General features: G+C 62.3%; 50 protein-coding genes and 5 tRNA genes (1 of these 55 only partly in view). 14 read left to right on the top strand and 41 right to left on the bottom strand.

The window, feature by feature from the left end:
• Positions 1–157 precede the first annotated feature (157 nt).
• Positions 158–643: a hypothetical protein gene (locus AB1N67_RS07000; RefSeq protein WP_232092049.1), complete on the top strand. Its 486-nt coding sequence runs from the start codon at positions 158–160 to the stop codon at positions 641–643.
• Positions 644–730: 87 nt separating this feature from the next.
• Here AB1N67_RS07000 and AB1N67_RS06995 read toward each other — a convergent pair whose 3' ends face one another.
• The 10 genes from AB1N67_RS06995 to phnN form a co-directional block, all read right to left on the bottom strand.
• Positions 731–2,044 carry a cytochrome c gene (locus tag AB1N67_RS06995; protein WP_367863624.1) on the bottom strand — a complete coding sequence of 438 codons (1,314 nt, stop codon included), beginning with the start codon at positions 2,042–2,044 and terminating at the stop codon, positions 731–733.
• 10 nt (positions 2,045–2,054) lie between these two features.
• Positions 2,055–3,842, bottom strand: a complete 1,788-nt coding sequence (locus AB1N67_RS06990; RefSeq protein ID WP_182941522.1) for a GMC family oxidoreductase — start codon at positions 3,840–3,842, stop codon at positions 2,055–2,057.
• A gap of 1 nt (position 3,843) precedes the next feature.
• Positions 3,844–4,599, bottom strand: a complete 756-nt coding sequence (locus AB1N67_RS06985) for a gluconate 2-dehydrogenase subunit 3 family protein (protein WP_367863623.1) — start codon at positions 4,597–4,599, stop codon at positions 3,844–3,846.
• A gap of 143 nt (positions 4,600–4,742) precedes the next feature.
• Positions 4,743–5,729, bottom strand: a complete 987-nt coding sequence (locus AB1N67_RS06980; protein WP_043210968.1) for a D-glycerate dehydrogenase — start codon at positions 5,727–5,729, stop codon at positions 4,743–4,745.
• Positions 5,730–5,738: 9 nt separating this feature from the next.
• Positions 5,739–7,016: an MFS transporter gene (locus AB1N67_RS06975; protein ID WP_317847087.1), complete on the bottom strand. Its 1,278-nt coding sequence runs from the start codon at positions 7,014–7,016 to the stop codon at positions 5,739–5,741.
• Between the two features lie 65 nt (positions 7,017–7,081).
• Complete coding sequence (locus AB1N67_RS06970; protein ID WP_090345415.1) at positions 7,082–8,035, bottom strand: sugar kinase; 954 nt, start codon at positions 8,033–8,035, stop codon at positions 7,082–7,084.
• Positions 8,028–8,798 carry an AP endonuclease gene (locus tag AB1N67_RS06965; protein WP_043210974.1) on the bottom strand — a complete coding sequence of 257 codons (771 nt, stop codon included), beginning with the start codon at positions 8,796–8,798 and terminating at the stop codon, positions 8,028–8,030. Before AB1N67_RS06965 ends, AB1N67_RS06970 begins: the two co-directional genes overlap by 8 nt.
• 82 nt (positions 8,799–8,880) lie before the next feature.
• A complete protein-coding gene (locus AB1N67_RS06960; RefSeq protein WP_043210991.1) occupies positions 8,881–9,894 on the bottom strand; it encodes a LacI family DNA-binding transcriptional regulator in 1,014 nt (337 codons plus the stop codon).
• 165 nt (positions 9,895–10,059) lie between these two features.
• Positions 10,060–10,134, bottom strand: a tRNA-Arg gene (locus tag AB1N67_RS06955).
• Positions 10,135–10,328: 194 nt separating this feature from the next.
• On the bottom strand, positions 10,329–10,928 hold the full coding sequence (gene phnN, locus AB1N67_RS06950; protein ID WP_367863622.1) for a phosphonate metabolism protein/1,5-bisphosphokinase (PRPP-forming) PhnN: 600 nt from the start codon (positions 10,926–10,928) through the stop codon (positions 10,329–10,331).
• 346 nt (positions 10,929–11,274) lie between these two features.
• Here phnN and AB1N67_RS06945 point away from each other — a divergent pair, with 346 nt between their 5' ends.
• Positions 11,275–11,601, top strand: coding sequence for an Arc family DNA-binding protein (locus AB1N67_RS06945; protein WP_003254499.1), 327 nt, complete (start codon positions 11,275–11,277; stop codon positions 11,599–11,601).
• Positions 11,602–11,668: 67 nt separating this feature from the next.
• Here AB1N67_RS06945 and mgtE read toward each other — a convergent pair whose 3' ends face one another.
• From mgtE to alaS, 8 genes are all read right to left on the bottom strand, one after another.
• A complete protein-coding gene (gene mgtE / locus AB1N67_RS06940) occupies positions 11,669–13,111 on the bottom strand; it encodes a magnesium transporter (protein WP_043210979.1) in 1,443 nt (480 codons plus the stop codon).
• A 401-nt stretch (positions 13,112–13,512) separates the two neighbouring features.
• Positions 13,513–13,589: transfer RNA gene (locus tag AB1N67_RS06935), tRNA-Arg, on the bottom strand.
• A 73-nt stretch (positions 13,590–13,662) separates the two neighbouring features.
• Positions 13,663–13,739: transfer RNA gene (locus AB1N67_RS06930), tRNA-Arg, on the bottom strand.
• A gap of 73 nt (positions 13,740–13,812) precedes the next feature.
• Positions 13,813–13,889 (bottom strand) — tRNA-Arg (locus AB1N67_RS06925).
• 106 nt (positions 13,890–13,995) lie between these two features.
• A tRNA-Ser gene (locus AB1N67_RS06920) sits at positions 13,996–14,086 on the bottom strand.
• A gap of 72 nt (positions 14,087–14,158) precedes the next feature.
• Positions 14,159–14,347 carry a carbon storage regulator CsrA gene (gene csrA, locus AB1N67_RS06915; protein WP_043209419.1) on the bottom strand — a complete coding sequence of 63 codons (189 nt, stop codon included), beginning with the start codon at positions 14,345–14,347 and terminating at the stop codon, positions 14,159–14,161.
• Positions 14,348–14,514: 167 nt separating this feature from the next.
• Positions 14,515–15,750 carry an aspartate kinase gene (locus tag AB1N67_RS06910; RefSeq protein ID WP_043209416.1) on the bottom strand — a complete coding sequence of 412 codons (1,236 nt, stop codon included), beginning with the start codon at positions 15,748–15,750 and terminating at the stop codon, positions 14,515–14,517.
• An 86-nt stretch (positions 15,751–15,836) separates the two neighbouring features.
• Entirely contained in the window at positions 15,837–18,461 is a 2,625-nt protein-coding gene (gene alaS, locus AB1N67_RS06905) for an alanine--tRNA ligase (protein ID WP_043209414.1), read from the bottom strand.
• 388 nt (positions 18,462–18,849) lie between these two features.
• On the opposite strand from alaS, the gene AB1N67_RS06900 reads away from it, so the two are divergent.
• Complete coding sequence (locus AB1N67_RS06900) at positions 18,850–19,686, top strand: hypothetical protein (RefSeq protein WP_182941528.1); 837 nt, start codon at positions 18,850–18,852, stop codon at positions 19,684–19,686.
• 158 nt (positions 19,687–19,844) lie between these two features.
• Here the strand turns inward: AB1N67_RS06900 and astE are convergent, their stop codons facing one another.
• The 13 genes from astE to acs form a co-directional block, all read right to left on the bottom strand.
• The gene (astE, locus tag AB1N67_RS06895) at positions 19,845–20,852 is read right to left on the bottom strand and encodes a succinylglutamate desuccinylase (RefSeq protein ID WP_043209412.1); all 1,008 of its coding nucleotides are present in this window, start codon (positions 20,850–20,852) and stop codon (positions 19,845–19,847) included.
• Positions 20,853–20,863: 11 nt separating this feature from the next.
• Positions 20,864–21,151, bottom strand: a complete 288-nt coding sequence (locus AB1N67_RS06890; protein WP_043209409.1) for a hypothetical protein — start codon at positions 21,149–21,151, stop codon at positions 20,864–20,866.
• A gap of 13 nt (positions 21,152–21,164) precedes the next feature.
• Entirely contained in the window at positions 21,165–22,514 is a 1,350-nt protein-coding gene (gene astB / locus AB1N67_RS06885; protein ID WP_250034596.1) for an N-succinylarginine dihydrolase, read from the bottom strand.
• 23 nt (positions 22,515–22,537) lie between these two features.
• Complete coding sequence (astD, locus tag AB1N67_RS06880) at positions 22,538–24,001, bottom strand: succinylglutamate-semialdehyde dehydrogenase (protein ID WP_182941532.1); 1,464 nt, start codon at positions 23,999–24,001, stop codon at positions 22,538–22,540.
• Positions 24,002–25,027 (bottom strand): arginine N-succinyltransferase, encoded by a 1,026-nt coding sequence (gene astA / locus AB1N67_RS06875; RefSeq protein WP_043209403.1) that lies wholly within the window; start codon positions 25,025–25,027, stop codon positions 24,002–24,004.
• Between the two features lie 81 nt (positions 25,028–25,108).
• Positions 25,109–26,128 carry an arginine/ornithine succinyltransferase subunit alpha gene (aruF, locus tag AB1N67_RS06870; protein ID WP_043209401.1) on the bottom strand — a complete coding sequence of 340 codons (1,020 nt, stop codon included), beginning with the start codon at positions 26,126–26,128 and terminating at the stop codon, positions 25,109–25,111.
• Between the two features lie 148 nt (positions 26,129–26,276).
• Positions 26,277–27,497 (bottom strand): aspartate aminotransferase family protein, encoded by a 1,221-nt coding sequence (locus tag AB1N67_RS06865; protein WP_182941534.1) that lies wholly within the window; start codon positions 27,495–27,497, stop codon positions 26,277–26,279.
• 327 nt (positions 27,498–27,824) lie between these two features.
• Positions 27,825–28,805, bottom strand: a complete 981-nt coding sequence (gene argR / locus AB1N67_RS06860; protein WP_043209396.1) for a transcriptional regulator ArgR — start codon at positions 28,803–28,805, stop codon at positions 27,825–27,827.
• Positions 28,806–28,904: 99 nt separating this feature from the next.
• A complete protein-coding gene (locus tag AB1N67_RS06855) occupies positions 28,905–29,669 on the bottom strand; it encodes an ABC transporter ATP-binding protein (RefSeq protein ID WP_043209394.1) in 765 nt (254 codons plus the stop codon).
• A 22-nt stretch (positions 29,670–29,691) separates the two neighbouring features.
• On the bottom strand, positions 29,692–30,390 hold the full coding sequence (locus AB1N67_RS06850) for an ABC transporter permease (protein ID WP_043209392.1): 699 nt from the start codon (positions 30,388–30,390) through the stop codon (positions 29,692–29,694).
• Entirely contained in the window at positions 30,387–31,076 is a 690-nt protein-coding gene (locus AB1N67_RS06845) for an ABC transporter permease (RefSeq protein WP_043209390.1), read from the bottom strand. The genes AB1N67_RS06850 and AB1N67_RS06845 overlap by 4 nt, the downstream gene beginning before the upstream one ends.
• Positions 31,077–31,166: 90 nt before the next feature.
• On the bottom strand, positions 31,167–31,952 hold the full coding sequence (locus tag AB1N67_RS06840) for an ABC transporter substrate-binding protein (RefSeq protein WP_043209388.1): 786 nt from the start codon (positions 31,950–31,952) through the stop codon (positions 31,167–31,169).
• Positions 31,953–32,476: 524 nt separating this feature from the next.
• Positions 32,477–34,438 (bottom strand): acetate--CoA ligase, encoded by a 1,962-nt coding sequence (acs, locus tag AB1N67_RS06835; RefSeq protein ID WP_090345401.1) that lies wholly within the window; start codon positions 34,436–34,438, stop codon positions 32,477–32,479.
• Between the two features lie 416 nt (positions 34,439–34,854).
• Here acs and AB1N67_RS06830 point away from each other — a divergent pair, with 416 nt between their 5' ends.
• Complete coding sequence (locus AB1N67_RS06830; protein WP_043209383.1) at positions 34,855–35,112, top strand: DUF2790 domain-containing protein; 258 nt, start codon at positions 34,855–34,857, stop codon at positions 35,110–35,112.
• A gap of 94 nt (positions 35,113–35,206) precedes the next feature.
• Here the strand turns inward: AB1N67_RS06830 and AB1N67_RS06825 are convergent, their stop codons facing one another.
• The gene (locus tag AB1N67_RS06825) at positions 35,207–36,766 is read right to left on the bottom strand and encodes a sigma-54-dependent phenylalanine hydroxylase transcriptional regulator PhhR (protein WP_043209382.1); all 1,560 of its coding nucleotides are present in this window, start codon (positions 36,764–36,766) and stop codon (positions 35,207–35,209) included.
• Positions 36,767–37,023: 257 nt separating this feature from the next.
• Between AB1N67_RS06825 and phhA the strand changes: the two genes are divergently transcribed.
• From phhA to AB1N67_RS06800, 5 genes are all read left to right on the top strand, one after another.
• Complete coding sequence (gene phhA / locus AB1N67_RS06820) at positions 37,024–37,812, top strand: phenylalanine 4-monooxygenase (protein WP_043209381.1); 789 nt, start codon at positions 37,024–37,026, stop codon at positions 37,810–37,812.
• Between the two features lie 39 nt (positions 37,813–37,851).
• On the top strand, positions 37,852–38,208 hold the full coding sequence (locus tag AB1N67_RS06815; RefSeq protein ID WP_028691075.1) for a 4a-hydroxytetrahydrobiopterin dehydratase: 357 nt from the start codon (positions 37,852–37,854) through the stop codon (positions 38,206–38,208).
• Positions 38,205–39,401 carry an amino acid aminotransferase gene (locus AB1N67_RS06810; RefSeq protein WP_367863621.1) on the top strand — a complete coding sequence of 399 codons (1,197 nt, stop codon included), beginning with the start codon at positions 38,205–38,207 and terminating at the stop codon, positions 39,399–39,401. The genes AB1N67_RS06815 and AB1N67_RS06810 overlap by 4 nt, the downstream gene beginning before the upstream one ends.
• A gap of 232 nt (positions 39,402–39,633) precedes the next feature.
• The gene (locus AB1N67_RS06805) at positions 39,634–39,762 is read left to right on the top strand and encodes a hypothetical protein (protein ID WP_256543836.1); all 129 of its coding nucleotides are present in this window, start codon (positions 39,634–39,636) and stop codon (positions 39,760–39,762) included.
• Between the two features lie 102 nt (positions 39,763–39,864).
• Positions 39,865–41,064, top strand: coding sequence for an MFS transporter (locus AB1N67_RS06800; protein WP_102081349.1), 1,200 nt, complete (start codon positions 39,865–39,867; stop codon positions 41,062–41,064).
• Positions 41,065–41,169: 105 nt separating this feature from the next.
• Here the strand turns inward: AB1N67_RS06800 and AB1N67_RS06795 are convergent, their stop codons facing one another.
• Entirely contained in the window at positions 41,170–44,190 is a 3,021-nt protein-coding gene (locus tag AB1N67_RS06795; protein WP_102081350.1) for an FAD-binding and (Fe-S)-binding domain-containing protein, read from the bottom strand.
• A 149-nt stretch (positions 44,191–44,339) separates the two neighbouring features.
• Between AB1N67_RS06795 and AB1N67_RS06790 the strand changes: the two genes are divergently transcribed.
• Positions 44,340–45,224 carry a LysR substrate-binding domain-containing protein gene (locus AB1N67_RS06790; RefSeq protein WP_043209372.1) on the top strand — a complete coding sequence of 295 codons (885 nt, stop codon included), beginning with the start codon at positions 44,340–44,342 and terminating at the stop codon, positions 45,222–45,224.
• Positions 45,225–45,231: 7 nt separating this feature from the next.
• Here AB1N67_RS06790 and AB1N67_RS06785 read toward each other — a convergent pair whose 3' ends face one another.
• The 3 genes from AB1N67_RS06785 to AB1N67_RS06775 form a co-directional block, all read right to left on the bottom strand.
• Positions 45,232–45,825 (bottom strand): tRNA-uridine aminocarboxypropyltransferase, encoded by a 594-nt coding sequence (locus tag AB1N67_RS06785; RefSeq protein ID WP_367863620.1) that lies wholly within the window; start codon positions 45,823–45,825, stop codon positions 45,232–45,234.
• A gap of 75 nt (positions 45,826–45,900) precedes the next feature.
• Positions 45,901–47,466, bottom strand: a complete 1,566-nt coding sequence (locus tag AB1N67_RS06780) for a PAS domain-containing methyl-accepting chemotaxis protein (RefSeq protein ID WP_070571464.1) — start codon at positions 47,464–47,466, stop codon at positions 45,901–45,903.
• Between the two features lie 137 nt (positions 47,467–47,603).
• Complete coding sequence (locus AB1N67_RS06775; RefSeq protein ID WP_043209367.1) at positions 47,604–48,497, bottom strand: LysR family transcriptional regulator; 894 nt, start codon at positions 48,495–48,497, stop codon at positions 47,604–47,606.
• 225 nt (positions 48,498–48,722) lie between these two features.
• Between AB1N67_RS06775 and speB the strand changes: the two genes are divergently transcribed.
• A complete protein-coding gene (speB, locus tag AB1N67_RS06770) occupies positions 48,723–49,673 on the top strand; it encodes an agmatinase (RefSeq protein WP_043209365.1) in 951 nt (316 codons plus the stop codon).
• 247 nt (positions 49,674–49,920) lie between these two features.
• Positions 49,921–51,300, top strand: a complete 1,380-nt coding sequence (locus AB1N67_RS06765; protein ID WP_043209362.1) for a sodium:solute symporter — start codon at positions 49,921–49,923, stop codon at positions 51,298–51,300.
• Positions 51,301–51,387: 87 nt separating this feature from the next.
• Here AB1N67_RS06765 and AB1N67_RS06760 read toward each other — a convergent pair whose 3' ends face one another.
• Both AB1N67_RS06760 and AB1N67_RS06755 read right to left on the bottom strand, forming a co-directional pair.
• On the bottom strand, positions 51,388–51,516 hold the full coding sequence (locus tag AB1N67_RS06760; RefSeq protein ID WP_256543834.1) for a PA1414 family protein: 129 nt from the start codon (positions 51,514–51,516) through the stop codon (positions 51,388–51,390).
• 125 nt (positions 51,517–51,641) lie between these two features.
• A complete protein-coding gene (locus AB1N67_RS06755) occupies positions 51,642–52,535 on the bottom strand; it encodes a LysR family transcriptional regulator (protein WP_250034585.1) in 894 nt (297 codons plus the stop codon).
• A gap of 105 nt (positions 52,536–52,640) precedes the next feature.
• Between AB1N67_RS06755 and AB1N67_RS06750 the strand changes: the two genes are divergently transcribed.
• Entirely contained in the window at positions 52,641–53,813 is a 1,173-nt protein-coding gene (locus AB1N67_RS06750; protein WP_317847081.1) for a YbfB/YjiJ family MFS transporter, read from the top strand.
• Positions 53,814–53,834: 21 nt separating this feature from the next.
• On the opposite strand, the gene AB1N67_RS06745 is transcribed toward AB1N67_RS06750, so the two are convergent.
• Both AB1N67_RS06745 and AB1N67_RS06740 read right to left on the bottom strand, forming a co-directional pair.
• The gene (locus tag AB1N67_RS06745; protein ID WP_043209356.1) at positions 53,835–54,761 is read right to left on the bottom strand and encodes a DMT family transporter; all 927 of its coding nucleotides are present in this window, start codon (positions 54,759–54,761) and stop codon (positions 53,835–53,837) included.
• A gap of 106 nt (positions 54,762–54,867) precedes the next feature.
• Positions 54,868–55,260, bottom strand: coding sequence for a transcriptional regulator (locus AB1N67_RS06740; protein ID WP_043209353.1), 393 nt, complete (start codon positions 55,258–55,260; stop codon positions 54,868–54,870).
• 201 nt (positions 55,261–55,461) lie between these two features.
• Here AB1N67_RS06740 and AB1N67_RS06735 point away from each other — a divergent pair, with 201 nt between their 5' ends.
• Positions 55,462–55,734, top strand: coding sequence for a hypothetical protein (locus tag AB1N67_RS06735; protein WP_043209351.1), 273 nt, complete (start codon positions 55,462–55,464; stop codon positions 55,732–55,734).
• Between the two features lie 107 nt (positions 55,735–55,841).
• Here AB1N67_RS06735 and AB1N67_RS06730 read toward each other — a convergent pair whose 3' ends face one another.
• Positions 55,842–57,013, bottom strand: the 3' portion of a protein-coding gene (locus AB1N67_RS06730) for a DEAD/DEAH box helicase (RefSeq protein WP_043209349.1). The gene runs 154 nt beyond the window's last position; only the last 1,172 of its 1,326 coding nucleotides appear in the window; its start codon lies beyond the right edge, outside the window — the gene reads right to left on this strand; it ends in the stop codon at positions 55,842–55,844.

The following is a 57,013-nucleotide window of genomic DNA, read 5'->3' as shown; positions in this document are numbered from 1 at the left end:
TGCCGCCAAGCGGCAAACCTGTGCCTCTGAATGGCAAGCTTAGCGCCAAACTCGATTGGATCCAGATAGCCGATGCGGCCGCTTTCATGCCTTTTCAAGCCGCTGGCACAGGTTTTGCCCCTTCGGTGGCGTCATTGATTCGCAAGGAGCAAACCTGATGATCACCCTTAATGGCCTGGGCTGGCAGACTGCCGTTCAGCAGTACAACCGCACCGGCGCCGAGCAGCCGTTGGCCGCAGTGCTGCCGATGCGCCTGCCCGTCGCCCCTGCCACCGCCACGCCACAGCAGAACGGCCAGAGCAGCACCTCCGGGCAGAACGCCGAGGATGCACGCAAGGAAGCCTTCGCCAAACTCATGGTGATGCTGCAGAACCCGGACGTCGCCGCGCGCCAGCAGGCCAGCGTCAACGAGCAGGACACCAGCGGTGCCCTGGAGGCGTTCCGCGACTACATGGCCAAATCACCGGAAGAGAAGATCAAGGAGAAGTACCTCGCCGAGCTGGGCCTGAGCGAGGAGGAATACAACGCCTTGCCGCCTGAGCAGAAGGAAAAGATCGACCAGCAGATCGCCCAGCGAATGCAAGAAGACGTAGAGCTCAAGACCCAGGCGAAGATGGCCGGGCGCCAGGACGTGGAGCTGTAAGCGCGCAGCCACCTCCCACAAGGCTAGCGCTGCGCTTGTGGGAGCTGGCCACGCCTGGGATGGGCCGCAACGCAGCCCCCTGTCACCTCACGGCTCCTTCACTCCTGTGGTATCGCCGATCAGCGACTGCGCCTTCAGTGCAGGCCGAGGCGCGGTGCGCAAATCAGCCACCTGGCTGGCCGTCACCGACGCTGCCTGGTTACCCCAACTGCTGCGAATGAAGTTGACCACATCGGCTACCTCCTGGTCCGTCATGCGCCAGGCGAAACCCGGCATGGTGAACGTCGATGGCGCAGTTGCCGTGGCCGGCAGGGTATAGCCGTCGAGCACGATGTGGATCAACGAGGTGGCATCAGCGCTCTGCAACACCGGGTTGCCCGCCAACGCCGGGAACACCCTCGCATAGCCCTTGCCATCGGTGCGATGACAGGCAGCGCAGTTGTCCACGTAGAGAGCCGCGCCGGGCTTGGTATCGTCCCCTTTCCACAATGCCTCGGCGACCTGGCGATCTTCCTGGAATGGCTTGTCGTCCGGATTCACCGGCGGCAAGGACTTCAGGTAGCGGGCAATGGCAGTCAGGTCGGCCTCGGTCATGTACTGCATGCTGTGCTCGACCACATCGCTCATGCCACCGAACACCGCGGTACGCTCGTTTCGCCCGGTCTTGAGGAAGGCGACGATTTGCGCCTCGCTCCAACTGCCCAGGCCATCCTTGCGATCCCCTCGCAGGTTCTTGGCGATCCAGCCTTCCAGCGGCGCGCTGCCGGAGAGGTAGGCATCCCCACCGGCAGCATCCAGGGCTTTTTCCTGCATGGTCAAAGCCCGGGGCGTATGGCAGGCGCCGCAGTGGCCAAGGCCTTCGACCAGGTAGGCGCCACGGGCCAGTACCGGGTCACGTCCTGCTGCGTCGAACGGTTTGACCTCAGGTGCGAACAAACCACGCCAGAACGCCAGCGGCCAGCGCATGCTCAGCGGCCAGGGGATATCGCTCTCTTTGTTTGCCTGCTCAACCGGCTGCACGCCGTGCATGAAATAGGCATACAAGGCCTTGATGTCGTCATCGCTGACCCGCGCATAGGACGGATAGGGCATGGCCGGATACAACGTGCTGCCGTTCAGCCCGATGCCCTGGCGCACGGCACGCTCGAAGTCTTCGAGGCTGTAGTCGCCAATGCCGGTCGGATCCGGGGTGATGTTGGTCGAATAGATCGTGCCGATGGGCGTCTGCATGGGCAGCCCACCGGCGAAGGGCTTGCCCCCCTTGGCGGTGTGGCAGGCCACGCAATCCCCAGCCCGGGCGAGGTATTCGCCCTGCTTGATCAAGGCCGGGTCGCTCATCTGGGCTGCGTGCAACAGGGTGCTGGCGCCCAGGCTCAGGGCGGCGATCAGAATACGTTTCATGGTCGGCCTCCTATGCCTGCACCAGCGGGCCGGGATTTTTCAGGTACTGCTCGCGAATGGCCCGCGCCGACCAGTACGTCAGCGCCGCTACCAGACCGGTGGGGTTGTAGCCCAGCCCTTGTGGGAAGGCCGAAGCGCCTGGCACGAACACGTTGTGGACATCCCAGCTTTGCAGGTACCGATTGATCGCGCTGGTCTTCGGATCGGTGCCCATGATCGCCCCGCCATTCAAATGAGTGGTCTGGTACACCGTGGCGTCGAAATGCTGACCGAACGCCTTCATCGACGCGGTGATCGCCTTGGGCCCCATGGCCTCGGCGATCTTGCGCATGCGCTCGACCATGAAGCGATTCATCTTCACGTCGTTGTCCTTCCAGTCGAAGGTCATGCGCAACAGCGGCTGGCCGTAGGCGTCCTTGTACACCGGGTCCAGATCCAGGTAGTTGTCGCGATAGGACTGATGCGCACCATGGGCATCCATCGACAGCATATGGCTGTAGCTATCGGCCACTGCGGCTTTCCAGGCGCTGCCCCATTTGGGCGTGCCCGGCGGCACCTTGGTACCGGAGATGGGTTTGGTCCCGGCCTGGTTGACCCAGAACGGCGAGCCGCCCACGAACCCTTCGGGGCCGTGGTCGAAGTTGTCGGCATTGAAATCGTCCACCGCCACGCCATTGCCCCCGGCGCCGATGAACGGGTTGGTGTGGTGGCTGTTCTTGTCGAAGAACGCCGTCACGGTGGAGAGGTTCTGGAAGGCGAAGTTGCGGCCCACGACGCCTTCATTGCTGATCGGATCGTACGGCTTGCCGATGCCCGAGAGCAGCATCAGGCGCACATTGTTGAACTGGAACGCACCGAGGATCACCAGGTCCGCCGGTTGCTCCACTTCACGGCCCTGGGCATCGACGTAGGTCACGCCGGTGGCGAGGTTCTTCTCGGCATTGAGGTTCACCCGCAGCACATGGGCATTGTTGCGCAGCTCGAAGTTCGGCACCTGGCGCAGGGCCGGAAGAATGTTCACATTGGGCGATGCCTTGGAATACATGTAGCAGGCGTAGCCACTGCAGAATCCGCAGAAATTGCACGGCCCCATCTGCGCGCCGTAAGGGTTGGTGTAAGGCCCGGAGGTATTGGCCGAAGGCAGGTTGTAGGGGTGGTAGCCCACTTCCCGGGCAGCCTTCTCGAACAGCTGCGCCGAAACGGTGTTCTTTTGCGCCGGCAGCGGGAAGTCATCGGAGCGGTCCGCAGCGAACGGGTTGCCACCTTTGTCGCGGCCCACCACCTGCCCCTTGATCGTCCAGGCGGTGCCGGAGGTGCCAAAGACTTTTTCGGCGAAATCGAAGTACGGCTCGAGCTCTTCGTAGCTGACACCAAAGTCCTGGATGGTCATGCCCTCAGGGATGAAAGCCTTGCCATAACGTTCCTCGTAATGGCTGCGCATGCGCAGTTCCATCGGGTCGACCCGAAAGTGCACGCCTGACCAGTGCAGCCCTGCCCCTCCGGTGCCTGTGCCAGGCAGGAAAGCGCCGAACTGGCGGTACGGGACGGCAAGGTCGTTCACGCTGTGGCGCAAGGTCACGGTTTCGCGAGAGATGTCCATGAACAGCTTCTTGCGCGAGTTGTAGGTCAGCTCGTCCATGGTCTGCGGATAGACCCCGTCCGGGTAGGTGTCACGGGCAGGGCCTCGCTCCAGCGCCACCACGTGCAAGCCTGCCTCGGTCAGCTCCTTGGCCATGATCGCGCCGGTCCAGCCGAACCCGACGATGACTGCATCGACTTTCTTCATCACTTGGGCCATCTCAACCTCGCTCGCCACTGATCGATACCGGCGGGAAGGGGTAACGCTCATCGCGCTCCACCCAATCCATGAAATCGGCGCGCGCGCCAGGGAAGCCAATCAGCTTCCAGCCGGCCAGCCCTTGGTTGCCACCGTGCAGTGGGTCACTGAAAAAGCCTTCGCGGGTATTGAGCCAGAGCATGGCGAAGAAGGTCACCGCCGGTACCGAGGCAAGTGCTGCCTGGCCGCTGTCCAACGCTTCCAGGGCTTGCTGCTTTTGGGCCGGGCCCAGCTCGGCGAACGGTTTGCCCCATTGCGCCTGGCACCAGGCATCGGTCTCCTGGATGCCCAGGCGGTAGATCTCCTGTGGGCTGAGCTTGAGCTGGTAGCCCAGTTCGGCCGGGGCATCCGGGCGGAACGGCCCCTGCATGTACCACAGGCCGCCGCTGCCATAGCGCGTATTGAGCTGACGGTCGATGAACTCCGGCACGCCGGCTTCGGCGGCGCCCGGGCCGAGTGCGTCGGATGGAATCAGCACGGCCACGGCGGCGCTGATGAAGGCCCACTCCTCGGCAGTGAAAAAGGTCGGCTGATAGGCACGCGCCCTTCCCTGTTCAGGAGCAGCGGCAGGTGAGGGATCGGCAGGCTTGGCGGTTTCAGCGAGCACCACGCTACCCATGCCGGTGCTGGCGAGGGTCGCCACCGGGATGAGCGTCAGGGATTTTCGCAAGAACTCGCGCCGCGCCGGTTGTGCGAAGGCAGGTTCGTCGTTGGACATGGCTCAGGTCTCTTCTTCAATAGGTCAATCAGGTCGTGCAAGGCATACGCTCCGTTGGTCGGGGCTGTTGTTTTGGGTAAAGCATAGACATCGGGGTTGTAGCGACGCGCTCGCAGGCAAGCCTGCGAGGGGGGAACGCGGGATTACCCTGCCCGGCGCTCCCAGGCCTGGGGGTTGACCAGGTTCGCCGGACGCTCGCCTGCCAATGCCGCGAGCAGGTTATCCACCGCACAGCGCGCCATGGCTTCACGGGTCTCTTCGGTGGCCGAGCCGATGTGCGGGGTCACCACCAGGTTGTCCAGTTGCAACAGCGGCGAGTTCGCCGGCAACGGCTCCTGCACGAAGACATCCAGCCCGGCACCGCGAATGCGCCGCTCACGCAAGGCCTGCAACACGGCAGGCTCGTCCAGCACGCGACCACGGGAGATGTTCACCAAGATCGCCGAAGGCTTCATCAAGGCCAGCTCAGGGGCACCGATGAGGTTCTCGGTTTGCGCGCTCAGGGGCACGCACAGGCAGACGAAATCCGACTCGGCCAACAAGGCCTGAAGACTGCGATGGCGTGCCCCGTAACGCGCCTCCACCTCGGGGCGCGGCTGGCGGGTGTGATACAGCACCTGCATGCCAAAACCAGCGTTGGCCCTGCGCGCCAAGGCCTCACCGATACGACCCATGCCGACGATACCGAGGGTCTTGCCATGCACGTCGCAACCAAACTGCGCAGGGCCTATCCCGGCGCGCCAATGGCCGTCGCGGATCCAGCCGTCCAGCTCCACGACCCGCCTTGCGCAGGCCAGCAGCAGGGCGAACCCGGTGTCGGCTGTGGTCTCGGTGAGCACGTCGGGGGTGTTGGTCAGCAAGACACCGCGCCGGTCCAGCTCAGCGATGTCGTAGTTGTCCACCCCCACCGAAACGCTGGAGACCACCTCCAGTTCCGGCGCCAGGTCGAGCAGTTCGTCGCCCAGGCGCAGGCTCGCACCCAGCAGGCCGTGGGCGCCTGGCAGTGCCGCGCGCAGGCGGGCCAGACCGTCGGCCGCGGGCGCCTCGACCAGCGTCACTTCGGTGTGGGCCTGCAAACGCTGCATGAGCTGATCGGACAGGCGTTTGTAGAGAACGATGCGTTTCTTCATGGTCGGATCCTATTGACTGGGCGCCAGGCGCGGGCGCTGCACCTGTTGCGAAGGGTTGAGAACGGCGGTCAGGGCCACAGCCACCAGCAGCGCGCCGCACATGAACAGGTAGGAGGCACCTGGGCCACCCGTGGCGCCATTGAGGTAGCCCACCAACCACGAGCCGGAAAACGAGCCCAAGGCCCCCATGCTGTTGATCAGGGCCATGGCACCGCCGGCGACATTGCTCGGCAGCAGCTCCGGGACGATGGCGAAGAACGGGCCATAGGGGGCGTACATGCAGGCACCGGCAATCACCAGCAACGTGTAGGACCACCAGAAGTGCTCGGTGCCCAGAACATAGGAGCCATAGAACGCCAAGGCGGCGATCAGCAATGGCGGCCAGACGAAGCGTTTGCGCTTTTGCATCCGGTCCGAGGTCCAGGACACGCCCAGCATGGCCAGCACCGCCCCCAGGTAGGGGACCGCCGACAGCCAGCCAGCGGTAACGATGTCCAGCGCGGCAGCCTGCTTGAGAATCGATGGCAGCCAGAGCACGAAGCCGTAGACCCCAATGCTCCAGCAGAAGTATTGCAACGACAGGATGATCACCTTGGGCGAGCGGAAGGCTTCGCGGTAGTTCTTCACCGGCTTGATGCCCTGCTGCTCTGCGGCCAGAGCCTCGCGCAGCGCTGCCTTGTCTTGCGCGGCCAGCCACTTGGCCTGTTCTGGGCGGTCATCCACCAGGCGCCACCAGATGAAGGCCCAGAGCACGGCAGGCAACCCTTCGATGATGAACATCCAGCGCCAGTCGAAGTGCTTGACCAGGTAGCCGGAAACCACCGACATCCAGAGGATGGTCACCGGGTTGCCGAGGATCAGGAAGGTATTGGCCCGCGAGCGCTCGGCCCGGGTGAACCAGTGGCACAGGTAGATCAGCATGGCCGGCATCACCGCCGCCTCGACCACCCCCAACAAAAAGCGGATGCCGATCAACAGGTAGACGTCCTGGACCATGCCCGTGAGCGTCGCCAGCCCACCCCAAAGGATCAGGCTGACGAAAATGAGTTTCTTCACGCTGCGCTTTTCGGCATAGATGGCGCCGGGAACTTGGAAGAAGAAATAACCGAGAAAGAACAGCGCCCCCAGCAGCGAGGACAGGGCCGGGGTGATGTGCAAGTCATCGGCCATGCCTGAGGCCGCCGCGAAACCGTAGTTGGCACGGTCGAGGTAAGCGAGGCTGTAGGTGATGAAGACGATCGGCATGATGTACCACCAACGCCGTGGAGCAATTCGGTCGATCTGCATGGTGTGTCTCCTGAGCTTTTTGTTCTTGTTGCAACAGGTGCCGGCCAGGCCGGCAGGTTCGGTCGTCATGCGCTCGCGCGCATCTCGAAATGGTCCAGCTCAAAGCGTTGCGGCAGCCCTTCCATGTCTCCGCGCGATTGCACAGCCCGGCTGCCACACCAGTTGCCGCGCGTCACGGCGCGACGCAGGTCGTGGCCTTCGAGCAAGGCGCTGATCACGCCGACGGCAAAGGCATCGCCCGCCCCCACCGTATCCACCACCTGGGCCACCGGCTGCGGCGCTACCATGCCCTCGGCGCCCGCGGTATTGCGGTAGTACGCGCCTTGTGCCCCAAGCTTGATTGCCACCTGCTGCACACCACGCTCCAAGTAGAAGCCGGCGATGGCCTCGGGTGACTGCCTGCCGGTCAGCAGACGCCCCTCCTCCAGGCCCGGTAGCACCCAGTCGGCCTTGATCGCCAGGGCATTGATTTCCTGCACCATGGTCTGCAAGTTCGGCCACAGCGACGGGCGTAGGTTCGGGTCGAAGGACACACTCCGCCCACAGGCACGCATGGCATCCAGCAAACTGTGGGAAAGTTCACGGCAAGATGCCGACAAGGCTGGTGGGATACCCGTGGCATGGAGGTGTCGCGCTTTGAGCAGGCTTGGCCGTAGCACAGCGGATGACAGGTGACTGGCCGCAGAGCCACGACGAAAATACTCGACCTGCGGATCTCGCCCGTCGTCGCAGCGGGCCTTGAGTTGAAAACCTGTCGGATGTTCAGGGTCGATTTCGACGTCGTCACAGCTCAGCCCCTCACGGCGCAGGCTGGCGAGCACGAAGGCGCCGAGAGAGTCGGCGCCCACCCGGCTCAGCCAGTTCACTTTCAGACCCAGGCGGGCCAGGCCGATGGCCACATTGCTGTCGGCTCCGGCGATGCGCTTGGCGAATCCCTCGACCTGGGCCAGATCGCCACACTGCTCGGCCACGAACATGGCCATGGTTTCGCCGAAGCAGAGCACGTCCCAGTCAGCCATGGCACACCTCCGCCTCGAGCGCGGCCAACTGCACAACCTGCTCACGCGTGAACGTCAATAGATCGTCACTCACCAGGGGGTACTCGATTGCCCGCGGCACGCCTGGGGCAAAACAGGCCATCAGCTCACGCCAATCGGCCAAATCGCTCGCTTGCGGCGGGATCGCCGCCCTGCGGCCATCGGTGCGGCGCTCGACGGCCTTGCAGTGCACGTAACGCACCCAGGGTCCCAAGGCCCGCGCGGCCTGCAGGGGACACTCGTCCTGCCAGTACCAGTTACCGATATCGAAGGTCATGCCCGGTGCCAGGCCTAGGTTCGCAGCACGCTGGAAGAAGCTCAGCAACGGCTGCAGACGCCCGCCTTGAACGGTCTGGTCGTTCTCCACGTAGAGGGCTGTCCCCTGCCCCAGCAATGGGCGCAAGGCCTGAAGGTCGCAACTCTCGCGATAGTGGCCGAGGGAGACCTTCAAGGCTACAGCGCCAACCTCGTTGGCCAATTGCAACCGTCCCGCCACGTGCGGCTCCAAACTGCCATCCTCGCGCCACAGCTCCAGCGGTGTGGAGAACAGGCTTTCCAGGCCCAGCGCCGCACTGGCACTGGCAAGTTCGGCGGCGTCAGGCCATGCCTCGAACAACTCCTCGCGCCACTCCACGCGACACGCACCGGCCGCAGCCAGCAGAGGCAGGTAAGCGAGCTGACCATGGTGGCGTACGGTATCGGCGCCGAAGCTCGACAGGCTGATGGAAACAGGGTTCGCGTGCATCGTTGTAGTCCTTGTTCTTGTCGAATGAAACCGGTTTCATTTCCAGGTAAAAAACAGCGCGACACGCAGGCCGCGCTGTTTTTCAGTCAATGGGTCGGCTGGAACCTCGAACGATGAGTTCAGCACGAAGGTCCAGGCGCCGGGCGGGCAATCGACTGCCTTGCATACGCTCCAGCAGGCACTGGAACGCGGCCGCGCCGATGCGCTCAGTGGGTTGTGCCAGGGCAGTGATGCCGCCCCCGACCAACGGGTACCAATCCAGATCATCGAGGGCGACCAGGCCCAGATTATGGAACGGATGCTCGGCACGTCGGTGCAGATGCCGCATGACTTCAAGGGTAGCCACACCGTTGCAGCTGAACAGCGCCTGCGGACCATAACCTGCGCCCGCCAAAAATCCTGCCAACTGCTCCGGCAGGCGACTGCTCACTTCCAGGACTTGACCGCGCATGCCGGGCCTGCGTGCGATGGACGCCTGGAACGCAGACACCCGCTCCTGACGCGAACTGGTGCCATCGAGGGGCTCGGTGACCGCCAGGATGTCGCGATAACCTTGCCGCTGCAGGTGCTCCAATGCTTGTTCGACGGCGTCGGTGTTGTCTAGCCCCACCAGGTCGGTCTGCAGCTCAGCCAGTTGTCGGTCCACCAGCACCATCGGCAGCTCGCGGCCCAAGCTGGCCAACTCACCCGCATGGTGGCCAAGGGTGTTCACGATCAGACCATCGACGTTGTACGACTGCAGCGCCTGCAAGTGCAGGCACTCCTGTTCGTCATCGCAGTCGGTGTTGCACACCACCAAGCTGTAGCCATGCTGGCGGCAAGCCAGCTCGACGCCATGCATCACCGCCACGGAATAAGGGTTTCGGATATCGGCCAGCAGCATGCCGATCAGGCCGGTACGGCCTCGCTTGAGCGCGCTGGCCATGCGATTGGGGCGATAACCGAGCCGTTCGATCACCGCCTCGATACGTTGGGCAGTGGCATCGGCGAGCAATTGCCGGTCGCCGCCGATGTAGCGCGAAACCGTAGCCTTGGAAACGCCGGCAGCCTGGGCTACCTCGCTGATGGTGACCCGCCCGCGGGCAGGCGCATGCATCTTGTTCACCCTATGACCTTCTTGTCTGTACTTATGGGCAGGGTTATGAAAACGGTTTCAATAAATCAGGGATACGGAATTCCGTCAATCGAAAATCCCAAGGGGGACTGATTGCTTGATGATCGGTGATGGGGGACGAAAAGGTAATGCAGCATTACCGAAAGATGGCGTCCCCGGCAGGAATCGAACCTGCATCAAGGCCTTAGGAGGGCCCCGTTCTATCCATTAAACTACGAGGACGGATAGCTGGACTCCCACACGGGGAGCTCCATTCAAGATGCTTCGCAGCAGCCAGACTGGTGTGCGAAGGCGGCGAGCATCTTAACCAGCGTTCAACCGTTTGTCATGCCTGAATCGGCTTTTTAGCCGTAGCCCTTTTCAGCAAAGCAAGACTGCTCAGGCCCGCAGGAACGGCACCTCCAAGCGGGTCATGCCTAGACAGCCGGCTGCGCGATCACGCCCTCCTCGACCAGCAAGCGCAGCAAGGCCTTGACGGTATCGGCCAGGGAAGTCGAGTTGTCCAGCACATGCACGTCAGGGTCATCTCCGGCCTGCAACAGGGCACTGCGCGCCAGGCGCTGCTCGACCTGCTCCACTGACTCCCGCCCCCTGGTCAACAGCCGCTCACGAAGCACCTGGGGCGCCACTTCCAGGCGAATGGTCAGCAGGTTTGGATACCGCCGGCGCGCTTCTGGCAAATAACCACGAGACCCATTGACCAAGACATGGCGACCACTGGACAGCCATTCATTCACCTGCACCGGAATCCCATACTGCAGGCCGTTGGCCTGCCAGTGCATGGCAAATTCCCCGTCCTCGCACATCTGCTCGAACACCTCGGGGCTGACGCTAAGGGCAGCCTCCCCCCTGGACTCGGCCGATCGGGTAATGACGCGTCTGGCGACTTCGACGCCGTTTTCGAGTAAATGCACGCGCGCAGCATCAATAAGGGAATCTTTTCCCGATCCAGACGGTCCTATCAGAAATATCAGGCGACCTCCCAGCCGGGACGTCCCGCTTGCGTCATGTCGCATAGCCACTATGCTCAAATGAGGGAACCTGCATATTTTAAGGATTTTCTATAGCCATTGCTGATTTTTGACAGATTTTGGCGGCAATAAACTGACAGCCTCACGAGTCGAAAAAAGCAAAACTTTTCAAACCAGTACTCATTTCTGATAATTGGTACTGGCAAAAAGCCTTTATTCGGATCACTATTTGTCACAGAATTGACGCCAATGAAACGGCGGCCATAGGGCAAGATGAGCACCCAGATTTGAGAACACGGTTGAACATTTTGTCACCGCCACGGTCGTAGCCACCACCGTGCGGCCAATTTGAGAACCGCTTCCCCTGAACCAGAAAAACCGGTCAATGTATATGCGCCCAATGAAACAGGCTATCTATTCAAGCCGCACCGCTGACAAGTTCGTCGTCCGCCTGCCAGACGGAATGCGTGAGCGCATTGCCGAGGTAGCGCGCAACCACCACCGCAGCATGAACTCCGAGATCATCGCACGCCTGGAACAAAGCCTTATCCAGGAAGGTGCGCTGGGCGACGAGCTCAGCATGCGCCTGGACAGTCCCGAGCTGAGCCTGCATGAGCGCGAGCTGCTGCAGCGCTTCCGCCAACTCTCCCACCGCCAGCAGAACGCGCTGGTCGCCCTCATCGCTCACGATGTGGAAATGGCTGCAGACGCTTCCTGAGTTTTGCACCATCCATAAAAAAGCCAGCTCAATGCTGGCTTTTTTATTGCAGATCTGGTCCGGATGCTCAGAGCAGGAACAAGGTGGCCAACCCTAAAAAGATGAAGAAACCACCACTGTCGGTCACGGCAGTGATCATGACACTCGACCCCATCGCTGGGTCGCGCCCCAGACGGGTCAGGGTCATCGGAATGAGTACCCCCATCAACGCAGCCAGCAACAGGTTCAGCGTCATCGCGCCGGTCATCACCAGCCCCAGCGACCAACTGCCATAAAGCCAGAAGGCCACTGCACCTATCACCCCACCCCAGATCAGGCCATTGAGCAGCGAAACCGCCAGCTCCTTGCGCATCAGACGACCGGTATTACCCGGCGAGACTTGGTCCAGTGCCATGGCACGTACGATCATGGTGATCGTCTGGTTACCAGAGTTGCCACCAATACCCGCAACGATCGGCATCAAGGCGGCCAGGGCGACCAGCTTCTCGATGGAGCCTTCGAACAGGCCAATGACCCGCGAAGCCACGAAGGCGGTGATCAGGTTAATGGCCAGCCATGCCCAGCGGTTACGCAGCGAACGCCAGACCGAAGCGAAGATGTCTTCTTCTTCGCGCAGACCCGCCATGTTGAGCACTTCGCTCTCACTCTCCTCGCGGATGAGGTCGACCATTTCATCGATGGTCAGACGACCGATCAAACGGTCACTTTTGTCCACGACTGGCGCGGAAATCAAATCGTATCGTTCGAAGGCCTGGGCGGCATCATAGGCATCTTCCTCGGGATGGAAGGTCACCGGGTCATTGGCCATGACCTCCGCGACTTTCTTTTCCGGGTCGTTGACCAGCAGACGCTTGATCGGCAGCACGCCTTTGAGGATGCCGTCGTAGTCGACCACGAACAGTTTGTCGGTATGGCCAGGCAGCTCCTTGAGCCGGCGCAAGTAACGCAACACCACTTCCAGGCTGACGTCTTCGCGGATGGTCACCATCTCGAAGTCCATCAGCGCACCGACCTGCTCCTCGTCGTAGCTCAGGGCCGAGCGTACGCGCTCACGCTGCTGCGCATCGAGGCTTTCCATTAGCTCATGGACAACATCTCGCGGCAATTCCGGCGCCAAGTCGGCCAGTTCGTCCGCATCCATCTCCTTGGCGGCCGCGAGCAACTCGTGATCGTCCATGTCGGCGATCAAGGTCTGGCGTACGGCGTCGGAGACTTCGAGCAAGATGTCGCCGTCACGCTCGGAGCGCACCAACTGCCATACCGTCAGACGGTCTTCCAGCGGAAGAGCTTCAAGAATATAGGCGATGTCGGCGGGGTGCAGGTCGTCGAGCTTGCGCTGCAGCTCGACCAGGTTCTGACGGTGGACAAGGTTTTCCACCAGATCGTGGTGGTGACCTTCCTGACGGTGCGTCAGGTCCTCGACCACCCGCTGGCGCTGCAACAGTTCGATCACCTGGGCCAGGCGATCCTGCAGGCTCTCTTGGGCTTTCTTTACTTCTACTTCGGTCATAGGCGAACTCCACTCCCAGCAGCGGAGCACGCCGGGAGAATCAATCGGTCAGATCTAGCTTGGTAAATCGTGTTATCGAGTAACTACTGGGTAAGTCCATGGTGGTATTCCACTAGCCCCGGCGGGGCTGACGGGCGCAATCATACACTGCATCAGCTGTCAGATCGCTTAAAATTTTGGCCAGAACAATCGTTTGCGCGATGAAGCTACGACAACGCTCGAAACCAACAGTGCGACGGCGGCAAAAAAGAAAAAAGCACATACGACAGAATGTGTCAGACCTGTGCAACACCTGTTCTTGAGGGCATCGCACCTGGAATGAGCTTAGTTCGACATTGCTGACAATTCAGCGACACGGAAAAACAAAAAGCCCGCTCTAATCGAGCGGGCTTCTTGGTGTGTGGCGGACTCAGGAGGATTCGAACCTCCGACCGCTCGGTTCGTAGCCGAGTACTCTATCCAGCTGAGCTATGAGTCCGTAGGGTGGTATTTTTAGACCAGATTACCACTGGTTGCTGAAGCTGCCTTGACTGGCAAAACCGCCTCAAAAGTGGCGGACTCAGGAGGATTCGAACCTCCGACCGCTCGGTTCGTAGCCGAGTACTCTATCCAGCTGAGCTATGAGTCCGTAGGTGGTATTTTTTAGACCAGGTTACCACTGGTGAATGAACTGCTTTGACTTAACAAAACCGCCCATTAAATGGCGGACTCAGGAGGATTCGAACCTCCGACCGCTCGGTTCGTAGCCGAGTACTCTATCCAGCTGAGCTATGAGTCCGTGTCTTGCCGTGCATTATAGTTCGCTGAATCGCTTTGCCAAGCACTTTTTCGTTTAATTTCAACGACTTAAGTGATCTGCCAATTACAGCGCCCTACACGAAAAATGGCGGTGAAGGGGGGATTCGAACCCCCGATACCCTTATGAGGTATACTCCCTTAGCAGGGGAGCGCCTTCGGCCACTCGGCCACCTCACCGCAACACGGGGCGTATAATAACCAGACCCTTCCCCGTTTGCAAACCCTTTTTTGAAAAAAAATCGATAAAAATTAAAGGGTTGGTTCTTCGTCCTTCTCTTTCTTGATCCGCAGGTAGATTTCTTCGCGGTGAACGGCCACTTCTTTAGGGGCGCTCACACCAATACGCACCTGGTTGCCTTTCACACCCAGGACCGTCACGGTGATCTCACCGTCTCCAATGATCAGGCTCTCGGCGCACCGACGAGTCAGAATCAACATAACTTTCTCCTCACGCAATTCAATCAGGGACAACAGTCTGTAATGGGCAGGGCCTAGGCCGGGAAAGCAGCAGGCCCAGGTGAGCCATCGCGCGAGGCAGGACAGGTACCTGCGCAACAGCCAGAAACGCGAAGGGCGCGGCAAGCCGCGCCCCTCCAGGCAGCGTCTTACTCGCCCTGTCGGGCAGGAGCGTCAAGTTCGAACGCGGTGTGCAGCGCGCGAACAGCCAGCTCCAGATACTTCTCTTCGATGACGACCGAGACTTTGATCTCGGAGGTGGAGATCATCTGGATGTTGATGCTCTCCTTGGCCAGGGCTTCGAACATGCGGCTGGCGACACCCGCGTGGGAGCGCATGCCGACGCCTACGATGGAAACCTTGGCGATGTTGGTGTCGCCGATCACTTCACGGGCGCCGATTTCACGGGCGGTGTTCTCCAGCACGCTATGCGCCTTCTCGTACTCGTTGCGGTGCACGGTGAAGGTGAAGTCGGTGGTGTTATCGTGCGAGACGTTCTGCACGATCATGTCGACTTCGATGTTCGCCGCGCTGATCGGACCGAGGATCTTGAAGGCAACGCCGGGGGTATCCGGCACGCCGCGAATGGTCAGCTTGGCTTCATCACGGTTGAAGGCGATACCGGAAATGATCGGCTGTTCCATGGATTCCTCTTCATCAATGGTAATGAGGGTACCCGGACCCTCCTTGAAGCTGTGCAGCACGCGCAGCGGAACGTTGTACTTGCCTGCGAACTCGACCGAGCGGATCTGCAGCACCTTGGAGCCGAGGCTGGCCATTTCCAGCATCTCCTCGAAGGTGATCTTCTCCAGGCGCTGTGCCTGTGGCACCACGCGCGGGTCGGTGGTGTAGACACCATCGACATCGGTGTAGATCTGGCACTCATCAGCCTTGAGCGCTGCCGCCAGGGCCACGCCGGTGGTGTCGGAGCCGCCACGACCGAGGGTAGTGATGTTGCCGTGCTCATCGACCCCCTGGAAACCTGCCACCACGACTACGCGACCGGCCTTGAGGTCGGCGCGAATCTTCTGGTCGTCGATCTGCAGGATGCGCGCCTTGTTGTGCGCACTATCGGTGAGGATTCGCACCTGGTTGCCGGTGTAGGACACTGCCGGCACGCCACGCTTGATCAGGGCCATGGTCAACAGGGCAATAGTCACCTGTTCGCCAGTCGATACGATCACATCCAGCTCACGCGGGACGGGATGATCGGTAATCTGCTTGGCCAGGTCGATCAGGCGATTGGTTTCTCCGCTCATGGCCGAAAGCACTACCACCAGGTCGGTGCCTTGGTCGCGGAATTTCTTGACCTTGTCGGCAACCTGCTCGATCCGCTCGATGGAACCGACAGAGGTGCCGCCAAATTTCTGTACGATCAACGCCATTTCAAAGCTGCCTCAGCCCACGATGGGCACCCAATAAACAATCCATCACGCCAAGGCCCACTACTAGACAGTGGGCCTCGGTCATCTCAAAGCCCCTGCTCGGCGAACGGCACGGCCAGGGCCAGGGCATCGTCCAGCGCAGCGACGTCGACGCCACCACCCTGGGCCATGTCCGGACGGCCACCGCCCTTGCCACCGACTTTCGCAGCGGCCTGTTTCATCAGGTCACCAGCCTTGAGTTGGCTGGAGAGGTCCTTGGTCACGCCGGCCACCAGCACGACCTTGCCCTCATGCTCGCTGCCCAGCAGGATCACTGCGTGGCCGAGCTTGTTCTTCAGCTGATCGACCAGGGCCAACAGAGCCTTGCCGTCCTGCCCATCCAGGCGAGCGGCGAGAACCTTGGCGCCCTTGACCTCAACGGCCGCATTGGAGAGATCGTCCCCGGCGGCGCTGGCGGCCTTGGCCTGCAGCTGCTCGAGCTGCTTTTCCAGCTGACGGTTGCGCTCGAGCACAGCCGACAGCTTGTCGATCAGGTTGTCACGATTGCCCTTGACCAGCTGCGCGGCTTCCTTGACCTGCTCTTCGGCAGCGTTCAGGTAGGCCAGCGCGGCGGCGCCGGTGATCGCTTCGATACGGCGTACGCCAGAGGCCACGCCGCCCTCGCTGATGATCTTGAACAGGCTGATATCACCGGTACGCTTGGCATGGATACCGCCGCACAGCTCCACCGAGAAGTCGCCACCCATGGTCAGCACGCGCACGGTATCGCCGTACTTCTCGCCGAACAGGGCCATGGCGCCCTTGCGCTTGGCGGTTTCGATGTCGGTGATCTCGGTTTCCACCGCAGTATTCTTGCGCACTTCGCGGTTGACGATGTCTTCCAGCGCCTTGATCTGTTCAGGCTTCACCGCCTCGAAGTGGCTGAAGTCGAAACGCAGGCGCTGGCTGTCGACCAACGAACCCTTCTGCTGGACATGCTCGCCCAGTACTTGGCGCAGCGCTTCGTGCAGCAGGTGAGTGGCGGAGTGGTTCAGCGAGGTGGCGTGCTGCACGTCGGCATCGACCTGCGCCGCGACCTCGGCACCCACGCTCAGCGCGCCACTGGCGACAACGCCGTGGTGCAGGAAGGCGCCACCGGTCTTGGTGGTGTCACGCACATCGAAACGCATGTCGCCGGCCTGCAGGTAACCGGTGTCACCTACCTGGCCGCCGGACTCGGCGTAGAACGGGGTGCGATCCAGGATCACGACGCCCTGCTCGCCTTCGCCCAGTCGCTCGACGGACTGACCATCCTTGTACAGGGCAACGACCTTGCCCTTGCCTTCGGTGGTGCTGTAGCCGAGGAAGTCAGTGGCTACATCGACCTTCACCAGGCTGTTGTAGTCCATGCCGAAGGCGCTGGCGGAGCGGGCACGCTCGCGCTGGGCCTCCATCTCGCGCTCGAAGCCGGCTTCGTCGATGGTCAGTTCGCGCTCACGGGCGATGTCGGCAGTGAGGTCCATGGGGAAACCGTAGGTGTCGTACAGTTTGAACACCACGTCACCTGGCACTACGTCACCCTTGAGCTGGGCCAAGTCCTGTTCGAGGATGCGCAGGCCTTGTTCCAGGGTCTTGGCGAACTGCTCTTCCTCGGTCTTGAGAACGCGCTCGATGTGCGCCTGCTGGGCTTTGAGCTCAGGGAAGGCGTCGCCCATTTCGGCCACCAAGGCCGCGACGATCTGGTAGAAGAAGCTGCCCTTGGCGCCGAGCTTGTTACCGTGACGGCATGCACGACGGATGATGCGGCGCAACACATAGCCGCGGCCCTCGTTGGAGGGCAGTACACCATCGGCGATCAGGAAGCCGCAGGAACGGATGTGGTCGGCGACAACTTTCAGCGAAGGTTGATCGTCGTTGCTGCAACCGATGGCCTTGGCCGCGGCGGCCAGCAGACTGCGGAACAGGTCGATCTCGTAGTTCGAGTGCACGTGCTGCATGACCGCACTGATGCGCTCCAGGCCCATCCCAGTGTCCACCGACGGGGCCGGCAGCGGGTGCAGGACGCCATCGGCGGTGCGGTTGAACTGCATGAAGACGTTGTTCCAGATCTCGATGTAGCGGTCGCCGTCCTCTTCTGGCGAACCGGGTGGGCCGCCCCAGATGTCCGGGCCGTGATCGTAGAAGATCTCGGTGCATGGACCGCATGGGCCGGTGTCGCCCATGGTCCAGAAGTTGTCGGAAGCGTACGGCGCCCCCTTGTTGTCACCGATGCGCACCATGCGCTCGGCCGGTACGCCGACTTCCTTGGTCCAGATGTCGTAGGCTTCGTCGTCGCTGGCGTAGACGGTGACCCAGAGCTTTTCCTTCGGCAGGTTCAGCCACTTATCGGAGGTCAGGAAGGTCCAGGCGAAGGTAATGGCATCGCGCTTGAAGTAGTCGCCGAAGCTGAAGTTGCCCAGCATTTCGAAGAACGTGTGGTGACGAGCGGTATAACCGACGTTTTCCAGGTCGTTGTGCTTGCCGCCGGCGCGTACGCACTTCTGGCTGCTCACGGCACGGGTGTAGGCGCGCTTCTCCGCACCCAGGAAGCAGTCCTTGAACTGGTTCATGCCTGCGTTGGTGAACAGCAGGGTCGGGTCGTTGTTCGGGATCAGCGAACTGGAGGCGACTCGGGTATGTCCCTGCTCTTCGAAGAAGCGAAGGAAGGCTTCACGGATTTCGGCGCTTTTCATAGGTTCTTCCACGGAAACGGCGGCCCTAAGGGGCAAACACGTCGACGAAACGACGGCAAAGGGCCGCATTATATCGGTCCTGCAAGCAAGGTGCAGTGTGTTTATGCGATAGAAAGCGTCGTTTCGACGGCTTTTAAGGCGCTTGCAAATTAAAAAGACATGGCCGGATGCTAAATGCAGCCTTTCGCCACTGGCAAGCCCATTACCGCCCAAGGGAATGGAAAATGGAACAGACGGTGAATGAAAAGGTTTTTATCAGAGATTGGCGGCCAGAATCGGACTGCCCCCCCATTAGCACAGGGGCCACCTTTTCGGCCCTACATGTATAGCGACGCGTCCGCCCTCTACCGACTTAGCCTGCCCTCCCCATTCAAAGGAGGTCACGCTGATGACAACCCAAGCAGCAAACGCACAGATCATCGATGGCAACGGCAAAGTTCAGGAAGTCGCTATCGGCGAGATGGACGAGGCCATCGCCTACGACAATCCGACCGAGTCACAGCTCACCGCAGCACGGGTCTATTTCAACTACGAGCTGTTTGATCTCTACAAGGCAAGCAATGTCCATGTTCAGCGCAGGCTCATCGAAGCGATCGACGCCGGGACTGTGGCCGGCACACTCGACGAAATCCTGGTCTGGCTCACCACCACCGACGTGACACTGCGCCAGGAAGGCGCCTTCACCCTGCAAGCCGATGGCCAGCCTTTGACCATCCAACAAGCCTCGCCGAAGCAGCGCATTCATCTGCTGTTCATGGGCACGGAAGCCCCGGCGCATCTCACCGAGGGCATCACCCTTCCTCTGCGCGTGGACGGCAACGCAGGCGCGCAGGCGCAATTCGAGGTCACGGCGATCGACCATCTGTATCTCTACGGCACACCGCAGTTCCAGGAAAGGGTATTTGAGCAGTTGGCCTTGCTGCCAGGCTATCCGCAGCTCAGCCGGCTATTGGATACGGCGCGCAAGCAGTACGCCACGGTGCCTGACATCGTATTGATGCAATGCCATGCAGGCCCGCCCCAACAGGGCCCCGGCTTCGACCTGCACAGGGCGATGCCGGACAAGTACGCCCATCTGTTGAGCGGAAACTACACAGTCGTGCTCTATGATCCCTACGATGCAGAAGGCCTCGACGGGCTCACCACGCTCCTGCGGATGCTGCAACACGCATACGACACCCTGGCGTCCGGCATGTTATTCCCAGCCCCAACGCAGGGCGACTGACCACCTCAAGGCCGGCTGAGACCGGCGCCGGACACAATGAAAACCCCTGCCCTGAGGCCGCTTTTGGCCTTGGGGCAAGGTTCAGGATCTGGGTATGAGCTTGGCCAAAGAAAGGCGCGGACGCGCCAGGCCTGGAAGTACGAGAGTCTGCGAACGCGTCAGCCAAGCTCACCGGCCAACGCAGGCACGATCAAGATGCCAGCGCGCAGCCCATTCCTGACCTTGGGGTTGGGGAAAATGATGCGCGCGCCCTCCTCCTCGACGACCCAGCGCATTTCAGCCAGGTCTTCAGCCAGCAGGTAGCCCTTGCTGAGCTCAGAGAAGTTTTCGATGTCAGCGGGCAGGTGCAGGTGGAAGTTATCGCTGTGCTTGATGATCTCGCGGGCGACGCTGAACAGCTGCAATCCATCGAGGCTCTCTTCGCCCTCAGGCTCGTTGCCCTCGATGATCTGCAACAGGCGAGCCTGCAAGCGGTCCAGGTTGACTTGCTGGTTATGACCAAACGGCCGCGCCTTGCCCAGCTCCAGCGTGAAAGCCTCGGCTTCCAGTTGCTCGTAGGTGAAAGCACTGAAGGTGATCGATGACTTGTTCTGCAGCAACACCGCTTCCATCCCCGCGGCGTTCAGGCGAGCCAGCTCACGACGGGAATGGCGACGCCCTTCCTTGTACGGATACAGCGCGAACTGCTCGATCTTCGAACCCCGGATCGCCGTGTGCAGGTCGTAATGCAGGCGGGTACGCCCCGGCAGGCTGAAGAACACCCGGGCGAACTGCTCCAGCTCTGCCGCGCGCAAGGCCTCGGGGCCACTGGAGAGTTCATGCCGACCGTTGAACAGGCGGTTGATGTCTTGCTCGACGTAACGCTCGCCCTTGCGGATCGCCTCGGGATTGCCGAACAGGAACAATACACGCGCCCGTGGCTTGATCTCGCCACGGGCCACACCGTGGAGGAGCTCGTCGAGCAGTTCAATGGGTGCGGTTTCATTGCCGTGGATGCCGGCCGACAGCAGCAGGTCCAGGCCATTGTCCTTGCCTTCGGGCGGACGTACCTCAAGGGCGCCCTCCCCCAGCCAGCGCAAGCGCACGCCCTCGACCGTCACTTGCGTTTTCTCGGCCGGTTCATGATCGGCCAGGGTCAGGTCAAGCAGTTTTCCGAGGGCGAGCATAGGGCGTTTCCTTAGTGATGGTGACCGCAATCCGGGCCATGCACGTGATCGTCGTCACCGACTTCAGCCGGCTCCATTTCCAGTTGCAGGCTGACCAGGTTGGTCGCCATGGGGCGCAGCAGCAGGTTGGCGTATTCGGTATCGCCTTCCTCCACGTCGACGCCGATCAGCAGCTGGCCGCGGCCATCCTGCTGGATCCAGACTTCCTTGCCCTGCCAGACCACAGCAAAGCGAGTGCAGGAGGTTTCCAGCTGGGTACCATCGTTGTCTTCAAGGATCAGCCGCAGGGCATCGGACATTACAAGTTCTCTCTCAAGGTTGGCGTTGGAACGGATAGACCGAACCCAGTTTCAGGATTTGGGTCAGCTCATCCAGTGCCGTACGGCATTCGTCCAGCAGTTGCGGGTCGGCCAGGTCCGCTTCGCTCAGGCGATCGCGGTAGTGCTTGTCGACCCACTGGACCAAGGTATCGTACAGCGGCGCGGTCATGATAACGCCTGGATTGACCGCTGCCAGTTCGTTGTCCTTCAAAGCGACCCGCAGACGCAGGCAAGCCGGGCCACCGCCGTTCTGCATGCTCTGCTTGAGGTCGAACACCTGGACTTCCTTCACCGGGCCACCCTGGCTGGTCAACTGCCCCAGGTAGGACCATACCCGCTCGTTGTTACGGCACTCCTCCGGCACCACCAACAACATGGAGCCATCATTCCGGCTGAGCAGCTGGCTATTGAACAGGTAGGAGCGCACCGCGTCCTCCACCGTCACCTCGGCCCGCGGCACACGGATCGCCTGGAAGTTGCCGCCCTTGCTGGCCAGTTTAGCCTGCAACTGGCCAAGCACCGTATCGGTCTCGAGGAAGGCATCCTCGTGATAGAACAGCACTTCGCCATTGCCTACCGAAATCACGTCGTTGTGGAACACACCCTGATCGATCACCGCCGGGTTCTGTTGAGCGTAGACCACACCGTCATCGGCGAGCCCGTGCAGCCGTGCCACAGCCTGGGACGCTTCCAGGGTCTGGCGCGCCGGGTACTTCTGCGGCGCCGGGTACCGGCTGTCGAAGGCGCTGCGCCCGTAGACGAAGAACTCAACGCCTGGCTCGCCATAGGTACGGCAGAAGCGCGTGTGGTTGGCCGCACCTTCGTCACCGAATTGGGCGACTGCCGGCAGGGCCTGGTGGTGGGCGAAGTGCTTTTCGTCCGCGAACATGGCGCCCAGCACACGGCTGGTGGTGGGATGCTCGATACTGCGGTGGTACTTGCAGTTCAGGTTGGCAGCGGTGAAATGCACGCGGCCATCGGCGGTGTCGGCGCTGGGGCTGACGGTCGCGGCGTTGGCCACCCACATGCTCGAGGCCGAGCAGCTTGCCACCAGCAGAGGCATGGCCTCTTTCGCCGCGCGGCGGATCACCTCGGCGTCGCTGCCGCTGAAGCCCAGGCGACGCAAGGCTGCAACGTCCGGACGCTCCTGCGGGGCCAGCACGCCTTGCTTGAAGCCCATGTCGGCCAGAGCCTTCATCTTCGCCAAGCCTTGGCGCGCCGCTTCACGCGGGTTGGACTGCTGCTGGCTGTTGCTCTGCGAAGCCACGTTGCCGTAGGACAGACCACCATAGTTGTGGGTAGGCCCCACCAGGCCATCAAAATTCACTTCGTAGGATTTCATCGGCTAGGCTCCGAGACCTGTTGTTATAGGGTGACGCCCGGCGTCAGGGTCGCCGGCAGAGTGAGGCTCGCGGTCTCCAGCGAAGCCACTGGGTAGGCGCAATAATCAGCCGCGTAATAGGCGCTGGCGCGGTGGTTGCCGCTGGCCCCGACGCCACCGAACGGCGCGCTGCTGGCGGCGCCGGTCAGTTGTTTGTTCCAGTTGACGATGCCGGCGCGACTGCGCAGCCAGAAGTACTGGTAGCGCGCCCGGGAGTCCGACAGCAGCCCTGCGGCCAGGCCGTACTGGGTGTTGTTGGCCTCGTCGATCGCGGCATCGAAGTCGCTGTAGCGGATCACTTGCAGCAGGGGGCCGAAAAATTCTTCGTCCGGGCGGCCAGCCACAGCAGTGACGTCGATGATGCCGGGGGTCAGCAGGGCAGCGCCGGCTTGTGGCTGGGTCATCTCCAGCAGCGCCACGGCGCCTTTACCCAGCAACTCGGCCTGGGCATCCAGCAGTGCGCGGGCAGCCTGCAGCGAAATCACCGACCCCATGAACGGCGCCGGTTGCTGGTCGAACGCGCCGACACTGATGGCACGGCTGACTTCGACCAGACGCGCCAGCAGCGCGTCACCCCAGGCGCCTTGAGGCACCAGCAGGCGGCGAGCGCAGGTGCAGCGCTGGCCGGCGGAAATGAAGGCAGACTGGATGATGGTATAGACGGCAGCGTCCAGGTCCTGGACCTCGTCCACCACCAACGGGTTGTTGCCGCCCATCTCCAGGGCGAGGATCTTGTCCGGACGACCAGCGAACTGCTGGTGCAACAGGTTGCCGGTACGGCTGGAGCCGGTGAAGAACAGACCATCGATACCGGGATTGGCGGCCAGCGCGACACCGGTCTCACGGGCGCCTTGCACCAGGTTGAGCACGCCTGCCGGCAGCCCCGCCTCGATCCAACACTTGACGGTCAGCTCGGCCACCTTGGGGGTCAGCTCACTGGGTTTGAACACCACGCAATTGCCCGCCAGCAAGGCCGGGACGATGTGGCCGTTGGGCAGGTGCCCAGGGAAGTTGTAAGGGCCGAACACCGCCACCACGCCGTGGGGTTTATGTCGCAGCACGGCAGTGGCGTCGGCCAGGGGCCCACTCTTCTCGCCCGTACGCTCACGGTAGCTCTGCACCGAGATGGCCACTTTGTTGACCATGCTGGTGACTTCGGTGGCCGATTCCCACAGAGGCTTGCCGGTTTCCTCGCCGATGCAGCGGGCCAGGGCGTCACCATTGGCCTTGAGCTTTTCGGCAAAGGTTTCCAGCACACCGATGCGCGCATCCAGGCTCAACTGCGCCCAGGCTGGAAAGGCCTGGCGTGCGGCCTGCACGGCTGCCTGCACCTGCGCCTCGTCGGCCCCCTGCCCCTCCCAGACTACGGCCTGGGTCACCGGGTTGAGCGATTGCAGGGCCTGGCCCTGCCCGGCCTGCCATTGGCCGGCGATGTAATGGGTCGTCATTTAATTGGCCTCCCGGCTAGCGGACAGCGTCACGGCGCGCACACTGTCGCCGGCCCCCAGGCGCAGGCGCTTGGCGGTCTGTGGATCGACTACCAAAGTGCCAGCCGCCAGGCGTGCCGGCGCCGCGGTGATGCGGCAGTCCTCGCGCTTGCGGTTATGAATCAGATAAGGGGTCGCATCGTCGCCTGGCGTCCCGACCGCCAGCACCAGGGTCTGGCTTTCGCGCACGGCACGGATCTTCGAGGTTTCGCATTCGATGGCCGGGCCGGCGTCGAAGATGTCGACATAGCCCTGGTAACTGAAGCCTTCGCGCTTGAGCATGGCCAGCGCAGGCTCGGTGTCGGGGTGCACACGACCGATGATGTTGCGCGCAGCCTCCGACAGGAAGCAGGTATACAGCGGGAACTTGGGCATCAGTTCTGCGATGAAGGACTTGTTGCCTACACCGGTAAGGTAGTCGGCCTGGCTGAACTCCATCTTGAAGAAGTGCCGTCCCAGGCTCTCCCAGAATGGCGAACGACCGTTCTCGTCGGACATGCCACGCATTTCGGCGATGATCTTGTTGCCGAACAGCTCTGGGAATTCGGCGATGAACAGCATGCGCGCCTTGGACAACAGGCGGCCATTGAGGCCGCTGCGGTAGTCGCCCCGCAGGAACAGGGAGCACAGCTCGGAGTTGCCCGTCAGGTCGTTGGCCAGGAACAGGGTCGGGATCTCGCGATAGATCTTCAGTTCCTGGGAGGCGCTGACGGTCAGGCCGACGCGGTAGTTGTACCAAGGCTCGCGCAGTCCCACGGCGCCGGCGATGGCGCAGATGCCGACCACCAGGCCTTCGTCGTTCTCCAGCACGAACAGGTAGTCGGTATCAGCGCGCTCGGCCTCGCCACGGAAGCTCTTCTCGGCCCAGCCGACACGGTGTCCGAGGCGACCTTCGTTGGCCGGCAAGGTGGTCAGGCCGGTGCCGGTGCTGCGTGCCAATTCGATCAGCGCGGGTAAGTCGCTGCTGCGTACGGGACGAACGATCATGCTATCTCCTTGTGCGGCGGCTCGTGCCTACCGCGAATCTCTCTGAACCGGCGCCCCGACACGGGCGGGCCGGGCGCAGGCTTAGACGGCGACCAGGCGGACACTGCCGCCCTCACCGACCCCCAGGGCATCAGCGGCTTCGTGGCTGAGGCTGACCGGTTTACCCGGCACCCAGTCCAGCTCCAGCAGCACGGCGCGGTAATCCTGCAACTGGCCGTTGCAGACCAGATAGGCGCGCCCGCCCTTGATCGGGCTATCGTCGAGTTTTACCGGCACCACCCGGCTCTGGGCGATCGAGCGGATGCCCGAGGTGCGCGCGTGCAACGTCGGGCCACCGTCGAAGATGTCGATGTAGTGCTCGGTCTCGAAGCCTTCGCGCATGAGGATGTCGAAGGTGATCTGCGCTCGCGGATGGACCTGGCCCATGGCCTCCTGAGCCTCATCGGCCAGCAGCGGCACGTAGATCGGGTAGTGCGGCATCAGTTCGGCGAGGAAGGTGCGGCTCTTCAGGCCACACAGGCGCTCGGCGTCGGCGTAGTTGAGGTCGAAGAAGTTGCGACCGATGGCGTCCCAGAACGGCGACTCCCCCTGCTCGTCGCTGTAGCCGACGATCTCGGTGACCACCGAATCGGCAAAGCGCTCCGGATGCGAAGCCATGAACAGCAGACGACCGCGGGAGTTGAGTTCGGCGAAGGCGCTGTTCACCAACTCCGGCAGCACGTAGAAGCTGGTCAGCAGGCTGTTGCCGGTCAGGTCGTGGCACAACGACAGGACGTGGATCTTGTTGTGGATCTTCAGCTCGCGCGAGGCGTGCACGAAGGTCTCGTTACGAAAACTGTAGAACGGCTCGGAGTAGCCCGCCGAGGCGACGATCGCCGAGCAACCGACGAGCTTGCCGGTTTCGTTGTCCTCAAGGACGAAGAAGTAGCTTTCTTCGCCGTTGAAGCTCACTTCGGCGGCAAACGACGTTTCCGAGGCGGCGATCTTGTCGCCCAGGCGACCGGCGTCGTCGGGCAGCGAGGTGACACCAATGGGGCTGTCGGCAGCCATGCGCTGCACTTCGTTCAGATCCGCCATTTGCGCGGGGCGCATCACCAGCATGGTGTCACTCCTTTGGGAAAACAGGCCGACGCATCGGCACGGAAAAACAACGGGCGCGCTACTTCGTTGGAAAGCGGGCGCCCGCGCAGAAATTCGGGTATCGCCAGCCCCGACCGCAGTCAGGGCCGGCGAAGGTGACCGCGGGCTATCAGCCCTGGGTCAGCTTGGCCACAGCACGCTCGAAGCGCGCCAGACCTTCGTCGATGTCAGCATCTTCCACCACCAAGCTCGGGGCGAAGCGCACCACGTCCGGGCCGGCTTGCAGGACCATCACGCCTTCTTTCTCGGCGGCATTGAGGATGTCCTTGGCCTTGCCTTTCCAGGCATCGCTGAGCACGCAACCGATCAGCAGGCCGACGCCACGCACCTGGGTGAACAGGCCGGACTGCTGGCCGATCTTCTCCAGGCGAGACTTGAAGCGCTCGTGCTTGGCCTTGATGCCGGCCAGCGTCTCAGGCGTGTTGACCACGTCGAGCACGGCGCAGGCCACGGCGCAGGCCAGCGGGTTACCGCCATAGGTGGTGCCGTGGGTGCCGACGGCCAGGTGCTTGGCAAGGTCGGTGGTGGTCAGCATGGCGCCAATCGGGAAGCCGCCGCCCAGGCTCTTGGCGCTGGTGAGGATATCCGGGGTCACGCCATAGTGCTGGTAGGCATACAGCGAGCCGGTACGGCCCACGCCGGTCTGCACTTCGTCGAAGATCAGCAGCGCGTTGTATTCGTCGCACAGCTTGCGCGCGCCTTCCAGGTAGGCCTTGTCAGCCGGAACCACACCACTCTCGCCCTGGATCGGCTCGATCACCACAGCGCACGTCTTGTCGGAAATCTGGGCTTTCAGCGCTTCGAGGTCGTTGTATGGCACATGGCTGATACCGGTGATCTTCGGACCGAAGCCATCGGAGTACTTGGGCTGGCCACCGACACTGACGGTGAACAGGGTGCGACCGTGGAAGCTGTTCACGGTGGCGATGATCTCGTGCTTCTCCGGGCCGAAGCGGTCATGGGCCACGCGACGGGCCAGCTTGAAAGCGGCCTCGTTGGACTCGGCGCCAGAGTTGCAGAAGAAGGCACGCTCGGCGAAGGTCGCGTCCACCAGCTTGTGGGCCAGGCGCAGGGCCGGCTCGTTGGTGAAGACGTTGGACACATGCCACAGGGTATTGGCCTGCTCGGTGAGGGCCTTGACCAGCGCCGGATGGCAGTGACCCAAGGCGTTCACGGCGATACCACCGGCGAAGTCGATCAGTTCGCGACCCGACTGGTCCCAGACTCGGGAGCCCTCGCCTCGCACAGGAATGAAGGCCGCCGGAGAATAGTTGGGAACCATGACCTGGTCGAAATCGGCACGTTGCACCGGGGCTTGCTCAACGGACATCTGAGTCTCCTGAAGAGGAACGCTGGCCTGGAAGTGGCGAGCGATGGGGGGATTGTAAGGACTGATCGGCGCCTGTCCTTGCTGCCAGGCGACAACTTGTTACAGCGCAAAACCCTGTTTCAGGCAGGTTTTCGGCAATGCGACAAACACTGTCGCAATCGCGCAGTGTACGGGAGAGAAAGGGATGGGTGAACGGGTGTTCACATAAGAAGAGCGGTGGCCTTTTCGCAGGTGAGCCCGCCCGACAGGCCACGCCGGGCACCAACGCCGACGGGGACCTGCAGGCGCAGGTTCACCTGCGAAAAAGGCCGACTCGAACGATCAGACTCAGCCCTTTTCGGCAGGCGCCGAACTGAGCTCGAACGGGCTGGCGCTGCGCCGCTGATTGCGGTCTTCGCGCGGGGTGGCCCCAAAGAAGTTGCGGTAGGCACTGGAGAAATGCGGCCCGGAGGAAAACCCGCACGACAACCCGATCTGGATGATCGACTTGCTGGTCTGCATCAGCATCTGCCGCGCCTTGTTCAGGCGCAGCTCCAAGTAATACTGGCTGGGTACGCGATTGAGGTACTGCTTGAAGATTCGCTCGAGTTGCCGACGGGACACGCACACGTGCTGGGCGATTTCGTCGGTGGTCAGCGGCTCTTCGATGTTGGCCTCCATCAGCAGCACCGCCTGGGTGAGCTTCGGATGGCTGGAGCCGAGCCGATTCTGCAGCGGAATACGCTGGCGCTCGCCTCCTTCACGGATGCGCTCGACCACCAGCTCCTCAGACACCGCTCCGGCAAGCTCGGCGCCGTGATCACGCGCCAGCACCGCCAGCAGCAGGTCGGTGACAGCCATGCCACCGCATGCGGTCAGGCGATCACGGTCCCAGTCGAATAGGTGACTGGTGGCGATGACCTTGGGAAAGCGCTCGGCAAAGTCATCCTGCCAACGCCAGTGCACTGCGGCGCGATAACCATCGAGCAGACCCAGCGCCGCCAGCGGGTACACACCGGCCGACAGACCACCGATCAGGCAACCGCTGCGCGCCAATTGCTTGAGCGCGGACGACAGGGCCGAGCCCACCGCCACTGGCGGCTCATCCGCCAGAAGAAAGAGCTTCTGACAGCCCTCCAGACGACCGCTCCAAGGCTCGCCCGGCAAGCGCCAGGCCCCGTCGGGCGCTACTTCAGCCTGGAGAAACACCAACTCGTAAGACACATCCGGATGCACCCGCTGGGCGACCTGCAGCACTTCCTCGGCCAGCGCCAGGGTCAGCGGCCGGGTACTGGGCCAGATGAGAAATCCGATTCGCTGGGTGGTCATAGGGCGTGGTCCGAAACCTGGGATCGTTCGTGTCTGTGGCGCCGGGTCAGGCTGCGCTTCGCTGCGCAGCATGCCCTATTCTGGTGCAAGGTGCAGCCTTTACTTCAGGCTGCCGGAAAGAAACTGCTTGAGTCGCTCCGACTGCGGATTGACCAGCACTTCACGCGGGTTGCCGCGCTCTTCCACCAACCCCTTGTGCAGGAACACCAATTGGTTGGACACCTCACGGGCGAAGCCCATTTCGTGAGTCACCACGACCATGGTGCGGCCTTCCTGAGCCAGCGATTGCATGACCTTGAGCACATCGCCCACCAGCTCCGGGTCAAGGGCCGAGGTCGGCTCGTCGAACAGCATCACCTCAGGCTCCATGGCCAAGGCCCGGGCGATCGCGACCCGCTGCTGCTCACCACCGGACATGTGCCCGGGGAAGGCATCCTTGCGATGGGCCACGCCCACCTTGTTCAAGTAGTGCTCGGCTTTTTCCAGCGCTTGCTTGCGGCTCACGCCCAGCACATGCACAGGAGCCTCGATCACGTTCTCCAGCGCCGTCATGTGCGACCAGAGGTTGAAGTGCTGGAACACCATCGACAGGCGCGAACGCATGCGCTGCAACTGTTTGGGGTCGGCGGCCTTGAGGGCGCCATCCTTGCCGGGGACCAGCTTGAGCTCTTCATTGTTGAGCAGGATCTTCCCGGCGTGCGGCTGCTCGAGCAGGTTGATGCAGCGCAGGAAGGTCGACTTGCCCGAACCACTGGAGCCGATGATGCTGATCACGTCGCCCGCCTTGGCTTCGAGCGAAATGCCCTTGAGCACTTCGTGGCTGCCGTAGCGCTTATGCAGGTCTTGGACTTGAAGTTTGTACATGCTGTCGGTTCTCACAGAGCGATCAGTGCTTGCGTGGCGCCAGGTAGCTGAGCCAGCGGCGTTCGGCCATCTTGAACAGGCGCACCAGAATGAAGGTCAGGCACAGGTAGAACACGCCCGCCGTGATGTAGGCCTCGAAAGGCAGGTAGTACTGGGCATTGACGGTACGTGCCGCGCCCGTGATGTCGATCAGGGTGACGATCGAGGCCAGACTGGTGGTCTGCAGCATCATGATCACCTCGTTGCTGTACTGCGGCAGCGCCCGGCGCAAGGCCGACGGCAGCAGGATGCGGCGGTACATCATCATGCGCGACATGCCCATGGCCTTGGCCGCTTCGATCTCACCGTGCGGGGTGGCCCGCAGACTGCCGGCGATGATCTCGGCCGTGTAGGCGCTGGTATTGATCGCAAAGGCCAGGCACGCGCAGAAGGTCGCGCTCGACAGCCAGGGCCAGAGGAAGCTTTCGCGCACGGCTTCGAACTGCGCCAGACCGTAGTAGATCAGGAACAGCTGCACGAGCATCGGCGTGCCACGGATCACATAGGTATAGAGCCAGGCGACCAGGCTCACCAGCGGCTGCTTGGAGACACGCATCAGGCCCAGGGGAATGGCCGTCAGCAAGCCGAAGAACAGCGACAGCGCCAGCAGCTTCAAGGTGGTCAGCAGGCCGCCCAGGTAAAGGGGCATGGCCTCCCAGATGACGTTGTAGTCGAAGATCATAGTTCAGCCACCTTTACGCCCACCGAATAGCGTCGCTCGAGGTACTTCAGGGCCAGCAGCGAGATGCTGGTGAGCACCAGGTACAGTGCCGCTACTGCCAGGAAGAAGGTAAAAGGCTCGCGTGTGGCGTCGGCCGCCTGCTTGGCCTTGAACATCATGTCCTGCAGGCCGACCACCGAGATCAGCGCCGTGGCCTTGGTCAGCACCAACCAGTTGTTGGTGAAGCCCGGGATCGCCAGACGGATCATTTGCGGCACCATGATGCGGAAGAAAACCTGCATGCCGCTCATGCCATAGGCCATGCCCGCCTCGGCCTGCCCTTTGGGTATACCCAGGAAGGCACCGCGGAATGTTTCGGAAAGGTACGCACCGAAAATGAAGCCCAAGGTGCCCACACCGGCCACTAACGGATTGAGGTCAATGTAGTCTTCATAGCCGACCAGCGGCGCAATGCGGTTGATCAGATCCTGACCGCCATAAAAGATCAGCAGGATCAGCACCAGATCTGGAATGCCACGGATCACCGTGGCGTACATATCACCCAGCCAGGCCAACCAGCGTACTGGCGACAAACGCAGCGCCACGCCGATCAGGCCAAGCACGATAGCCAGGGCCATCGACGACAGGGCGAGCTGCAGCGTCAGCCATGCCCCATCGAGGATGACTGCCCCGTAGCCTTTCAACATGATTGGGATTCCTCGGGACTTGGAATGAAAAATGGTGCAAACCTCAGAGCCTCTGCTGTTTGCACCATTGCACAGGTGAAACCCGACGTCTTACTGAGCTTCAGGCCCATAGATGTCGAAGTTGAAGTACTTGGCTTCGATGGCCTTGTACTTACCGTTCTTGCGGATCGCGTCGATCGCGGCATTGATGCGCTCACGATTGGCGTTGTCGCCCTTGCGCACGGCGATGCCGACGCCGTCACCGAAGTACTTCACGTCGGTGAACGATGGACCGACGAAGGCAAAGCCCTTGCCGGCGTCAGTCTTGAGGAAGCCGTCCTCGAGCAGGGTGGCGTCGGCAACGGTGCCGTCCAGGCGACCGGCTGCGACGTCGAGATAGATTTCGTTCTGAGTGCCGTAAGGCACGACGGTGGCCCCTTTGGGCGCCAGGACTTCCTTGGCGAAGCGGTCATGGATCGAACCGCGCTGCACGCCGATCTTCTTGCCGCTGAGTTCATGCAGGTCTTCGCTGACCTGAGTGCCATCCTTCATGACCAGGCGAGCCGGGGTCAGGTAGTAGCGCTTGGTGAAGTCGACCGACTTCTTGCGGTCTTCGGTGATGGACATGGACGAGAGAATGGCGTCGATCTTGCGCACTTTCAGCGCCGGGATCAGGCCGTCGAACTCTTGCTCGACCCAGGTGCACTTGGCTTTCATCTCTTCGCACAGGGCGTTGCCGATGTCGTAGTCGAAACCGGCGATGCTGCCGTCGGGTTGCTTGAAGGCGAAGGGTGGGTAGGCAGCCTCGATACCGATCTTCAACGGTTTCTCATCGGCCTGCGATACCAGGGACAACACGGACAGCGCCAGGGCGCCAAGCAGTGCGAGCTTCTTCATCAGGTAACTCCATCGGTACAGGGCAATACAAGGCAGGTGTAACGACTGCCCGACATGCGAATGGGTACAACGCGAGCCGCGGGGGTATCGACCAAGGTCGCAGACCACGAGCGAGTGAGTGGCATTTTAACGACAGCCCGGTGGCCGATATTTCTTCAAAGCGACAACTACTTACAGAAGCGCCTTGAACCGCGGCGGGCGATATTGACAGCTCCCGCGCAATATGCAAGAGCAAAAGAAAAATAACCTATAAGCCAAGCAATAAGCGGGCCTATTATTGGCAAAGCCTTGTACTCCGGCAAGTCCAGCGTGCCAGCTTGCAAGAAAAGCCCGCGCGCAGCACCACAAAGGTATCTAACTGTTTCGACTCGCCCCGCTTTTGTGCGAATCCGGTGACAGGAAAGGTTACCGATGAATGTCGGGTAACATCCCTCCAGTAAAGCAAAAACCCCGCCGGTTGTCCGAGCGGGGTTTCGTTGTTTCGAAAAACGCGAGCGAAAGGGGCGCGAAGCGCCCCACAACCATCACGCCGACGCCAACGCCATCGACTTGTGGGTGTCGATCAGATGCTGCACCACCCCAGGGTCGGCCAGCGTCGAGATGTCCCCCAACGCATCGTATTCACCCGTGGCGATCTTGCGCAGGATGCGCCGCATGATCTTGCCCGAGCGAGTCTTGGGCAGCCCCGGCGCCCACTGGATCACGTCCGGCGAAGCGATCGGGCCGATCTCCTTGCGCACCCAGTTCTTAAGCTCCAGACGCAGCGCCTCGCTCGGTTGCTCGCCAGCATTGAGCGTCACGTACACATAGATGCCCTGCCCCTTGATGTCGTGCGGCACGCCCACCACCGCAGCTTCGGCGACCTTGGCATGCGCCACCATGGCGCTTTCGATCTCGGCCGTGCCCATGCGGTGACCGGAGACGTTGAGCACGTCATCGACCCGGCCGGTGATCCAGTAGTAGCCATCCTCGTCACGGCGGGCACCGTCACCGGTGAAATACATGCCGCGGAAGGTCTTGAAGTAGGTATCGACGAAGCGGTCGTGGTCGCCGTACAACGAACGCGACTGGCCCGGCCAGGAGTCGAGGATCACCAGGTTACCCTCGGCAGCGCCCTCGATCAGATTGCCCAGGTTGTCCACCAACGCCGGCACTACGCCGAAGAACGGACGGGTCGCCGAGCCAGGCTTCAGGCCCGTGGCGCCTGGCAGCGGGCTGATCAGGATGCCGCCCGTCTCGGTTTGCCACCAAGTGTCGACGATCGGGCAACGCTCCTTGCCCACAGTCTGGTAGTACCAGTTCCAGGCTTCAGGGTTGATCGGCTCGCCCACCGAACCCAGCAGGCGCAGGCTGGAGCCGTCGGCACCGGCCACTGCGGCCTGCCCTTCGGCCATCATGGCGCGAATGGCGGTCGGTGCGGTGTAGAGAATGTTGACCTTGTGCTTGTCGATGATCTTCGACACGCGGGTGATGTCCGGGTAGTTCGGCACGCCTTCGAACAACAGCGTGGTCGCGCCGTTGGCCAGAGGGCCGTAGACGATATAGCTGTGACCGGTGACCCAACCCACGTCGGCGGTGCACCAGTAGACTTCGCCCGGACGGTAGTCGAACACCCGCTCGTGGGTCAGTGCGGCGTACACCAGGTAGCCACCGGTGGTGTGCAGCACACCCTTGGGCTTGCCGGTCGAGCCGGAGGTATAAAGGATGAACAGCGGCTCCTCGGCACCCATTTCCTTCGGCGCGCAGTGGCTGGAGGCGACCTTCATCAAGTCCTCGTACCAGATGTCACGGTGCTGGTGCCAGGCAATGTCACCGCCAGTGCGCTTGCACACGATGATCTTCTGCACGCTGCTGGTTTCAGGGTTAGTCAGGGCCAGGTCGACATTGGCCTTAAGCGGGGTACGACGACCACCGCGCACACCTTCGTCGGCGGTGATGACGACCTTCGAGCGGCAGTCGATGATGCGCCCAGCCAACGCCTCGGGCGAGAAGCCACCGAACACCACCGAGTGGATCGCGCCGATGCGTGCGCAGGCCAGCATGGCCACCACGGCCTCAGGGATCATCGGCATATAGATAGTCACCACGTCACCGCGGTGCACGTCCTGGCCACGCAGGGCGTTGGCGAACTTGCAGACCTGCTCGTGCAACTCGCGATAGGTGATGTTACGGCTGTCAGCCGGGTCGTCGCCTTCCCATATGATGGCGACCTGATCGCCACGCTCGGCCAGATGACGGTCGAGGCAGTTGTAGGAAACGTTCAGAGTGCCATCAGCGAACCACTTGATGTCGACATGGTGATCGTCGAAGGAGGTCTGCTTGACCTTGGTGAAGGGCTTGATCCAGTCCAGGCGCTGGGCCTGCTCGCGCCAGAAGCCGTCCGGGTTGATCACCGACTGCTGGTACATGGCCTTGTAGGTGGCCTCGTCGGTCAGGGTATTGGCCGCAACCTCGGGACGAACGGGATACAGGGGAGCCGCACTCATCTGTTTTACCTCGGTGTAATAGTTGTTTTTGTATGGAATCGTTTGTAACTGTACCAGAGCGCGAAAAGCCATTCGACGTTGGTAGTAGCGAAACGCTGAATTCCCTACAAAAACTTACACAACCGCTCTAACCCAGCACTCACAGGGCGGTGAAGAAAAAAAACGAGGAGCCGATCCTGGGGATTGTTACAGATTCTGTCAAAAGGCAAAAAAACTTTATCAAAAGTCCATCTGTTTCAGTGCACTGCCCCGCCATAAAATTCATCTCGCCAACAACGGCAAGGCGATTAACTCAAGTAACAGCCCCCACGAAGGCAAGTTGATCCCTATCTTGATCCGATAGTTAAGACCTGGCTGTACTCGCGGCGCCAAAAGCGCCGCGTGCCCCCTCACGACCTAAAATAGGTAAATTGAAAATGAAAGCGTTACTGGCATTGGTACTTGGCGGTCTTTGCAGCGCGGCGATGGCCGACGAAGTTGCAAAGGATGTCGAGCAGATTCCGGTTGAGCAGTACAGTTACTCGCAGCATCTGGACATCGCCCGGGTGCTCTCCATGAGCGAAGTCCCGAACGTCTGTGAAGTGGTTCCAGCCCGCATGACGTATGAGGATTCCCAGGGACAGAAGCACATCCTCGAATACCGCGTGATGGGCAACGGCTGCTCCAACGGCTGACATTGGCAGTAACGCCCGCTGCGCCTCGAACATCCCGAGGCGCAGCGCCAAAAGTTGTGTTTACTCAATATCCGAGTAATTCATATCTCTTACTTCATTCCGCCGATTTGTTGAGCGAGTAATCGCGCAACTTATTGGCTATTGTCGTATGTGAAACACCCAGACGTTTGCCCAGCGCTCGACTACTGGAATATTCCGTCATCAAGGATTCCAGCACGGCCTTTTCAAATCGTCCGACAATTTGCGCAAGATCCCCTTCCAGCGAAAACTCACCCAATGGTTGCCGCGCCCCATAGTCCGGCAGGCGAATATGCTCGCCCTTCACTACCCCGCCCTCGCACAACGACACCGCCTGGAACAGCACGTTCTCCAACTGGCGCACATTGCCTGGCCAGTGGTACTGGCTGAGCTTGTCCATTGCCGCTGGCGCCAGACGCGGCATCGGGCAACCAATCTGCCGACTGGCCTGGTCGAGAAAATGCTGCACCAGCCCGTCCAGCCCGTCCATGCACTCGCGCAGCGGCGGGATATGCAGCGACAACACATTGAGGCGGTGATACAGGTCCTGGCGGAACTCGCCCCGGGCGCACAACTCGGAGAGATCGACCTGGGTGGCGCAAATGACCCGCACATCGAGATACACCTCCTCGTCACTGCCCACCCGGCGGAAGCAGCCATCCTGCAGGAACCGCAGCAGCTTGACCTGCAGGCGCGGGCTCATCTCTCCCACACCGTCGAGAAACAACGTGCCACCGGCGGTCAGCTCCAGCAGGCCCAGCTTGCCTTCGGCCCGGGCGCCTTCGAAAGCCCCCGGGCCATAGCCGAACAGCTCAGTCTCAGCCATCGATTCCGGAAGGCCCGCGCAGTTGAGTGCCATCAGCGGCGCCTGGCCGCGTGGGCTGGCCAGGTGACAGGCACGCGCCAACAGCTCCTTGCCGGTACCCGTTTCGCCTTCGATCAGCAGCGGTGCATCCAGAGGCGCCATGCGCCGCGCCTCGCGCACCACCGCAGCCATCACCCGAGAGCTCTGGAAAATACTGTCGAAGCCGCGCAGCTCCTGCTTGCGCACGTTGTAGATACGCTCACCGATACGATCTGCCCGGTGTAGCGTCAGCACCGCACCCGCCAGCGCCTCGCTGTCGTCGTGCTCCGATTGCAGCGGCGCGATATCGGCAAGAAACACATCGCCCTTGACCTTGACGCGCAAGCCGTTGATCCGCGACTTGTTGGCCCGTACCAGTTCCGGCAGGTCAAAGTCCTCGACATAGCGCGCCAGCGGAAGCCCCGGCACTTCGTCGACCCGCACCCCCAGCAACTGGGCGGCGCTGCGGTTGGCCGCGACGATGCTGCCGCCCATGTCGACCGACAATACCGGGAAATCCAGCGCACCGAGCAAGGCGTTGAGTTCCATGTGCCGGCGTTCGCTGGGCATCAAGCCTACGCGTTTGACCCCGAACACACCGGCGATCGACTCGAACTTGGGCCGCAGCGCCTGGAACTGCAGGTTGATCAGGTTCGGGCAGTGCAGGTAGATGGCATTGCCGTGATCGCCGCCAACCTCCCCACGCAACACGTTGATGCCGTATTCCACCAACAGGTTGAGGATGTCCCGCAGGATGCCGATGCGGTTCTGACAATGCACTTTGATACGCATGGAAAAGCCCCGAGGCGCGCAGAAATTTCAGCGACGCGTGGAAAAGTCGTAAAGATAAGCTGACAAAAACCCAGCTAAGGCCAGCTCGATGCCTGTGATTTTCCGGCATCCCGGCCTTTTTGTAAAATTAACGTTACAGAAACTACGTAGCGATTCGGCCCACCCACGCGCCATACCCCGTGCAAAGGCTCAGGCAAGGGGATATTCCTTAAGGCATGTCCTGCACATAACAAGAAAGCCCTCACCAGGAGAGCCACATGAAACAGACGCAATACGTGGCACGCGAGCCCGATGCGCATGGTTTTATCGACTACCCGCAACAGGAACACGCGGTGTGGAACACCCTGATCACCCGACAGATGAAAGTGATCGAAGGCCGCGCCTGCCAGGAATACCTCGACGGCATCGAGCAGCTCAAGCTGCCCTACGACCGCATCCCGCAACTGGGCGAAATCAACAAGGTCCTGGGCGCCACCACCGGCTGGCAAGTCGCCCGCGTCCCTGCGTTGATCCCTTTCCAGACCTTCTTCGAGCTGCTGGCCAGCAAACGCTTCCCGGTGGCCACGTTCATCCGTACCCCCGAAGAGCTGGACTACCTGCAGGAACCGGACATCTTCCATGAGATCTTCGGCCATTGCCCGCTGCTGACCAACCCCTGGTTCGCCGAGTTCACCCACACCTACGGCAAGCTGGGCCTGGCGGCGACCAAGGAAGAACGCGTCTACCTGGCCCGCCTGTACTGGATGACCATCGAGTTCGGCCTGATGGAGACTGCCCAAGGTCGCAAGATCTACGGCGGCGGCATCCTCTCCTCGCCCAAGGAAACCGTCTACAGCCTGTCCGACGAGCCAGAGCACCAGGCGTTCGATCCGATCGAAGCCATGCGTACGCCCTATCGCATCGATATCCTGCAGCCTCTGTACTTTGTCCTGCCTAACCTCAAGCGTTTGTTCGACCTGGCCCACGAAGACATCATGGGCATGGTCCACCAGGCCATGAAACTGGGCCTGCACGCGCCGAAGTTTCCACCCAAGGCGGCTGCCTGAGCTGCCTTGTCGATAACAACTCAAATCGGAAAAACACCCATGAATGCCTTGAACCAAGCCCATTGCGAAGCCTGCCGCGCCGACGCCCCTAAAGTCACCGACGAAGAACTGGCCGAACTGATCCGTGAGATCCCGGACTGGAACATTGAAGTGCGTGACGGCCACATGGAGCTGGAGCGTGTCTTCCTGTTTAAGAACTTCAAGCATGCCCTGGCCTTTACCAACGCCATCGGTGAAATCGCCGAAGCCGAAGGCCACCACCCTGGTCTGCTGACCGAGTGGGGCAAGGTCACCGTTACCTGGTGGAGCCACTCGATCAAAGGCCTGCACCGCAACGACTTCATCATGTGCGCCCGCACCGACGAAGTCGCCAAGACCGCCGAAGGGCGCAAGTGATGCATTTCGCGGCCATTGGCCGGGTCCCAGGCGACCCGATCCTCGGGCTGATGGAAGCCTACGCCCGCGACACCAACCCGGCCAAGTTCGACCTGGGCGTGGGCGTGTTCAAGGACGCCCAGGGCATGACCCCGATTCCCGCGGCGGTCAAGCAGGCCGAGCAGCGCCTGGTGGAGCATCAAGCCACCAAGAGCTACGTGGGCGGCCATGGCGATGCTGAGTTCGGCCGCCTGGTCAGCGAACTGGTCTTGGGCAGCGCCTCGCCGCTGCTCGACAGCCACCGTGCCGGCGCCACCCAGACCCCTGGCGGCACCGGCGCCCTGCGCCTGGCGGCGGAGTTCATCGCCCATTGCCTGCCGGGGCGTGGCATCTGGCTCAGCGACCCCACCTGGCCGATCCACGAGACCATTTTTGCTGGCGCCAAGCTTAAGGTGTCCCATTATCCCTACGTGGGTGCGGACAACCGCCTGGATGTCGCCGGCATGCTGGCCGCTTTGGAACAGGCTCCGGAAGGCGACGTCGTGCTGCTGCACGCCTGCTGCCACAACCCCACCGGTTTCGACCTGAGCCAGGACGATTGGCGCGCCGTGCTCGAAGTCGTGCGCAAGCGCAACCTGCTGCCGCTGATCGACTTTGCCTACCAAGGTTTCGGTGATGGTCTGGAAGAAGACGCCTGGGCGGTTCGCCTGTTCGCTGCGCAACTGCCGGAACTGCTGATCACCAGTAGCTGCTCGAAAACCTTTGGCTTGTACCGCGACCGGACCGGCGCACTGCTGGTCTGCAGCCATGACGCCGAAAAGCTCCTGGATGTACGTAGCCAACTGGCGCTGCTGGCCCGCAACCTGTGGTCCACACCACCGGATCATGGCGCCGCGGTGGTCGCACAGATCCTCGGCGATCCGGCCCTCAAGGCGCTCTGGATCGAAGAGGTCAACGCCATGCGCCAGCGCATCGCCGAACTGCGCGAGGGACTGGTCAAGGCCTTGGCCCCCCATGGTCTGGCCGAGCGCTTCGCCCACATCGCCGCGCAACGCGGGATGTTCTCCTACACAGGGCTGAACCCGGAGCAGGTCCGCCTGCTGCGTGAAAAGCACAGTGTGTACATGGTCGGCACAGGTCGGGCGAATATCGCCGGGGCCGATGCGCAGCGACTGGAGCAACTGGCAGCGGCCATCGCCGACGTCTGCCGGTAAGTGCCTATTCGCGGGTAAACCGCTCTGCCAAGGCTTGCACGAGGCCTTTGCCGGAGCGGGCTTACCCCCGCGAAAAAGCTTCCCCGATTGTCCGATAGCCGCCCGCAAAACCGCGCCGCAGGGCGGAAAAAACTCAAACTGTCATCCGGACTCCTGTATCCTGCCCCAGCTTTTCGAAGCCACACACGCGCCTGGCGCAGTCTTTTCACTCACACTTGCGAGGAACGACGAGATGCATGAAATCCCGAATCTTCCCTTCCCAAGCCTGAACCCCGAAGAGCAAACCGTTGCCGCCCACACCGAACCGACGCCTGCCGTCGAACAGGATGGCGACGATCAATCCAGCGCTGACCAGGAATAAATCGCGCATCCCCCAGACTGTGTGAAAACGGCTGACTCGCGGGAACTTGCCCGTCATCGCGTTTTCACACCGTCCAGAACCCTCTACCCGCCAAAGACCTCCATGCCCGACTCACCGCGTCCCCTTGCGGTCACCCTGCAAGTCGTCTCCATCGTCCTTTTCACCTTTATCGGCTACCTGAACATCGGCATTCCCTTGGCCGTGCTGCCGAGTTATGTGCACAACGACCTGGGTTTCAGCGCAATTGTTGCGGGGTTGGTGATCAGCGTGCAGTACCTGGCCACCCTGCTCAGCCGCCCCCATGCCGGGCGCATCATCGACAATCTCGGCAGCAAGAAGGCCGTGATGTATGGCCTGCTCGGCTGCGGCCTGAGCGGCGTGCTGATGCTGGCCAGCAGCTTCTTCCCCCACCTGCCCTGGCTGAGCCTGGCGTGCCTGCTCATTGGACGTCTGGTGCTGGGCAGTGCAGAAAGCCTGGTCGGCTCAGGCGCCATCGGCTGGGGCATCGGCCGGGTCGGTGCCGAGCACACCGCCAAGGTGATTTCCTGGAACGGCATCGCCAGCTACGGCGCCCTGGCGGTTGGTGCGCCGCTTGGAGTGCTGATGGTGGAAAGCCTGGGGCTGTGGAGCATGGGCGTGAGCATCATCCTGCTGGGGATCATCGGCCTGTTGCTGGCCTGGCCCAAGCGTGCCGCGCCGATCGTCGCCGGCGTGCGGCTACCGTTCCTACGGGTCTTGGGCAAGGTATTCCCGCATGGCTCGGGGCTGGCCCTGGGCTCGATCGGTTTCGGCACCATTGCCACCTTCATCACGCTCTATTACGCCAGCCGCGACTGGAACAACGCAGCGCTGTGCCTGAGCGTGTTCGGGGCCTGCTTCATCGGGGCCCGCTTGTTGTTCGGCCACTTGATCAATCGTATCGGCGGGTTCCGCGTGGCCATCGCCTGCCTGGCCGTCGAAGCCCTTGGCCTGTTGATGCTATGGCAGGCGACCAGCGCGGAGCTGGCCCTGGCGGGCGCCGCCCTCAGTGGTTTCGGTTTTTCGCTGGTGTTTCCGGCGCTGGGCGTAGAGGCGGTCAATCAAGTCTCAGCTGCCAACCGCGGGGCTGCGGTGGGCGCCTATTCGCTATTCATCGATCTGTCGCTGGGCATCACCGGGCCCTTGGTGGGCGCGGTGGCGTCGGGCTTCGGCTTTGCTTCGATCTTTCTGTTCGCCGCCGGCGCGGCGGCTTGCGGGCTAGTGTTGAGTCTCTATCTGTACCGCCAGGCACGACGCCCGCGCCAGCACGCCGACGAAACCTGAGAGCCCTGCACTGCATGATCCGCTTCTTCGCGGGTAAGCCCGCTTCCACAAGGGTTGGCGATGATCCTTGTGGGGGCGGGTTTACCTGCGAAGAGGCCAGAACGACTAACGCTGCGCGTACTGCAACACCACTTCCAGTGGATGGCGCATTTGACGCTCGGTCATGCGCTTGACCTGGCTGCGGCACGAATACCCCGTGGCCAATGGCTCTCCCTCCTTGTCCAGCTTGGTGGCCCAGGACTGCTCGAAGATGGTCCGCGAGGTCTGCTGGTTGCGCGCCTCGTGGCCATAGGTGCCGGACATGCCGCAGCAACCGGTAGCCTCAGTGACCAGCTTCAGGCCCAGACGCGCGAACACCTGTTCCCATTGCCGGGTGCTGGCCGGCACATTGGTCTTCTCGGTGCAGTGGGCCATCAGGCGGAAGCTGCCAGCGTCGACGGCAGCCTGCTCCGGCAGCACGTCCATCAGCCACTCCTGGGGCAACAGTACCTTCGGACAGCCGTCCAAGCCATCGACCTTCTGGTACTCCTGGCGATACACCAGGGTCATGGCCGGGTCCAGGCCTACCAGCGGTACACCGCATTCGGCCAGCGCCTTGAGCTGGGTGGCATTGCGGATCGCCGCCTTGGCGAAGGCCCCCAAGAAGCCCTGCACGTGCAGCGGCTTGCCATTGGCGCTGTAAGGCGCCAGGAACACCCGATGGCCCAGACGATGCGCCAGCTCGATGAAGGCCGCCAGCAATGGCGTCTCGAAGTAACGGGTAAAGGCATCCTGAACCAGCACGATGGCGCGCTCGCGCTGGGCCGGGGTCAGCTCGCGCAGAGCCGGCACACTCGCCACACCGACGCGGCAGCGGGTCAAGGTCGACTGGAAGTTGAAGCGGCTGATCAACGGGCTGTCGACCATGCCGACCTTGTCGGCCAATAGCTTGCTCACCCATTTGGAGCCCATCACGGCGTTGTACAGGCCAGGCGCGTGAGCCAGATACGGGATGGTGAACTCCAGCGAACCGATCAGGTAGTCGCGCAGCGGGCGCTGGTAACGGCCGTGGTACAGCTCGAGGAAGCGCGAGCGGAAGTCCGGCACGTTGACTTTGATTGGGCACTGTCCGGCACAGGATTTACAGGCCAGGCAGCCGGCCATGGCGTCATAGACCTCGTGGGAGAAATCCTCCTGCCCCTGCTGACGGGCGCGGGCATTGCGCAGGCGTGCCGGCAAACCCTTGAGCCAGGACACCTTGCCACGTGCGGCAGCGAGCACATCGATATCCGCCTCGCCCTGCAAGCGCAACCATTCGCGAATCAGCGAAGCGCGGCCCTTGGGCGAATGCTGACGCTCGCGGGTGGCTTTCCAGGAGGGGCACATGGCGTCGTTGGGGTCGTAGTTGTAGCAGGCGCCGTTACCGTTACAGTGCACCGCGCTGCCAAAGCTCTGCCAGACACGCTCGTCGATGGTGCGGTCCAGGTCGCCGCGCAGGGTCACGCCATCGACCGGGGTCAGGCCTTCGCTGCTGTCCGGCGGGGTGCAGATCTTGCCCGGGTTGAGCTGGTTATGCGGGTCGAAAGCGCCCTTGAGGCGTTGTAGCGCCGGGTACAGCTCGCCGAAGTATTCCGGCACGTATTCCGAGCGCAGGCCCTTGCCGTGCTCGCCCCACAACAGGCCGCCATAGCGTTGGGTCAATGCGGCGACGGCATCGGAGATCGGCTTGACCAGCGCAGCCTGGGCCGGATCCTTCATGTCCAGGGCTGGGCGCACGTGCAGCACACCGGCATCGACGTGACCGAACATGCCGTAGGCCAGGCCATGGCTGTCGAGCAATGCACGGAAATCAGCGATGTAATCGGCCAGTCGCTCCGGCGGTACCGCAGTGTCTTCGACGAACGGCTGCGGGCGAACCTCGCCCTCGACATTGCCCAGCAAGCCCACCGAGCGCTTGCGCATGGTATAGACCTTGGTCACCGCCTCGGCGCCTTCGGCCAAGGTGTGGCCCAGGCGCTCGACGCTGGTATCGGCTTTCAAGTGAGCGATGAATGCCTCGACCCGAGCGTTGACCTCGGCCGGCTCGTCACCGCAGAACTCGACCAGGTTGATGCCCAGGGTCGGACGCTCGGGGTCGGCCGGAAAGTATTCAGCGACGCTGTGCCAGACGATGTCCTGCATCGCCAGCATCAGCACCTTGGAATCGACGGTCTCGATCGACAATGGCTTGTGCGCCATCAGCGCGTTGGCATCGCGCAGGGCATCCATGAAGCTGGTATAGCGCACGTTCACCAGCACAGCGTACTTCGGAATCGGCAGCACGTTGAGCTTGGCCTCGACCACATAGCCCAGCGAGCCCTCAGCGCCGCACAGCACGCTGTTGAGGTTGAAACGGCCCTGTTCGTCGCGCAGGTGCGCCAGGTCGTATCCGGTCAGGCAGCGGTTTAGCTTGGGGAAAGTGCTCTCGATCAGCTCGCCCTGGGTTTGCTGGATCTCCCGGGCCATGCGGTACACCTCACCGACCCGGCCGGGCGCAGCGCAGGCCTGCTCCAGCGTGGCATCGTCAATCGGCAGGCTGTGCAGACGCTCACCGCCGAGCAGGATGCTGTGCAGTTCGAGCACGTGGTCGCGGGTCTTGCCGTAGGTGCAGCTGCCTTGGCCGCTGGCGTCGGTGTTGATCATGCCACCGACGGTGGCACGGTTGGAGGTGGACAGCTCCGGGGCGAAGAACAGCCCATGGGGTTTGAGCGCAGCGTTGAGCTGGTCCTTGACGGTGCCGGCCTGGACCCGGACCCAACGCTCCTCGACGTTGATCTCAAGGATCTTGTTCATGTGCCGCGACAGGTCGACAACGATACCGTCGGTGAGCGACTGGCCGTTGGTGCCGGTGCCGCCACCACGCGGGGTCAGCTTGATCTGGCGGAACCGTGGCTCGGCCATCAATGTGGCAACCCGGGCGACATCGTCGGCGTCCATCGGGAACACCGCCGCCTGGGGCAGGCGCTGGTAGATGGAGTTGTCCGTGGCAAGCACGGTACGGGTGCCGTAGTCGGCGCTGATCTGGCCACGGAAGCCGCTGTTGCGCAGCGCTTCGAGGAATTCTGGGTAGTGGGCGGCGGGCGCACGGGTCGACAGCTGGGCGATCATCGAAGGATGGCCTCTATATAGGCAAATTCACGGAAATACTGTCACTCCGGCATGGATGGACTGCGCAGGGATGACGAATGCGCCAATGTTCCTGTAGTTTCCAGCCAAGGGCAAACGGATATTCCTGCCGCTATCGATGAGTTTTGCGAATGAATTACCGCCACCTGACCCCATCGATGTCGTTACTGCTGGCCTTCGAGGCCGCCGCCCGACATGAGAGCTACACCCGCGCTGCTGCCGAACTGTCCCTGACCCAGAGCGCGGTCAGCCGACAGGTGCAGGCGCTGGAGCAGCAGCTGGGTTTGACGCTGTTTCGCCGTGAAGGGCGCCAGGTCCAGCTGACCGACGTAGGCCGCCTGTATCAGCGCGAGCTCAGCGAAGCCCTGGGGCGCATCCGCAGCGCCACCTTGCAGGCCCTGGCTTACCAGTCGGGCGTCGGTACCTTGCGCCTGGCCACCTTGCCGACCTTCGGCTCCAAATGGCTGCTGCCACGCCTGCATGCGTTCTATACCGCGCACCCCGGGATGCTGGTGCACATCCATTCACGGATCGAAGCGATCAACTTCGACACCAGCGAAATCGACGCCGCCATCGGTGTCGCCACCCATGACCTGCCGGGACTGATCTGCCATCGGCTGCATGCCGAAGAGCTGGTGGTCATCCTGCCGCCAACGGCTGCGGACGATGTCCAAGGCTGGGACCCTGCGCGCATCAGCGAACAAGTGCTGCTCAACGTCGCCAACAACCCGCATGCGTGGGGCGAGTGGTTCTCCCACCACGGCCTGCCCCATCGCAGCATGCGCCTGGGGCCAAGCTTCGAGCTAACATCGCATCTGATCCAGGCCGTACGGGCGGGAATCGGCATCGGCCTGGTACCGCGGATCCTGGTGGAAGAAGAATTGGCCAGCGGTGAGCTGGTCAGCGCCGGGGGCGCCTTTGCCAGCCAGCGCAGCTATTACCTGATCTATCCACCGCGCAACGAGGCGCTGCCCTCGCTGCGGGCGTTCCGGGGGTGGTTGCTGGAACAGATCTGATCGCCGCCTAGCCGTGATTGCGCTCGAACGTCTCCCGCCCCATCGCCTTGATCTGCCCTTCGATCAAGGCATCGAAAGGCCGGCACAGCGCATCGAAACGCCCTGCCCCCTCCAGGGCATTCAAGGCTTCGACCACGGCCTCGATGGTCGACAAGGCGCCCGGCTCCGGCGCCTTGCGCAACCGGTAGCGTGAGGGCGGTACCTGACCCAGGGTCACCCGTGGCAACGCGTCGAGCAGCGGATTGAGATACAGCAGCTTGCGTGCCTTGCGCCAAGTGCCATCGGGCACGATCAACAACAGCGGCGTATCGTCTGCGATTTCGTAAGCCGACAACACCTGCGCCTGCTCCCCTGGGAACAACAGCACCGGCCGGTACCCGGGTGTGGCGAGCAGCGCCGGCAGGTCATCGAATACCTCGCCTACCCGCAGTTCGGCGTTCACCAGGCCAAGCGCGGCCAGGCGTGCGGTGTTCAAAGCATGGGACACTTCGCTGGGATGCTGCAGCAGGACCACGCGGGTCCTGCTGTCGAGGCTGGGAATCAATGGGCAAAGGCAGTGATCGAGCGGACGCTGGCAGCGTGCGCAGCGGGGTCTGGACATCGGCTTCTCCTTACCCGGCGCAGTGTGCCACAGCCGCTCGGAAAAGCCCCACATCCCTGTGGGAGAGGTGAATTTTCAGCGATTGAATCGTTCGGCCAGGCTGTGCAGGTACTCGGCCATGCGTTCGAGGTCCTGGCTGATCTGCGCGCCCTGCTTGGCCTGCCCGGCGCTCTCGTCGCACAGGTGGGCGATCCGCACGATCTGCTGATTGATGTCCTCGGCGACATGGCTCTGCTGCTCCGAGGCCGTTGCCATCTGCTGGCTCATGCCAGTGATACGGCTGACCGCCTGGACGATACCGGACAACGCCTCCTGGACCGCTTCGACGCTGTGCACGCTGTCTCGGGAAATCTGCTCGCCGCGGTTGGCGGTAGTGACCGCCCGCTCGGCGCCCGAACGCAGCGAGGCGATGATGTGATGGATTTCGTCGGTGGAAGCACGGGTGCGCTGGGCCAGGGAACGTACTTCATCGGCCACCACCGCGAACCCACGCCCCTGCTCGCCCGCCCGCGCGGCCTCGATCGCTGCGTTGAGCGCCAGCAGGTTGGTCTGCTCGGCAATGGAAGTGATCACATCCACCACGCTGCCGATCGACTGGGTCTGTTCGGCCAGCGCATTGACCGCCTGCCCGATGTCGTTGACCGCATCGCTCATGCTGCCCATGGCCTTCAGGCTCTGTTGCGCCAGCTCACTGCCTTGCTGGGCCAGATGATCGGCATCGCTGGCGGCGTGAGCGGTGCTTTGCACGTTGTGGGTAACTTGCTGGATGGTTGCGGCCATCTGGGCGATCGCGGTGGCCGACTGGTCGGTCTCGCTGCGCTGGCGGTCGAGCATCTGCGCCTGGGCATCGGACAAACCGGCCGACTCCGCCGCCCGCGACTTGACCCCGACGCCGGCATCCACCAGACGGGTCAGGGCTGTTTGCAGGCGAGCCTCTTCACTGATGATGGCCAAGTCCAACTGCCCTTGCAGACCAGGGTTGTCGCTGTAGGTCAGGGCCACCAACGGGCTGGTGAACGCCTTGGGGTGCTCGGCCAAGGTCCGGCGAATGGCTTGGTTCTGCCGGTGTTCGATCCAGTACCAGGCCCCCAGCATGCTGGCCATCAGCACGCCCAGCGCCGCGTACTGCGGTAACCAGAGATAAGCGGCGGCCGACGCGAGACCTGCGCCAATCAGCGGCAAGCCATGTTGCAGCCCGGACCCGAGGCGTGCGGCCCAAGGCACTGCCGAACGTCCGCCACGCAAACGCGCATAAAGCGCCTCGGCACGGCGAATCTGGTCACGGGTCGGGACCGAACGTACCGACTCGTAGCCGCTGATCCGGCCATTTTCATAGATGGCCGTGACGTAGGCGCTGACCCAATAGAAATCACCGTTCTTGGCGCGGTTCTTGACCACCCCCATCCAAGGTTTGCCCTGCTTGATGGTTTCCCACATGTGGCCAAACACCGACGGTGGCATGTCGGGGTGCCGCACCAGGTTGTGCGGCTGCCCCACCAGTTCGTCGTAGGTAAAACCGCTGATGGCCACGAACGCGTCATTGCAATAGGTAATGCGGCTGTTCAGGTCGGTGGTGGAAATGAGCCGCTGGTCGGACGGGAAGGTTCTTTCTTGCTCTGTGACGGGCAAATTCATGCGCATCTGGGCAGTCCTTGCTTTGTTAGATGATGGGAAATTTCATCAAAGCAAATAGATATTTAGCAGAACGCCATCACTCCAGTCGCATGCCTCCCAGGAAATTTACACAGCCTGACGCAATGTTCTAAAAGCGACGTTTTTTAACTGACATTCAGTTGCGACTTGAGCAGGTCACGGAAGGTCTGGATCAAGGGCTCGCGGCTACGCCCACGGCGGATGATCAACGAAAACGGCGCCTGATAGCCAAAGGTGGCAGGCGACAGGACGCGCAGGTCTCCCTTGTCGACCCAGGCCTGGGCATAGTGTTCGGGCAGATAACCGATATAGGCGCCGGAGAGGATGAGAATCAACTGGGCCTCCATGCTCTCAACCGTCGCCGCGCTGTGCTTGAAACCGTGGCGCGCCAGCTCCGCTTGGCTCCAGTAGCCCCGCCCCACCATGCGTTGTTGGGTGATCACTTCTTCCGGCACCCGCCGCTCGCCGAACAACGGGTGCCGGCTGCTGCAGTACAGCCAGTGCTGCTCGCGGTACAACGGCTGATACACCAGACCGCTCATGCGCGAAGAGAAGGCGCCGATGGCCAGGTCCAGGCGGTTGTCCTGTACCCCCAGTTGCAACTCATAGGGGCTGGAGACCGACAGGTGCAGATGCACCGCCGGATGCTCCTGGCTATAGGCCCCGATGGCCTCGGCCAGCGGCAGGGCGCGGTCGCCCACGGTGGAGTCGATCACCCCGAGATTGAGGGTACCGCGCAGCTCGCCCTTGAGCGCCGCGGCGTATTGCTCGAAGCCATCGAGTTCGGCCAGCAGGCGCAAGGTCTCCTGGTGGAATAGCTCGCCTTTGCTGGTCAGGCTGAAACCGCCACGGCCACGGTGACACAGGACGATGCCCAAGGCGCTTTCCAACTGGCTCATGTAAGTGCTGATGGCCGATGTAGAGAGGTTCAGTTCGCGCTGGGCATTGGCGAAGCCCTGGTGGCGTACCACGCTGACGAAGATACGCAGCAGTTTCAGGTCGGGCAGTGAAGAAGCCATGGTGCAACGGTTCCGCAGGGTGGAAATCACCAGAGTCTAACCCGCTGTGAACGGATAGTTTAGAAAATCCTGAAGTAAGTATTTGTCTGTAGCGATTCCTCCTGCCCACTACCTTGCGCAGACTGGCTCCCAATGTCCCTGCCCGCCGGCGTCTCCTTGCCTGCCTGGCACGCTGCGGCACAGGTTCGAACAAACAAAACAATCGACCGACTGATGAGGCCCACCGTGGAAAAGATTCTCCACCAACCACTGGGCGGCAACGAAATGCCGCGTTTCGGCGGCATCGCCACCATGCTCCGTCTCCCCCACCTGCAAAGCGCCGAAGGCCTGGACGCCGCGTTCATTGGCGTACCGCTGGACATCGGCACTTCGCTGCGCTCGGGCACTCGTTTCGGTCCGCGTCAGATCCGCGCCGAGTCGGTGATGATCCGTCCGTACAACATGGCGACCGGAGCCGCTCCGTTCGATTCGCTGTCGGTCGCCGACATCGGTGACGTGGCGATCAACACCTTCAACCTGCTCGACGCCGTGCGCATCATCGAAGAGGCCTACGACGAGATCCTCGAGCACAACATCATCCCCCTGACCCTCGGTGGCGACCACACCATCACGCTGCCGATCCTGCGTGCGCTGCACAAAAAGCACGGCAAGATCGGCCTGGTGCATATCGACGCCCACGCCGACGTCAACGATCATATGTTCGGTGAGAAGATCGCCCACGGCACCACCTTCCGCCGCGCCGTGGAAGAAGGCCTGCTCGACTGCGACCGCGTAGTGCAGATCGGCCTGCGCGCCCAGGGCTATACCGCCGATGACTTCAACTGGAGCCGTCGCCAAGGTTTCCGCGTCGTGCAGGCCGAAGAGTGCTGGCACAAGTCGCTGGAGCCGCTGATGGCCGAAGTACGTGAAAAGGTCGGTGGCGGTCCGGTGTACCTGTCGTTCGACATCGACGGCATCGACCCAGCCTGGGCGCCTGGCACCGGCACCCCGGAAATCGGTGGCCTGACCACCATCCAGGCGATGGAGATCATCCGTGGCTGCCACGGCCTGGACCTGATCGGCTGCGACCTGGTCGAAGTCTCGCCGCCCTACGACACCACCGGTAACACCTCACTGCTCGGCGCGAACCTGCTGTTCGAGATGCTCTGCGTTCTGCCGGGCGTGGTACGCCGCTGAGCGAGTAGTCACACACCTTTGTAGGCGCAGGCTGCCTTGCGATGACGATGGCATGACCGGCCATGCAGTCCTCGCGACCGTGATCGCCGGGCCAGCCCGCACCGACGAAGGACGTGAACGCAATACCTGCGGCAGGAGCCATTAGGAAGGGCCATAGAGGCCCGTCAACACAAGACAAGACCGCTGGGCGCCATGAACCGCCCGGACGGTCGATCTCGCCATAATAAAGATAATCGGGAGACCCCCAATGGCCTTGGACATCTTCGTTGTACTGATCTATGCCGCAGGCATGCTCGGCCTCGGCTGGTATGGCATGCGACGCGCGAAAACCCATGAAGACTACCTGGTGGCAGGGCGCAACCTCGGCCCTACCTTGTACATGGGCACCATGGCCACCACCGTGCTGGGCGGCGCTTCCACTGTCGGCACCGTTCGCCTGGGCTACGTCCACGGCATTTCCGGCTTCTGGCTGTGTGCGGCCCTGGGTCTGGGGATCATCGCCCTGAACCTGTTCCTCGCCAAACCCCTGCTGCGCCTGAAGATCTTCACCGTCACCCAGGTTCTGGAGCGCCGCTACAATCCGATGGCCCGTCAGGCCAGCGCAGCGATCATGCTCGCCTATGCCTTGATGATCGCGGTCACTTCGACCCTAGCCATGGGCACCGTGCTGCAAGTGCTGCTGGATGTACCGTTCTGGATGGCCCTGCTGTTCGGCGGTGGCGTAGTGGTGGTGTACTCGACCATCGGCGGCATGTGGTCGCTGACGTTGACCGACATCGTCCAGTTCATCATCAAGACCGTGGGCCTGATGTTCATTCTGCTGCCGATCTGCCTGTACAAGGCCGGTGGCTGGGACACCCTGGTAGCCAAGCTGCCGGCGGCCAGCTTCAGCTGGACCACCATCGGCTGGGACACCATCATCACTTACTTCCTGATCTACTTCTTCGGCATCCTGATCGGCCAGGACATCTGGCAACGTGTGTTCACCGCCCGTGACGAAAAGGTCTGCCAGCGCGCCGGTACTGTCGCCGGTATCTACTGCGTCCTGTACGGCCTGGCCTGCGCCCTGATCGGCATGGCTGCCCACGTGTTGCTGCCTGACCTGGCCAACCCGAACAATGCCTTCGCCGAAATGATCAAGGGCCAACTGCCAGAAGGCGTCCGTGGCCTGCTGATGGCTGCTGCCCTCGCAGCGATGATGTCCACCGCCAGCGCAGGCCTGTTGGCGGCCTCGACCACCCTGACCGAAGACCTGCTGCCTAAACTGCGTGGCGGCAAGCAATCGAGCCTGGGCGTCAACCGCCTGTTCACCCTCCTCACCGGTCTGGTGGTACTGGGCATCGCCCTGGCGGTGAACGATGTGATCAGCGCCTTGACCCTGGCCTACAACCTGCTGGTCGGCGGCATGTTGATTCCGCTGATCGGGGCGATCTTCTGGAAGCGCGCCACCACCGCAGGCGCCATCACCAGCATGGCGCTGGGCTTCGCCACCGCACTGTTCTTCATGTTCAAGGACGGTCTGGATGCCAACTCGCCGATCTACTACAGCCTGGCGATCGGCCTGGTGAGCTTCGTGGTGGTCAGCCTGCTGTCGCGCCGCCCGGTGGCAACCGTCAACCTGGCGTGATGTAAAGCGAACGCTTGGCGCCCCGACGGGCGCCAGGCAAGAAAAAGCAAAGGCCGCGGCATCGTCAGATGCGGCGGCCTTTTCGTTTCAGCGGCGACGCGGTTGGCGCTTGCGCTGCTCTTCGTCGGTAGGAATCGGCACCGGTTGCAGCGGAGGTGGGAGCAAGCCCAGGGCGACGGCAAGGTCATGGAGCCAGTTGTACATTCGATTGTTCATAAATGCCCCCTTAACGGGTCAACCTCACGGCGATTCAGTCCTTCGATGCTTCATACAGATCATAGCCCGATGTCCTACATCGCGCATGCCTCTGATCCTACAGATAGGGGCGAGTTTGACGCGGATCAAGCGGAAATGGCACGTGCCGACCGTCGGTCAATTGTTTCCCGTTGTTGCACATCGATCCACGCCTGCAGATTGGCCCCCAGCATGCCCTGGCGCCACATCAGCCAGGTGACTGCATGATCGAACGGCGCCTGCAAACGGTGCGCCTGCACCTGGTCGCGACCAGGTAGGGTGTCGAGCATGGACTGGGCCATCAATGCCACCCCTGCCCCGGCAATTACGCACGCCAGCATGCTCTGGTATGACTCGATCTCCATCACCCGCCCCATGGGGGTGTGGTCATGGGCGTACCAGGCTTCCAGGCGCATGCGGTAGGAACAGCCCTGCCGGAACGCGAACACTGCACGCCCCGCGACGTCCCGCGCGCTGTGAACCGGCGGATGTTCCGGGCGGGTGATCAGCACCAGCACCTCCTCGCACAACGGCACGCCATCGAGCCCGGCCAGGCTCAGCGGGCCGTCCACCAGCGCTGCGTCCAACCGGTGGGCCAGCAACCCCTCCAACAATTCACCACTGGGCGCGGCTTGCACCTGCAGGTTCACCGCCGGGTAGGTTTGGTGATAACGCGCCAGCAACGGCGGCAAATGCGTCGCCGCGGTGCTGTACATGGTACCGAGGACGAAGTCGCCTGCCGGTTGACCGCCCTGCACCGCAGCGACCGCCTCATCGCGCAGGGTCGACAGACGATTGGCGTAGTCCAGCAGGACCTTGCCTGCCGGAGACAACTGCAAACGCTGGCGCTCGCGCACGAACAGTTCCACCCCCAGTTGCTCTTCCAACTGACGCAGGCGCGTCGACAGGTTCGAAGGCACCCGATGCAAGCGCTCGGCAGCACGCGTGACCGACCCCTCCTCGGCCACGGCCTGGAAGATGCGCAGTTGGCTGAACTCCATGGCATTCTCCAAAACAGAATAACTTGATCATCATTATTCAATTTTATTGAAAGTCAATCCCCTCTAACCTGCCCTCATCATTTTCGTCTGGCAGGAGACGCCGCCATGTCACCCTTCGTGCAACTGCTGGCCAGCGCCATGGCCTTGATGATGGCCATGGGCATCGGCCGCTTCGCCCTCACCCCGCAACTGCCACGCCTGATCACCGAAGGTCAGCTCGACCTGACCGCAGGCGGCCTGGTCGCAGCGGCCAACTACCTGGGCTATTTTCTCGGCGCGGTCGACAGCATGTTCGCCCATCAGCCGGGCCAAGTGCGCCTGCGTCTGCATGCCGGCCTCTGGCTATGCGTGTTGCTGACCCTCGCCTCCTGGGCTGCCGATGGCTTCTGGGGTCATATGCTCCTGCGCTTCGGCACAGGGGTGGCCAGCGCCTGGGTGTTGGTGATGATCACCAGTCTCAGTCAGCAAGTGGCCACCGCATACGGCCGTCCTCGCCTCGGCGCCCTGGTATTCGCCGGGCCAGGCGTGGGTATCGCCTTGACCGGCCTGCTGGCCCTGGGCGCACACTTGCTGGGGCTGGGGTCGGCCGCCCTTTGGCTGATCTATGCGGTGGCGGCGCTGGTCGTGCTGTTGGCCGTATTGCCCTGGCTGCCGCAGCCGCAGGCCACGAAGGTGCCCTCGGACATGACCGACAGCGCAGCTGTACCCACCACCGGGATCGGACGGCTGGGCGTGATCTACGCCCTGTATGGCATCGGCTACATCCTGCCGGCGACTTTTCTGTCACAAATGGCCAGCCATCAGTTTCAGGGACATTGGGCGGCCGATCTGTTCTGGCCGGCGTTCGGCCTGGCGGCAGCATTGGGCGTGGTGCTGGTGAATCTGCGGCGCCCCACCCGGACATCCACCTGGCTGAGCGCGACTTTGTGGTTGCAGGGCCTGGGTGTGCTGGCGTGCTTGCTGGGCGACGGTCTTGGCCTGGCCTTGGGCGTGCTGCTGTGTGGCGCCCCCTTCCTGGCATGCATGCAGCTGGTAATGCAGCGCTCGCGGGAGTTGGCGCCCTATGCGACCCAACGGAATGCCGGCCTGTTGACCGCCTGTTTCGCGTTGGGGCAGCTCAGCGGCCCCTTGCTGGCAGCAGCGAGCACTCACTATTGGGGCGGGCTGCAGCCTGCCTTGATGCTCGCCGCAGGCGGGCTGGGGTTGGCCGGTGTATTGGCGCTGACCGGCCTCAGCGCCGCGCAGGTCAGCACGCCAAGGGCCTGCACCAGTTCCTGAAGTCCGATCGTGTTCGTTCCATCAGCCCACGAATCTGCGTAACTGCTGACGCACCCAGGGTTCGGCGCTGACCAGGATGACCCCGCCCAGGACCATCAATGCGCCCAACACGAAGTTCAGGCTCAAGGGCTCGCCCAGCAACAGCACGCCGAAGGTCACGCCGAACAACGGCGTGATGAAGGAAAACACCGCCAGGTTGGAGGCCAGGTACTTGCGCAGCAACCAGAACCAGGTCAGGTAACTGATGAAGGACACCACCACCGCTTGGAACAACACGCTGCCAACGGCTACCGGTGTGAACGCAACCCTGCCGATCTGGCCGCTGACCAGCGCAATCAGCAGCAACCCGACAAAGCCCACCAGCAACTGATAGAACAGGGTCAGATCGGCCGGGGCTTCCGACAGTCGCGACCCACGCACCACCACAGTGGTCGCGCCCCAGGCCAGGCCCGCCAGCACGCCCAACGCGTCACCGAGCAACATTCGCCCATCCAGTTGGCTCAGCGACATTCCGCCGGCGAACGCCGTGGCGATCCCGGCGAAAGCCAACAGGATGCCCAGCCACTGCAGCAGCCGCAGGCGCTCGCTTGGCAGCGTGAAATGCAACCCCAGGGCTGTGAACACCGGGGCAGTGTAGAGAAACACCGACATGTGCGCCGCCGATGTCAGCTTCAGCCCCTCGGCGATGAACAAGAACTCCAGGCCAAACAAGGCGCCGGCCAACATGCCCGCCCGCCAGGTGCTGCCCACCATGGACCAGCCGCCGCGCCAGCAGACCAGCAGCCCCACCAGCACCGCGGCGATCCCGGAACGCAACGCCGCCTGCATCACGGGCGCAATGTCGCTGGCGGCCCATTTGATCATCACCTGCTGGCTGCCCCAGATCAGGCACAGGCCCAGCATGACCTGCAACGCAAAAGCATCGGGGTTCTTGCGGGCCGCGCTCATGGGCGACCCCCGTGGTCTAACGATGGCATGGGCGAGGTCCTGTCTCTGGCAACTGAGTGCCGATTATCGGGTTTGCCAGGGTGCCCATGCCAGTCTCAAAACGACCTCAAGCGATTTGCGCCTTGGTGGCCACCTGTTCGAAAGTCGCCTCATCGAGGGCGTCGTCCTGTTCGTCCAGCACCTGACGCGGATGCTCGAACCCAGGGATGCTGCTATCGATCAGGCTGAGCAGGCGCGAGCCACGCTCGGTGAGAACGAAATTCTCGCCATTACCGCCGTCCTCCTCCGGACGGCTTTCGATGTAACCGCGCTCGAAGAGGATCTTCTCGTACTCGCAGGCCCGCGTCTTGAGATGATCCAGATCGCCCACCGGCTGACCGGCGGCGGCCAGGGCAGCCGCATGCTGCTCGGCATAGGGACGTGGCGTGAAGCTGTGGCCTGCGCTGTTCTGCACTTCATGCAACAAGCGTTCGATCAGGTCCCAGTCATAGGTGCTCATGTGGTGGCCTCCTGCTGTGAACGTGTGGGGTACACAGCATGGGACCGGTGAGTGGTGATGGGTGTTCCGGCGAAATCGGATGGCTAAAAAGCCGCTGGGACATACAGCGCTCTGTCAGGGTCAATGCCACCCATGCCATCTCGTTGAACTTCCAGAGTTCCCGTCTTTCAACCGCGTACACCCCACTCGGGAGGAAAATGGATGAAACGCTTACTGCCCTTCATGTGCGCGAGTGCATTGCTCTACGCCTTGCCCGGCTGGGCCTGCACACCGGAAGAAGCGACTCAGAAACGCGAGGAGCTGGCCGGGCTGGTGACCCAGTTGACGGAGCAGAATCCGCAGAAGGCCAAGGAAATCAACGAGGAGTTGCAGGGGATGGATCTGGGCACGGCCAGCAAGGACCTGCCGGACAAGTGCCAGCTGATCGACAAGCGAATCCAGGAACTCAAAGCAGCGGAGAAAAAGGCAGACTAACCCGCTGAAGGCCCTTTCACGGCAAACCCGCTTCCACAAGGATGACGCCCCTCCAGGTGGTGGGAGCGGGTTGATCCGCAAAGGGCCGCGCAGCGGCCCTGATGAGCTTACTCCGCCTTGGGCGCGCGTTTCTTCAGCGGGGCCATGCCATCGGCACTGGCCAAAGGCGCCTTGGACTTGGGCTTGGCGGCCGGCTTGCGCTTGGCGGTGGCGCCTTTCTTCTCGCCTGCCTTCTTCTCGATCTTTTTCTTCTTGGTACCGGCGGCCTTGCCCGAGGCCTTGACCTTCTTCGGCCCGCTGTAGGTGCCTTTTACCTCTTTGATGACCCGGCGCTCGAACTGCTGCTTGAGGTAGCGCTCGATGCTCGACATCAGGTTCCAGTCGTTGTGGCAGATCAGCGAGATCGCCAAGCCCTCGGCACCTGCGCGCCCAGTACGACCGATGCGGTGTACATACTCGTCGCCACTGCGCGGCATGTCGAAGTTGATCACCAGGTCCAGACCATCGATGTCCAGGCCACGCGCGGCCACGTCAGTCGCCACCAGGACCTTGGAACCGCCTTGTTTGAAACGGTCGATCGCCAGCTTGCGGTCCTTCTGGTCCTTCTCGCCGTGCAACACGAAGGCCTTCACATCCTTGGCCACCAGGTGACCGTAGATCCGGTCGGCCAGGGCACGGGTGTTGGTGAAGATGATCGCCTTCTGGTAGGTCTCGTTGGCCAGCAGCCACTGGACGATCTGCTCTTTGTGCTGGTCGTGGTCGGCGGTGATGATCTGCTGACGGGTGCCCTCGGAGAGCTGCGACACGCTGTTGAGCATCAGGTGCTCAGGATCCTTCAACACCTTGCCGATGATGTCGCGCAGGGCTGCACCACCGGTTGTGGCAGAGAACAGCAGGGTCTGCTCACGGTTTTCGCATTCTTTGCACAGGCGCTCCATGTCCTCGGCAAAGCCCATGTCCAGCATGCGGTCGGCCTCGTCCAGTACCAGCACCTGGACATGGGACAGGTCCAGGTTGCCGGCATTGAGATGTTCCAGTAGACGACCCGGGGTACCGATCAGCACGTCCGGGACCTTGCGCAACAGTGCGGCCTGCTCCTTGAAGTCCTCGCCACCGGTGACCAGGCCCGACTTGACGTAGGTGAACTGGGAGAAGCGCTGCACCTCTTTGAGGGTCTGCTGGGCCAGCTCACGGGTCGGCAGCAGGATCAGCGCGCGGATCTCGACGCGGCGCTCGCGCAGATCGACCAAGCGATTGAGCAATGGCAGCACGAAGGCGG

This window comes from Pseudomonas guariconensis (assembly GCF_040822035.1).
In the GTDB taxonomy this organism is placed as follows: Bacteria; Pseudomonadota; Gammaproteobacteria; order Pseudomonadales; family Pseudomonadaceae; genus Aquipseudomonas; species Aquipseudomonas guariconensis.
Note: the sequence above shows the minus strand (reverse complement) of the source record. Positions and strands in the feature narration are given on the sequence as shown.

Bases quoted from the DNA above. Each gene is read 5' to 3' on its own strand.
- astD (WP_182941532.1), bottom strand. From the start codon at position 24,001: ATGACGACCCATTACATCGCCGGCCAATGGCAGGCCGGGCAGGGCCAG.
- AB1N67_RS07000 (WP_232092049.1), top strand. From the start codon at position 158: ATGATCACCCTTAATGGCCTGGGCTGGCAGACTGCCGTTCAGCAGTAC.
- phnN (WP_367863622.1), bottom strand. From the start codon at position 10,928: ATGCGACATGACGCAAGCGGGACGTCCCGGCTGGGAGGTCGCCTGATA.
- AB1N67_RS06745 (WP_043209356.1), bottom strand. From the start codon at position 54,761: ATGAGCGCGGCCCGCAAGAACCCCGATGCTTTTGCGTTGCAGGTCATG.
- AB1N67_RS06910 (WP_043209416.1), bottom strand. From the start codon at position 15,750: ATGGCGTTGATCGTACAGAAATTTGGCGGCACCTCTGTCGGTTCCATC.
- AB1N67_RS06795 (WP_102081350.1), bottom strand. From the start codon at position 44,190: ATGATCGCCCAGCTGTCGACCCGTGCGCCCGCCGCCCACTACCCAGAA.
- AB1N67_RS06965 (WP_043210974.1), bottom strand. From the start codon at position 8,798: ATGCACGCGAACCCTGTTTCCATCAGCCTGTCGAGCTTCGGCGCCGAT.
- AB1N67_RS06765 (WP_043209362.1), top strand. From the start codon at position 49,921: ATGGCCTTGGACATCTTCGTTGTACTGATCTATGCCGCAGGCATGCTC.
- AB1N67_RS06735 (WP_043209351.1), top strand. From the start codon at position 55,462: ATGAAACGCTTACTGCCCTTCATGTGCGCGAGTGCATTGCTCTACGCC.
- AB1N67_RS06970 (WP_090345415.1), bottom strand. From the start codon at position 8,035: ATGGCTGACTGGGACGTGCTCTGCTTCGGCGAAACCATGGCCATGTTC.
- AB1N67_RS06865 (WP_182941534.1), bottom strand. From the start codon at position 27,497: ATGTCCGTTGAGCAAGCCCCGGTGCAACGTGCCGATTTCGACCAGGTC.
- phhA (WP_043209381.1), top strand. From the start codon at position 37,024: ATGAAACAGACGCAATACGTGGCACGCGAGCCCGATGCGCATGGTTTT.
- AB1N67_RS06830 (WP_043209383.1), top strand. From the start codon at position 34,855: ATGAAAGCGTTACTGGCATTGGTACTTGGCGGTCTTTGCAGCGCGGCG.
- AB1N67_RS06985 (WP_367863623.1), bottom strand. From the start codon at position 4,599: ATGTCCAACGACGAACCTGCCTTCGCACAACCGGCGCGGCGCGAGTTC.
- argR (WP_043209396.1), bottom strand. From the start codon at position 28,805: ATGACCACCCAGCGAATCGGATTTCTCATCTGGCCCAGTACCCGGCCG.
- acs (WP_090345401.1), bottom strand. From the start codon at position 34,438: ATGAGTGCGGCTCCCCTGTATCCCGTTCGTCCCGAGGTTGCGGCCAAT.
- AB1N67_RS06815 (WP_028691075.1), top strand. From the start codon at position 37,852: ATGAATGCCTTGAACCAAGCCCATTGCGAAGCCTGCCGCGCCGACGCC.
- AB1N67_RS06840 (WP_043209388.1), bottom strand. From the start codon at position 31,952: ATGAAGAAGCTCGCACTGCTTGGCGCCCTGGCGCTGTCCGTGTTGTCC.
- AB1N67_RS06945 (WP_003254499.1), top strand. From the start codon at position 11,275: ATGCGCCCAATGAAACAGGCTATCTATTCAAGCCGCACCGCTGACAAG.
- AB1N67_RS06990 (WP_182941522.1), bottom strand. From the start codon at position 3,842: ATGGCCCAAGTGATGAAGAAAGTCGATGCAGTCATCGTCGGGTTCGGC.
- AB1N67_RS06780 (WP_070571464.1), bottom strand. From the start codon at position 47,466: ATGCGCATGAATTTGCCCGTCACAGAGCAAGAAAGAACCTTCCCGTCC.
- AB1N67_RS06825 (WP_043209382.1), bottom strand. From the start codon at position 36,766: ATGCGTATCAAAGTGCATTGTCAGAACCGCATCGGCATCCTGCGGGAC.
- AB1N67_RS06960 (WP_043210991.1), bottom strand. From the start codon at position 9,894: ATGCATGCGCCTGCCCGCGGGCGGGTCACCATCAGCGAGGTAGCCCAG.
- AB1N67_RS06800 (WP_102081349.1), top strand. From the start codon at position 39,865: ATGCCCGACTCACCGCGTCCCCTTGCGGTCACCCTGCAAGTCGTCTCC.
- AB1N67_RS06775 (WP_043209367.1), bottom strand. From the start codon at position 48,497: ATGGCTTCTTCACTGCCCGACCTGAAACTGCTGCGTATCTTCGTCAGC.
- AB1N67_RS06900 (WP_182941528.1), top strand. From the start codon at position 18,850: ATGACAACCCAAGCAGCAAACGCACAGATCATCGATGGCAACGGCAAA.
- AB1N67_RS06845 (WP_043209390.1), bottom strand. From the start codon at position 31,076: ATGTTGAAAGGCTACGGGGCAGTCATCCTCGATGGGGCATGGCTGACG.
- AB1N67_RS06805 (WP_256543836.1), top strand. From the start codon at position 39,634: ATGCATGAAATCCCGAATCTTCCCTTCCCAAGCCTGAACCCCGAAGAG.
- AB1N67_RS06750 (WP_317847081.1), top strand. From the start codon at position 52,641: ATGTCACCCTTCGTGCAACTGCTGGCCAGCGCCATGGCCTTGATGATG.
- AB1N67_RS06995 (WP_367863624.1), bottom strand. From the start codon at position 2,044: ATGAAACGTATTCTGATCGCCGCCCTGAGCCTGGGCGCCAGCACCCTG.
- astA (WP_043209403.1), bottom strand. From the start codon at position 25,027: ATGATCGTTCGTCCCGTACGCAGCAGCGACTTACCCGCGCTGATCGAA.
- AB1N67_RS06980 (WP_043210968.1), bottom strand. From the start codon at position 5,729: ATGAAGAAACGCATCGTTCTCTACAAACGCCTGTCCGATCAGCTCATG.
- AB1N67_RS06740 (WP_043209353.1), bottom strand. From the start codon at position 55,260: ATGAGCACCTATGACTGGGACCTGATCGAACGCTTGTTGCATGAAGTG.
- astB (WP_250034596.1), bottom strand. From the start codon at position 22,514: ATGAAATCCTACGAAGTGAATTTTGATGGCCTGGTGGGGCCTACCCAC.
- AB1N67_RS06760 (WP_256543834.1), bottom strand. From the start codon at position 51,516: ATGAACAATCGAATGTACAACTGGCTCCATGACCTTGCCGTCGCCCTG.
- AB1N67_RS06975 (WP_317847087.1), bottom strand. From the start codon at position 7,016: ATGCAGATCGACCGAATTGCTCCACGGCGTTGGTGGTACATCATGCCG.
- alaS (WP_043209414.1), bottom strand. From the start codon at position 18,461: ATGAAAAGCGCCGAAATCCGTGAAGCCTTCCTTCGCTTCTTCGAAGAG.
- astE (WP_043209412.1), bottom strand. From the start codon at position 20,852: ATGCTCGCCCTCGGAAAACTGCTTGACCTGACCCTGGCCGATCATGAA.
- csrA (WP_043209419.1), bottom strand. From the start codon at position 14,347: ATGTTGATTCTGACTCGTCGGTGCGCCGAGAGCCTGATCATTGGAGAC.
- AB1N67_RS06890 (WP_043209409.1), bottom strand. From the start codon at position 21,151: ATGTCCGATGCCCTGCGGCTGATCCTTGAAGACAACGATGGTACCCAG.
- AB1N67_RS06855 (WP_043209394.1), bottom strand. From the start codon at position 29,669: ATGTACAAACTTCAAGTCCAAGACCTGCATAAGCGCTACGGCAGCCAC.
- mgtE (WP_043210979.1), bottom strand. From the start codon at position 13,111: ATGACCGAAGTAGAAGTAAAGAAAGCCCAAGAGAGCCTGCAGGATCGC.
- AB1N67_RS06850 (WP_043209392.1), bottom strand. From the start codon at position 30,390: ATGATCTTCGACTACAACGTCATCTGGGAGGCCATGCCCCTTTACCTG.
- AB1N67_RS06790 (WP_043209372.1), top strand. From the start codon at position 44,340: ATGAATTACCGCCACCTGACCCCATCGATGTCGTTACTGCTGGCCTTC.
- AB1N67_RS06755 (WP_250034585.1), bottom strand. From the start codon at position 52,535: ATGGAGTTCAGCCAACTGCGCATCTTCCAGGCCGTGGCCGAGGAGGGG.
- AB1N67_RS06785 (WP_367863620.1), bottom strand. From the start codon at position 45,825: ATGTCCAGACCCCGCTGCGCACGCTGCCAGCGTCCGCTCGATCACTGC.
- aruF (WP_043209401.1), bottom strand. From the start codon at position 26,128: ATGCTGGTGATGCGCCCCGCGCAAATGGCGGATCTGAACGAAGTGCAG.